Source organism: Komarekiella delphini-convector SJRDD-AB1, from assembly GCF_014831675.1.
Lineage (GTDB): Bacteria > Cyanobacteriota > Cyanobacteriia > Cyanobacteriales > Nostocaceae > Komarekiella.
Map to the genome: position 1 here is coordinate 1 of NZ_VJXY01000025.1, position 57,671 is coordinate 57,671.

The window sequence follows — 57,671 nt, forward strand, 5'->3', positions numbered from 1 at the left end:
GGTATCAAAGGAAATATCGACGACTAGTTGTGCGATGGGAGCGGATTTCTGCCTGCTTTAACGCTTTTCTTTCTCTAGCCACAATTCATATTTGGATGAATCGGATTTTATTAGTGGGATAGGTTCAACTAACTGTATTTTGGAGTTTTGGTTTTTATAGACGTTACTGGCGCTATGCCAGTGTTGAGGAACTGACATATATAACCATGTTGATGGTGGGTGCAGTAATCGTCCAAACCATGACATTTGATATTCTTCATGGCACAGAGCCTTTTATTATAAATAACCTGCCGCGATCGCTACCATTTATTGATGGGTTATTGTCGTGTATTTTCATTGGAGCATTGCGTTTCAGTTTTCGGGTTGTGGAAAGATTTAGCCAACGACAAGCAGTATTTAACCCACAGGAGCGGGTGCTGATTATTGGTGCTGGTAGTGCCGGAGTTTCTCTTGTACAAGATATGCAACGTAATCCTCAGCTGGGTTTTCAGGCTGTTGCCTTCATTGACGATGATCCTCGAAAGTTAAATGCACATATTAGTGGCATTCCAGTAGTTGGCGATCGCCACCAAATTCCTGATACTTTGAAATCTCTCCAAATTCATAAAGTTATCATTGCCATGCCTACTGTTGCTGGACAAGTTATTCGGGAAATCCTAGATATTTGTAAAGCAACTGGAACGCAGGCTAGTACCTTACCTGGAATACATGAAATCCTCAATGAACGTGTGCGGGTAGATAGTATTCGGGATGTCAGAATTGAGGATTTGCTCAGACGAGAACCCGTACAGACAGATATTGAGCGAGTGTCTAAATTTATCAAGGGTAAGACAGTATTAATCACAGGCTCAGGTGGATCAATTGGTAGTGAACTTTGCCGACAAATTTTCAAATGCCAGCCTAGCAGAATGATACTTATTGGACATGGAGAAAATTCTGTATTCAACATCCACCAAGAATTAGAACAACTTATTCAAGTACTTAAAAATGATGGCAAATCGCCAATAAATACCCCTCATATTTACACTTTTATTGCTGATCTTCGATTTCGATATCGATTAGAACATGCTTTTGAACGATTCCAACCTGATGTAATTTTCCACGCTGCGGCTCACAAGCATGTTCCCCTGATGGAATTAAATCCGCCAGAAGCAATTACCAACAATGTAATCGGGACAAAAAATTTACTAGAAGTAGCGCTGAAATATGATGTCAAACATTTTGTGATGATCTCCACAGATAAAGCAGTTAATCCCACCAATGTTATGGGAGCTAGTAAAAGAGTTGCTGAAATGTTGGTACTGCAAGCTGCAAGGGAAAGTGGAAAGCATTATGTTACCGTGCGTTTTGGCAATGTTTTGGGTAGTCGTGGTAGTGTAGTTCCCACTTTTAAAAAACAAATTGCTACAGGTGGCCCAGTAACCGTTACCCATCCCGATATCTGTCGTTATTTCATGACCATTCCAGAAGCAGTTCAACTTGTTTTACAGGCTGGGGTACTTGGTCGTGGTGGTGAAGTTTTAATGCTGAATATGGGTGAACCTGTCAAAATTGTTGATTTAGCCAAGGAACTGATTCGCCTTTCAGGCTATGAGGTAAACAAAGATATTGACATTGTGTTTACAGGATTACGGCCAGGGGAAAAGTTGTTTGAAGAACTGTTTATTAAAGGAGAGGAATATGAACCAACTCAGCACGAGAAACTATTTGTTGTCAAAAATGCTAGTCGGATTATTCCCAAAAATCTAAATTTAGGTGTGGAAACATTGTGTATAGCAGCAGCTAAAAATGATGTTAATTCTATCATGTTTTTGCTTGAGCAATTGATATCAGGATACAAACCAAAATACTTGGAAAATAATCTATCAATAGGTAATTCAAGAAATAGTGCTCTAGTCAAAAACTCCAATGGAAATATGCTGGCGAAAGCAGAAACATGAGGTACTGGATCAACTAGAGAATTTGAGCTTTGTCTTGATGTAGTTTTCATCCAAAAACTCCAATATGAAAGTAATTCATAATCGTCACAGCTTAGTACATGGCTTAGATAGCAGATCTGTTGTGAATTCAAGCTATTTTTCTTCTTTGAAAAAAATGGCAAGAACTTTTGTCAGAAGAAGATGTGAATGGTCAATTGGAATTTACACAGGCGAATCACTTTTTGATTTCAGTTCAACAGAAAATATCAAAAATCCAGTTTTGACTGCAAAAGATGTAACAGATGTAACAGCCGACTTTGTTGCCGACCCGTTTATGGTTCGTCATAACGACATTTGGTATATGTTTTTTGAAGTGCTGAATAGTTTTAATGATAGAGGAGAAATAGGACTAGCAACTAGCAATGATGGATTCAATTGGGATTACAAACAAATAGTAATTAAAGAACCCTTCCATTTGTCTTATCCTTATGTGTTCAAATTCCAAAATGAATATTACATAATTCCAGAAAGTTATGAAGCTAATTCTATTCGCTTATACAAAGCAGTTGACTTTCCTACTCAATGGACATTTGTAAAAACTTTAATAGATGGCAGAGATTATGTAGATAGTTCTATTTTTAATTTTAACGACAGGTGGTGGATATTTACATCGTCGTCACAAAGCAATATTCTCCGTCTCTATTATACTGATGACCTGATGGGGCATTGGATTGAACATCCTCAAAGTCCTATTATCGAAGACAATCTAAACATAGCAAGACCAGGAGGAAGAGTAGTAGTATATGATGGTCAAATTTTCCGATATACCCAGGATGATGAGGATTTATATGGTAGTCAAGTGCGAGCATTTGAAATAACCCATCTGACAACAACAACTTATGAAGAAAAACAAGTCAGAGAGAATCCTATTTTAAAAGCTAGCAAATTTGGTTGGAATAAAACTGGTATGCATAATATCGATCCTCACCAGATTACAAAAGATAAATGGATAGCCTGTGTGGATGGATATCAAATAGTTTTTGTGCTCGGTGTAGATCTGCAAAAGCTAATATCACTTTGACCAGATGCAACAAAAAAACCTACTAACACTACGCCGCAATTTCTCCTGGACTTTCACTGGCAATTTTGTTTATGCAGCTTGCCAGTGGGGAATGCTGGTAATGCTAGCTAAACTCGGTAGTCCAGAAATGGTAGGTCAGTTTACTTTGGGACTGGCTGTAACAGCACCCGTAATTATGTTGACAAATCTCCAACTACGAATTGTCCAAGCAACAGACGCTAAAAAACAGTATTGTTTTAGCGATTACCTGGGGCTGAGGCTAATTTCGACAATGTTGGCACTTCTGGTGATTGCAGTTATTAGTTTGTCAGGAGGATATCGCTGGGAAATATCCTTAGTTATTTTCCTGATCGGTTTGGCAAAGGCGTTTGAGTCTATTAGCGATGTATTTTATGGGCTAATTCAGCAGCATGAGCGCATGGATCGGATTGCGACATCGTTGATGATTAAAGGGCCTTTAGCACTGCTACTACTGGGCATTGGAGTACATATATCCGGCCGTATTCTGTGGGGTGTAGTTGGGTTAATTTTTGCTTGGGCTGTGGTGTTGTTTGGCTACGACATTCGTAGTGGGATCTTGATGCTGAAGCAGAGGTCACAATTGCAACCCCGTTGGCATTGGAAAACTTTAGCGCATCTGATATGGCTCTGTTTGCCTTTAGGGCTTGTGATGATGTTAATTTCACTTAATAGCAATATTCCCCGCTATTTTATTGAGCGATATTTAGGTGAGCGAGAACTGGGAATTTTTGCAGCCATAGCCTATTTAATGGTGGTAGGAGGTATGGTAGTAAATGCCCTAGGGGAGTCAGCCATTCCTCGCCTGTCTAAATATTATGCAGATGGCGATCGCATAGCTTTCCGCACGCTCCTACTCAAGCTGGTAGGAATTGCTACTCTATTGGGCGGAGCAGGTGTTTTAGTGGCTGTGGTGGCTGGGCGGCATATCCTAACTATTGTGTATCGACCTGAATATGCCGAGCACACAAATTTGTTTATCTGGCTAATGGTTGCGGCTGGGATTAACTACATATCGTCCTTCCTCGGCTATGGAATGTCGGCAGCCCGGTACTTCCGCATCCAAATGCCTTTGTCTGCCGTTGTGGCAAGTATCTCAGCCATAGCTTGTTTATGGTTGCTGCCCAAGTGGGGATTGTTAGGAGCTGCGATCGCACTATTGATTGCAGCAATTATCCAAGCAGGTTTAAGTTTGGCAATTATTCTCCATGCACTGCATAAACCACACGGGTACAAGGAAGGAGAATTAAAATCATGACTTTAGTTAGCAAACCTTCTATCCGCATTCTGCAAGTTGTTGGTGGGATGAACCGGGCTGGAACAGAAACTTGGCTGATGCATATCCTCCGCCACATTGATCGCGATCGCTTCCAAATTGATTTTTTGGTTCACACAACCAAGCCCTGCGCTTACGATCAAGAAATTCGCACTCTCGGCGGACAAATTATTCCTTGCCTGAAGCCATCGCAACCTTTGTTGTACGCTCGCAACTTCCGACGTATTTTGGATGAATACGGCCCTTATGACATTATTCACAGTCATGTCCATCACTTTAGCGGCTATATCCTCCGCCTAGCACGGCAAGCTGGTGTACCTGTTCGCATTGCTCATAGTCACTTTGATTCCTCCTCACTTGCTGCTAAAGCACGATGGCACAAGCGTTTGTATCTAGCTTTGATGGAACGATGGATTGCTTTTCATGCAACGGCAGGTCTGGCATGTAGTTACAAAGCAGCTGAGGCTTTGTTTGGAGTGCCTTGGAAAACCGATCCACGTTGGCAAATACTTTATTGTGGCGTTGACCTGAAACCCTTCCAAACTTTTATTGATCCAGTCACAGTTCGTGCAGAATTTGGTATACCTAAAGACGCCTTTGTAATTGGTCATGTTGGCAGATTTGAGCAAGCAAAAAACCATCAGTTTCTTTTAGACATTGCTGTAGAAGTTATTAAGCGAGAACCAAGGATGTACCTCTTACTTGTAGGTGATGGTTCTCTACGTCCAGATATTGAGCAAAAAGCTATGCAGATGGGTTTAGCAGGCCGCGTCATCTTCACAGGTGTTCGTCCTGACGTAGCCCGAATCATGCTGGGAGCTATGGATGCATTTCTATTTCCATCCCTTCATGAAGGCTTAGGCTTAGTGTTAATCGAAGCACAGGCAGCAGGGCTACCCTGTATCTTTTCAGACGTTGTTCCGCAGGAAGCAGATGCGATCGCGCCTTTGGTACAGCGAATTTCCTTGTTGCAACCTGCCTCTATCTGGGCTGAAGCAGTAATAGCTACTACTAAGCAGAATAAATTAATGATTACTCAACCAGAAGCTCTTGCCATTATCCAAAAGAGTAAATTTGATATTCGTAAAAGCACGAATCAATTGCAATTTCACTATGTTGAACAATTAAATAAAGCTTTATATAGCGGTTCTCGATTGAGTAAGGTACACAGAAGTTGTAATTAACCACAGATGAACACCGATGAGTTATCTGTATTTATCTGTAGTTCATTTTTCACTTATTCGCCTTTTTGCAAGGAGTCTGATTTGTATCTTAGGAAAAGCTATAGTTTTGCAAAATATCTAGTAATAAATTTGTTATTTAAGTTAAGGAAATAAAATGTATAAATCTCTCATCCGAGAAACTTTTATAGTTATTCTTCTTGCCGTTTTATTTGGCGGGGTATCTCTTATGGATTTGGGTGATCCAGATTCCTCTATCGATCCATCTATTTTAAAATTACGTCATCTGATGAATGGCATAACTTTACTAGTTTTTTTAGTAATGTCTCGCTTTAAAATATGGCATTTTCCTAGTAAGCCTTTAACTCTGACTTTTTTTTGGTATTCATTCTCTTTTGTTTTTTTCTTATCTGGTTCTTTTCATGATGATTTAACAATAATCAGAGATAGTATATGGCTCATGATTGCTATACCAATTATTTTTTTCTCTGTGCTACCTAAGCTGATGAATAAATCTGCAAATTTCCTGATTGCACTGGGACTTTTACTGGGACTATTACCCTATATTATTACTTCCTTATGGCTCCATCCTATCTGGCAATCTACACAATCATATCGAGGTGTATTTTATAATTCAAATCAGCTAGGAACTACAGGCGCAGCAATTTCGGCTAGCATCTTTATTTTGTTAATTGGTGCTATATCAAAGAAAAAGAATGTATTTTATATAGTAAGCCTAAATTTCATTTTATTTTCAAGTCTGATTATTATTCTTTTATCTAATGCTCGTACATCTTTGATTGCATTCTTTATTATGTTTGTAATTTTATGTTGGCAATTATTACGAAAACCGAATTATTTATTTAGCATTTCTTTGATAATTATTGCAACTATTACAATTCTTTTAAATCTTGTTCAACAAAATCCCTTGCTATTAGAGCAAATTAGTAGAATTCAAAATAAGGAATCTATCAGTGGCAGAGATCAAATTTGGATGCAAACAATCAAAGATATGCAATTACTAGGTAATAACAGTAATTACTTTGACTTAAATTTTGGCATGGGAGGACACAATTCTATTATTGATATACTTGGCGTTTATGGTATATTGGCAGCATTTTTTATGACTTGTTTTGCAATAAGTAGCTTTTATTATACTTATTCTTATTTTAAAAAATATGCAAAAGATGATGCTTATGCGATCGCACCATTTATAATTACAACTTGCTTTTGGATTATAGCTATGACTGAGAGTATGTTTGGCGCTTTAGGTAATGCATTGACCCAGGCTTATATGATGTCTATGGGAGTAGTTATACACCACAATAAACGCTGATATTAATTTTAAATTTATATATATGAGTAAGATATTATGTTAACACTCAGCAACGTAGCTATTCTGGCAAACAAAATTCAGGCGATCGCAGCTCATATACAGCGCATAGCTCGTATTGCCCGTAGCATATTTCCACGCATTTTTAGAACTGTAATGCGTTCAAGACTTCTTATAGGTTGCATACTTCTGATGGTGTCACTGATGATGCACCTGCTAATAGGTTCAGCAGAACCCCAACGAACTAGCAAGAAATTGCTTGAGTATGGCTGGGATGTCCCAACTCCTGATTTTTTCCGGCAGCATATTAAGCAGATGGAGCAGCACCCATTTGATGGCGTAATTGTCAAGCTTAACGTGGGTAAAGAAGTCTTTATAAAATCATCCTACCCCAACACAGCGTTTACGCAAGATCGCAAAAACCTGGCTGCCACGACTTCCTCTAAGCTCACCGATAATTTCGTATTGATGTGGTCTTCTATGGAGTATGGGTGGGACTGGTTCAACGATACTGACTGGGCTGCCACCGAAAAGAACATTAGCAACTTTGCTAAGACTGCCAAAGCTGGTCGTTTCAAAGGCATTGCTTTCGATCCGGAGCCGTACACCAACAATCCGTGGAATTATGAGACACAACGCCAGCACGACAGCAAAACTTTTGAAGAATATCAAAAGCAAGTGCGAAAGCGCGGGGCCCAATTTATGAAAGTCTTGCAAACAACGCAACCTCGTACAGAGGTTTTCAACCTTGGTCTTTTGAGTTGGATGAAGTATTTACTGGAAGAAACCACCGACGCAGATGAGTTACAAAAGCGGCTCGTTAGCGATGGTCATGGGTTATGGCCGGCCTTCATTAACGGTATGCTCGATGCGGTTCACTCAGACTCTATCATCATCGATGGCAACGAACGAGCATACTACTCTTACTGTGCTGCTTGGTTTGCAGCTATCCGCAAGATGATTCAGAAAGACGCGCGGGCGCTTGTCGATTTGGTGAACCATACCAAGTACGACAGCCAAGTGAAGATTGGTCAAGCGGTCTATATAGATCTTTTGCTCGACCTTTTTAAAAAGCCTGCCAACAATGTCAACAACGATTGGTACGGTGTCAGAATGCCGCACTTCCTATCGCCAAATGACCGACTACGGTTGTTAGAACATAATACCTACTACGGACTCCGCACCGCAGATAAGTATGTGTGGATATACAGCGAGGCAATGGATTGGTGGCAGAATCGCATTCCTAGAGGCGCAGAGAATGCTATTCGGCGTGCCAAGGCAAAGATTCAAAAAGGTGAGCCGCTTGGGTTCAATATTGAGACTGCCACTGAAAAAGCGCTCAAAAAGTGGGGGCCAATCGAAAATACGGACAAGTGTTGGCAAGACGGCCCGCTAAGACAAAGAAGTTTTCAGACTTCTTTATTTAAAAAAATACTCTCAAATAATTGCTTCAGTTCGTTTTTAAAGAAGCAAAAAATGATGATTACAAAAGGATAGGTGTTGCTGAATATGAGTATGAAACTCAAAAATTTAATCTCTCAAACTTTTATTCTCTGTGCCTCTGTCTTGAAAAGTTTCCTAGGTCGGGCTAACCCTCCTTCTCCTGACGGAGATGCTACGCGAACAGAACTTTTCGCTGCGTCTCTGCGTGATATTAATTCATACTTTCACTCAGCAACACCAAAGGATAAATAGTAAAACTAGTAATTTAATTTAAGGCGTTGCATTATGCAAAAAATTCTTCATTTAATACACAGTTTTAACAGAGGTGGCATTGAAAAATGGTTGCTTTCTATGCTTCAGGAGATACCTAGAAATAAATGCGAAATGGATTTCTGTTGCAAGGGAGAAGATATCGGAACACTGGCTGCGATCGCTCAATCGGATGCCAAATTATTTCACTGTCCTTTAGGTCTTGGTCACTTTGGTTTTGTACAAGGATTGAAACGGATATTAGTCGAAGGGCAGTATCATATCCTACATAATCATTCGGAAACCTACAGTGGAATAGCTGTATGGGTGGCGAAGCAGCTAGGTATCCCAGTTATTACTTCCTTTCATAACACCAGCTTTTCTCCGCAGACAACTATCACCCGTCTGCCCATAGTCCGACGATTGCGTTCAATTTATGGAATGTTGAGCATTGGTTATGCACTGCGTCATTCCGATCTATTAACTGGTTGTTCTCAGGGGGTGATTCAAAGTCTCGGTCAGGGAACAAAAATCAAGCAGCTTCCTCAAGTGCTTTACTATGGCGTTAGTCAGCCACCATTAGCAACATCACAAGAATACACAGCTTTTCGTAATTCCTTTGGATGGTCAGATGAAACCCCTATTATTCTTCATGTTGGACGTTTGATCGAACAGAAAAATCATTTAGGTGTTTTGTCTGTATTTAAACTAGTTTTGGAGCATATTCCCACAACAAAACTACTTTTAGTAGGGGAAGGGCCACTTCGTTCTTTAATTGAAGATGCGATCGCCAACTGGGGACTTACTAAATCAGTTTTGCTACTTGGTGAGCGTGACGATGTACCATCGCTGATGAGTAGGTCTGATGTTTTTTTCTTGCCTTCGCTGCACGAAGGTTTGCCAGTTGTGGCACTTGAAGCCAGTGCCGCCAGTCTCCCCATCGTCGGCTCCAAAATTCCTGGTTTGCTGGAAGCAGTTCGAGATGGCGAAACCGCTCTACTGCATGATATAGACGATATTCAAGGTATGGCAAAGTCCCTAGTCAAGTTGATTAGCGATCGCACCTATAACGATCAGCTTGGTCAAGCAGGACAAAGGTGGGTGAAAAATCAGTATTCAACTGCAACCAGTGCCCATCAACTCTTAGAGGCTTACAAATCTTTGATGTAATTACTATTGAGCAAACACTTATGAAGGTATTAGTCACGGCTAGCGAACGCTTTGCGATCACCAAGGATGGTCATCTGTGGAGTGCTAAGGCAACTCTAGATTATTACCAATGGGCTGGCTACTTGGAAGTATACGATGAGGTGTATTTAATGGGTCGTGCCAAATTGCACCCCAACCCACCACTAGGATGGGTAAAAACTACGGGGCCGGGAGTTAAAGCCGTGCCAGTTCCTTACTTTGTTGGCCCTTGGGAGTATATCAAAAATTATCGGGGGGTAAAAAGTGTAGCCGAAAAGGCGGTAGCTGAGGCAGAAGCGTTTCAGCTACGCATACCTTGTACCATTGGCGCAGCAGTCTATGATTGCTTAACACCCCAAAGACCATTTGGGATTGAAGTCATCGCTGATCCTTACGATAGTTTTGCTCCTGGTTCTGTTAAGCATCCTCTCAGACCTTTTTTCCGTTGGTGGTTTCCTCGGCAACTGCGCCGTAAATGTTCTGATGCAACCGCAGCCCTCTACGTTACTAAAGAAGCTTTGCAGAGGCGTTATCCCTGTCGTCACTATTCAGTGGGTGTATCTGATGCAGAGCTTCCTCAAGAAATGCTGGTTTCTACGTCTCGTCCAGTCAATCCAGGATTACGCAAGTTTACTCTGATTCAGGTGGGGACACTAGCTCAACTCTACAAAGCACCAGATGTATTGATTGCTGCGATCGCTGTTTGCGTGCAAAACGGTTTAGATCTCAAACTCGTTCTGATTGGAGACGGTAAATATCGCACTCAATTGGAGCAACAAGCCAAAAATTTGGGAATTAGCGAGCGCGTTCACTTTTGCGGTCAATTATCCAGCCGTGATGCAGTGCGAGATCAATTAGACCAAGCAGATCTTTTTGTTCTACCTTCTCATCAAGAAGGCTTGCCAAAAGCAATGGTGGAGGCTATGGGGCGAGCATTGCCTGTAATTGGTTCCACAGTGGGCGGCATCCCAGAACTGCTACCTCCAGAGGATATGGTGTCTCCAGGTGATGTGGCTGCCTTAGCAAACAAAATTCGGGAAGTTGTAAACGATCCACAGCGCATGGCTCAGATGTCTGCTCGTAATTTAGAAAAGGCAAAAGAATATACCAAAGCAGTTTTGCGCGGACAACGCTTGGCATTCTATCGCTACGTGCGTGAGAAGACAGAAGTGTGGTTGAAACAACAAAGATGAACAAACTCTTAATGGTAACAACCATCCCAGATACCCTAAAAGCCTTTCTCCTTCCCTTTACTTATCACTTTCGAGCTAAGGGCTGGCAAGTAGATGCAATGGCTTGTGGAATTTCCGCTAGTGCTGAATGCTTGCAGGCTTTTGATCACGTCTGGGACGTAGAATGGTCACGCAATCCCTTAGCTCCATTTAATCTAGTAGTTGCTCCGCGCATCATCCAAGAGGTGATACAGCAAGGGAAATATGACATAGTTCACGTCCACACACCAGTAGCAGCTTTTGTTACCCGATACGCCCTCAAGAATTGGCAAAAGCAGAAAAAACTACGGGTGATTTATACAGCTCACGGTTTTCACTTCTATCGTGGCGGAAAGCCATTAAAAAATGCTCTGTTCTTTACCCTGGAAAAGTTAGCTGGAAGCTGGACAGACTATTTAGTAGTGATTAATCGTGAGGATGAAGAAGCGGCAAAGCGCCAAGGGCTGCTATCAGCTGAATACATTCGGTATATGCCGGGAATTGGAGTTGATTTACAGTATTACAGCCCTAATGCTACTTCGGAAGCTGAAGTTAAGCGGCTACGCCAGGAATTAGGTTTAGCATCAGGAACCCCACTATTTTTATCGGTGGCTGAGTTCATCCCCCGAAAGCATCCTCAAGATGTTTTAAGAGCATTTGCTCGCCTAGCCCGACCTGAAGCCTGCTTGGCTTTTGCCGGAGATGGGCCGCTGATCAACCAGATGCAAAAGTTAGCATCCCAACTGGGGGTGCAAAATCAAGTGCGCTTTTTGGGACTGCGCCAGGATATTCCCGCTTTAATACGTGCAGCAGTAGCTACTGTACTTGCTTCTGAACAAGAGGGTTTACCCAGGTGTGTGATGGAGTCTATGTGCTTGGAGACTCCTGTGATTGGCACAAATATTCGGGGGACTAGAGATTTGCTAGCAGAATGTGGTCTTCTGGTCAAAGTGGGTGATGTAGAAGCACTTGCAGAGGCGATGGCATGGATGCTGGATAATCCTCAACAAGCTCGAATCATGGGCAAGCAGGGACGAAAGCAGATCGCTAATTATGAACTTTCACACATTCTGAAACAACACGAGGCTTTATATAGTGAGGCTATGTTGGCATCATCTACTAGAACACCGATTCAGCAAGAAAAATCGATTATTTCGTAGAGACGTTGCATTGCGTAGAGACGTTGCATTACAACGTCTCTACAGCCAACGATAATTGGTCATTTTACTTTTCATGCAATTTTCCATCAAAAAAAGCTAGTTTACCTTTAATAGTGAGCTAAAAATGAAATTCAAACCATAGAAAGCTATGTTTTTGTAATTGAAAATATTACCTACAGTCCCTAATAATACGGGGAATATTATGATGATTGCGAACAATTGGCAGGAAAATTTAATGAATATAAGGTTTAATAAAAACAGTGCCAATATGGCAAGACTATGTATCTAATTTTGGTTATTTTGTTTATGATTGGTAATTTAAATAAGCTTTGTTTGAGCTTTAATTATTATTTGCCATTCGTAGAAAATCTTTGAATTTATTAGGACTTACGCACAAGTTATGGAAGAATCAAACCGCAGAGGCACAGAGGGCACAGAGGAATGAGAGTTTGAGAGGTATTTTGCGTAAGTCCTGCTTATAAAGAGCAAGAGATTTTTTGAAACATAAATGCAGATATGCATTTACTCATTTTTGTACAAAATATCATCTTCCCTATTGTTTTGATTCTTTGAGAAAAGAGTGGATCTATGAGAGCTAGATATTTTCGGGGCAATGGCCTAACAAAGAATAGCAGATTGATCAAGGCTGTATTAGATAGAGTTTTAGCAGCGATCGCCTTGATTGTTCTTTCTCCTTTACTGCTGAGTGTGGCGATCGCTATTTATTTCCGTATGGGGCAGCCAATTCTATTCACTCAAGCCCGTCCTGGTCAGAATGCTCGTATTTTCAACTTCTATAAGTTCCGTACTATGACAAATGAACGCAATGCCGAAGGACATCTTCTTTCTGATGAACAACGCCTCACAGCCTTCGGTCAATTCCTGCGTCAAACAAGTCTTGATGAACTCCCACAACTTTGGAACGTTGTTAAAGGAGACATGAGCTTTGTAGGGCCACGTCCTTTATTAGTCAGATATCTTGACCGTTATACCCCTGAACAAGCACGTCGCCATAAAGTGAAACCAGGCATCACAGGTTTAGCTCAGGTCAAGGGTCGCAATGGCATTAGTTGGGAAAAAAAATTCCAACTAGATATCTTGTATATCGATAATTGGAGCTTATGGTTGGACTTGAAAATTTTGTTTTTAACGATTTTTAAAGTCTTGCAACAAGAAGGAATTGACCAAGAAGGCAATATTTCTTCAGAAGAATTTATCGGACAACTTAAGTAACATTAGAAATCTCAAAATATATGATTCATGCTCAAATCATGTCTACACAATTCCCACAAACTGAGATGACAAAAATTCTCACCCGGCGTTTAACAGAAGAACAGTTAGCGCTTTTACCAACCGAGGAAGATGTCGCTTTTTATGAAGAACATGGTTGGTATATTTCCAAAAAAGTCATTCCTGATGAGATTATTGACGAAGCAATTTTAGGTAGCAAAAGGTTCTATAGTGGAGAGCGAGATAACAATCTTCCTTATAGCACTGGTTACAGCGATTGGCAGCCTGGAGATGGTGATGCTGTACGTAATAATCAACATGTTTCTTATCGAAATAAAGAACTACGCAAGCTTGCCCTTCAGCCGATTATTGGAGCGATCGCTGCTACGTTAGCTAGAACTAAAGGAATTCGGCTGTTTGAAGATACGTTAGTCTATAAAGCACCTATAACCAATGAAAGTGGGGGAGTAGTTGGCTGGCATACCGATCATGCTTACTCTTCTAACTGCACCTCTAATAAAATGCTTTCTGCTTGGATTCCTTTACACGACTCTAGTGCTGATAGAGCACCATTAATTGTGATCGATGGCAGTCATAAGTGGTCAGGTAACGAACATATGCGCTGCTTTAATAACCAGAATCTCAAAGAGATAGAAAAGAAATTTGTTCAAGAGAAACGAGAGATTTTTCAAGTCCCCATGATCATGAAGAAAGGTCAGATCAGCTTTCATCATAGTTGGACTATTCACGGCAGCTATCCTAACTACAGTAATTCAGCCCGCTTGGCATTTGCTTTATATTTACAAGACTATGACAACCATTATCAACCCTTCTGGAATGATAAAAAGGAGCAGATTCATCACTTTCTTGACCGTATCTGTCGGAAACTACCTAACGGCAATCCTGATTACAATGATCCAGCAGTATTTCCTGTTGTGTGGTCAGACGGAAGATACTCAAAATTATGAATTAGGTTGATGGAATTATTCATATACTCCCTACTTAAGCACCTGAGCAAAGTTCTAAGAACTTGAGAAATCTATGGATATTCAAGTTATCAGTTTATCAGACCCTTTGTGGTCAGACTCTTTAAAAAAGTTACGGCATGATATTTATCACTTGCCTGAATACTTGTGTTTAGAAGCGAACCGACTTCGCACAATTGCTGAGGCTATTTTGATATCCGACGGAGAGAAGATGCTCTTTGTACCTTACTTGGTACGGAGTTGCGAGGATGTAGTACCTGATGGGACAGATGAACAGGAAATTTTTGACGTTCTATCACCCTACGCCTATGCAGGAATCTTGCTGAGTGAAGCAGCTATTAATACACCAGGGTTTCCAGATGCGGCTCTAGATAATATTAAACAGGAATTTCGCTCTAGGGGAATATGCTCTGCTTTCTTTCGTTTGCATCCGATTCTCAATGAAAATTTCACCACAGCTTTTAAAGCAGGAACTTTGACAATAAATGGGAAAACAGTCTCAGTTGATTTGAGGATTTCTAACTTATGGAGCAAAACAAGAAAAGGGCATCGCAGCACTATTAATAAGTGTAAGCGTATGGGAATGATTGCCAAGATGGTTCCATTCTCAGATTATTTAGATGAATTTGTTGCCATCTATGAGGAAACGATGGGACGTGTTAGTGCCACAACAGGATTCTACTCATTTAATTCTGAATACTTCACCCAGATGAATGATTTGTTAGGCGCGAGCCTTCATCTATGTATTGTTGAATATGAAAATCAGGTTGCTTGCGCTGGTTTGTATACAGAATGTTGTGGAATTGTCCAAAGCACGCTAGGTGGTACAAAAAATCAGTTTGTTCACCTATCACCAAGTAGCTTAGAGACAGACTATGCACGAACCTGGGCCCAGGAACGCGGGAATGAATTTTTGCACTTAGGCGGTGGATTGGGTGGCTCTATGGAAGATAAATTGTATATTTTCAAAGCAGGTTTTTCTGAACTTTCTCACCCATTTATGACATTGCGTCTGATAGCTGATGAAGAGAAATATCATCACTTGGTAAAGTTAAGAGCGAAATTTTTGGGAGTAACAGCGTCAGCATTGCTAGAGTCAGGCTTTTTTCCTGCTTATCGTTCATGCTGAATACTCATAACATCATAAATTCTGCTCTCTACTTCTCATATTGATTGCGTTTATTCTGAGTCAAACAATCAAGATTTACAAGTTTTTCAGGAGGATTATAGTAAATGAAAACCAAACAAATCTCAGTTTTAATTCCCGATCAATCTAACAATCCTCTGGCTTACTACGTTGTCAGATGTTTGAAGGAAGGTAAGCAAGAATTTAATATCAACATGATTGTTGCTTCAGACCAAGTATCTAATAATGATTCTTGGAGTGTGTTTTACAATAAAACCAACTTTATTGATAATTTGCTTTTCTCAAAGTATGAAATGAACTCACCGGGGTATTTAAATGAGGTGATTCAAATCATAGAAAACGCAGAAATAGAGATTGTGATTCCGGCTTCGGAAGCAGGTTTTAAGTTCGTTTCTAAACATAGGGATAAGTTATCAAAGTTTTGTAAGGTAGCAGCATTACCCAGCTATGATGCTTTAGATACAGCTTTTGATAAATGGAAGTTCAGCCTAGCGCTGAAGCAGAATAATATCCCAATACCTGAAACAGTTTTGCTCAATTCAATTGAAGACGCTAGCGCTTTTAAGTATCCTGTAATAATCAAGCCAACTAATGGTAGTGGTGGTAAAAATATACAGAAGTTTGATGCTTTCTCGGAAGAGGGTTTTCAGAGTGTTATTGACAATAAAAGCGAAGTCTATATTGTTCAAGAATATATAGATGGCTACGATATAGATTGTAATGTTCTGTGTCTTGAGGGGCAGGTAATTGCTTACACAATACAACAACCTTTAGGAGTAGAGGGAGGATTCTCTCCCAAGATTGATAAATTAAAGTTTGTCCATAACTCTTCTGTGATTGATATAGTCAGCAGAACTATGAAAGCACTCAAATGGAGTGGTGTCGCCCATCTAGACTTGAGATTTGATTCTAAGAATGGAAATTTTAAGGTGATTGAAATCAATCCCAGGTTTTGGCAATCTCTGATGGGTTCTCTTTCAGTTGGTGTAAATTTTCCCTATCTTCTATATTTGTTAACAAACGAAATTAGTTTTGATACTGTGTCCTATCAGGAAAAGTATTATGCTAAATTACCACGGTTTGTCAAAGATGCCTTTAATGGTACTTTAGAATACGATTTATCTGATACAAATATTAAATATTTGTTATCGGATTTTAATAGTGTATTCCAATTCAGTATTCATGATTTTTTTAGGAATAAGTTATATAACAAGAAGAAAAAGTTTGCTAAAAGTATTTAAAGAAACTAATGTAAAAGCATGGTTAAAAAATGCCTAATTTCTGCAAATTTAACCTATTGATTACTGGGTAAAAACTATGAAAGTTACCTCTCTGGGTCACGCAGGTTTAAAGGTAGAAACCAATAATGCTACAGTTCTTATCGATCCTTGGCTATCTCCAGAAGGGACGTTTCTTGGGTCATGGTTTCAGTATCCAAGTAACCAACACTTAATAACACCCTCATTACTTCAACCAACTGCGATCGCTCTTTCCCATGAACATTTAGACCATGTTGATCCTTGGTTTCTGGCCCAACTACCACCAGATACACCAGTAATTATTCCGTGCTACCCTTCGCCTATATTAAAGAAAAAAATTGCTAGCACAGGTTTAAAGAACATTATTGAAATACCACAGTGGCAACCAGTACAACTGGCGGAGGGTATAAGTGTATTTTTCGTAACCGAAGATTCACCCATGAACCACGATGCAGCTGTGGTAATTGTGGGCGATGGGAAGACATTGCTGAACCTCAACGATGCTCGCTTGTCGTTAGCACAACTTTGCAGCATTCGTACAAAAGTTGGTGGAGTCATTGATGTTCTAACACTACAAGGCGCAGGGGCTTCTTGGTATCCCGTATGCTATGAGTATTCCCAAGAGCGCAAACAAGAACTTTCCGATCGCAAGCGTATGGCTAAATTCAGCTATCTAGAGCGAGCGATCGCATCTGTAAAGCCAGTAACCGCCATCCCTTTTGCCGGGCCACCTTGTTTTCTCGATCCAGAACTGGCTTGGGCAAATTCCGAAATAGAAAATGGAATTTTTCCAGACCAACAGCAGGTAGTAAACTGGTTGCATCACCAGGGCGTGAATAACACCATGATTTTGCTGCCAGGTGATGTATTTGATGTGATGCAACAATCTAAACAGCCTGATCCCTTCTGGGCTGACTTTTCGTTTAGCGATCGCGACTCTTACATAAAAAACTACAGCCAGCAAAAAGCCACTCATATCGCTGCCTTTAAAGCTCGCTATCCAGAACCTACAGAATCTCTTTGGAAACCATTCCGCGAGTATTTCCAAGGTCTTTTGGCAATGAATTCTTACTTCAACCACAAAATCGACATGAGGGTTGGATTCGATATTACAGGAGCAGGCGGTGGCAAATGGGCGGTAGATTTTCGACCTGGTTATGAAGGCGTATATAACGAGATCGGAGAGTGCAGCTACGGTTATCGTTTTGCATCAAGATGGCTACCAGCTTTATTGCATGGATTGCCTTGGGAAGACTTCTTTCTCTCGCTGCGATTTGTGGCTTGGCGCGATCCAGATATTTATAACGACCATCTTCTGGGACTACTGAAATTTGCTTGTCCTCAATCTTTACAAGCTGTAGAAGATTATGAAAATTCAATGGATTCCCAAGAGCAAATTACGATTCACTCTGAAGGACAAACTTATAAAATACAGCGCTACTGTCCTCATGCTGGTGTTGATTTGCAAGAAGTGGGCGAGATTTTACCGGGAGGAATCCTGCGGTGTCTTAGTCATCACTATGAGTTCGACCTTGAGACTGGAAAATGCCTGAACGGAAAATGTAAGTTACTAGATAGCACACGAATTTAGATTATGCAGTGAACTATTTGGGCTGGTAAAACCCTCAGCCATCATTTGGGAATATTGCCCTTACACACAATGATTAAACCTATTCTGCTTTCCACACCTCACATGGGCGATCGCGAATTAAAATTCGTTCAAGAAGCTTTTGAGACAAACTGGATCGCTCCTGTTGGGCCCCATGTCGATGCTTTTGAGCAGGAATTTTGTCAAGTAGTAGGGGCCGGTTATGCTGCTGCTGTCAGTTCTGGGACAGCTGCTTTACATTTGGCTTTGCGATTAGTGGGGGTTGAGTCTGGGGATGAAGTTTTTTGTTCTACCCTTACCTTTATTGCTACTGCCAACCCGATAATTTATCAAGGGGCCAAACCAGTATTTATTGATAGCGATCGCACTTCTTGGAACATGAATCCTGAATTGTTACAGGAAGCGCTAGAATACTGCGATCGGATTGGTAAATTACCCAAAGCAGTTGTACTTGTACATCTATATGGTCAAAGTGCAGATATCGAGCCAATTCTCAAAGCTTGTAATCAATATGACATTCCCTTAATTGAAGACGCTGCTGAAGCTTTAGGTGCTACATACAAAGGACATTCACCTGGAACTTTCGGGCGTATTGGTATTTACTCCTTTAATGGCAATAAAATTATCACTACCTCTGGCGGTGGGATGTTGGTTTCCGAAGATACACAATTGGTAACAAAAGCCCGTTTTTTAGCAACCCAAGCACGCGATCCATCTCCCCATTATCAACACTCAGAAGTTGGTTACAACTATCGCCTTAGTAACGTCTTGGCTGGTATTGGTCGCGGTCAATTGCATGTTTTGCATGAGCGAGTAGCAGCCAGACGTCGCAACTTTGAAATTTATGCCTCTGCTTTGGAAAATCTGCCAGGTATAGAATTCATGCCAGAAGCTAATTATGGACGCGCTACTCGCTGGCTAACCTGTTTGACAATAGATCCCAAAGCTTTTGGCGCAGATCGAGAACAAGTACGCATCGCACTTAGCAAACAGCAAATTGAATCTCGTCCTGTGTGGAAACCTTTACACCTCCAGCCTGTATTTGCTGAGTGCGAATGTTTTGGTGGTGTAGTAGCCGAAGATTTATTTGCACACGGTCTTTGCTTGCCTTCTGGTTCAAATCTCACACATAAAGATTTAGAGAGAGTTGTTGATGGAATTACAGCAATTCACTATAACAATTAAAAATATCAACCCCATCTTTAGTAAACATCAATCAAAAATTTATTATGGAAACTCCAGAAAACTCTTTAAATCTTGAAAAAACTATCCAAGTTATCAAGCGTCGTTTCACACCTGCATTAACCGTCTTTTTATCCGTTTTATTTCTGACAATTATAGCTTCATATTTTCTCAAGAAGCCTTCATATACAGCAGAAGGAAAAATCAGGTTTCAAAGAACAAATGTTACTTCGGCATTAACAGGATTAGGGGCAGAAATTGGAAAACTACAACCAGTAACAGAAGATAATCAAACTAATCCCCTTAATACAGAAGCAGAAGTCATACGTTCTCTTCCAATTGTGCAAAAAACTATAAAAAAGCTTGACATTAAAGACAGTAAAGGATTGCCTTTAAAGTCTAAAGATTTTCTCGAAAGTTTATCAGTAAATGCTATCAATAAAACAGATGTTTTGAAAGTATCTTATCAAGATTTAGAACCAGACAAAGCTGCAAGTATTGTTAATGTTCTGATGGAACTTTATTTAGAGCAAAACGTATCTTCACTCAGAGCCGAAACAGCATCGGCACGCAAATTTATCGAAAAACAGCTGCCAAATGCAGAATTAGTTGTTAGACGAGCAGAAGCAGAACTAGCAAGATTTAAAGAAAAGTACCAAGTTGTTTCTTTACAAGAAGAAGTCACTAAGGCAGTGGAAGTCATTGGAGAATTACAAAAACAACTGAGTGAAACTCAATCTCGACTTGCTGATGTTAATGCACAGTCTCAAGAAGTTCGCAAGTTATTGGGTATGAACTCCCAGCAAGCAGTGATAATGTCTTCCCTCAGTCAGGTTTCAGGGGTGCAAGATATTCTTAAAGAAACCCAACAGATAGAATCGCAATTGGCAGCTAGACGAACTGTTTTGCAGGACGGCCATCCGCAAATCTTAGATTTACAGGACAAATTACAGTCTTTAAATATGCTGTTGCAACAACGGATAGCAATGGTTGCAGGAACGAATAAACCACAACTAAACAAAAACTTTCAACTAGGGCAATTGCAACAGCAACTCTCTGCAAGGCTTGTGGAATTAGAGTCAAATCGTTTGGGTTTGGAAAACCAGGCTGCTACCTTATCTAGGTTACAACTTTCTTATAAGCAACGCTTGAACAATCTGCCGAGATTGGAACAACAACAGCGCCAGTTAGAACGTAAAGTTCAAGGTGCTCAATCTACCTATTCACTTCTGCTACAAAAGCTTCAAGAAAGCCGAATAGCTGAAAATCAAAGCATCGGTAATGCAAGAATTATATCCGAAGCTGAAGTTCCAGAAGAACCAAGTTCTTCTCGAATAATTACTTATTTGAGTGCAGGTTTCTTGGCTAGTCTGGCATCTCTGGCGACTATATATCTTTTGGAAGCAAAGGATAAATCTATCAAGACTGTTGATGAGGCAAAAGAATTGCTAGGACTGACTTTGTTAGGGGTAATTCCTGCCGCTAGCAAATCGAAAAAATTTATTCGTGGTCATGAAGAACCGGAGTCGTATAGCCAGATTGTTGTTAGAGATACTCCTCGTTCTCCCATGAGTGAAGCTTACCGAATGCTCAGAGCAAATCTGAAGTTTATGAGTGCCGATAAAGAGCTAAAAGTTATCGTTGTCACTAGTTCTGTACCTAAAGAAGGTAAGTCAACAGTAGCCGCTAATTTGGCTGTAGCAATGGCTCAGACGGAGCGTAAAGTATTACTAATAGATGGAGATTTGCACCGTCCAGTTCAACATAAAATTTGGGAACTGACGAATAATGAAGGTCTAAGCAATTTGCTCGTTGGGCAAGCTGAAATCAAAACAGCTATCAGAAAAGTTATGGGTAACTTAGATGTTTTGAGTTCTGGAGTAATGCCTCCTAGTCCAGGCTCTCTGTTAGACTCGAAACGTATGGCGGCGTTAATGGAAACTTTTGCTGCCAACTACGATTTTGTTATTATTGATGCTCCCTCATTAAACGTTGCTGCTGATGCTGCTACTCTGGGTCAAATGGCTGACGGTGTTTTGTTCGTAGTTCGTCCAGGGGTAGTTAATTCGGTTGATGCAGCTTTTGCTAAAGAACTTTTGGAAAAATCTGGCCAGAATGTGCTGGGACAGGTAGTGAATGGTGTGATTACTAAAAATGAACCCTACAGCTACTACTACTTTAACGAGGATGCCGATTTAAAAGTACCCCAAGAATCCTCAAGAACTTCTAGCGTTAATAAAAAGCTTTCGATTTGAAAATCAAATCCCGTGGCTTTTACCAATCACCCAATTACGTCGAAAAAACCGCGCTAAAGCTGACTCTTCCAATGATAAATAAATAGGGCGTCCGTGGGGACAAGTGCGGGGGTTGCGAGTGCGTTGCCAATCATTTAAAAGTGTCTGCATTTGTTGCAGGTTCATGGGTGTACCATTACGAATGGCACTACGACAAGCTACAGCTACTTGGGCTGTTTGTAAGTCGCCTCCCCAACTAAGTTCTAAAATTGCTTCTGCACAATCTTCTCGCTGCTGTAAAAGTGTAGGTAAGGTACGGACTGCCCAAAGTTGTTCGCCAAAGGGTTCTATATCCAAACCGATGCGTTGTAGTTGCGACACTTGCGCTGACGACAATTGATAAAGAATAATTGGCGGTTCAATAGGTACAAGTTGCCAGTTATCATACAATTGCTCATACAAAACTCGCTCATGGGCTATGTGTTGTTCTACTAACCACATACCACCAGGATGCTCAGCCACAATGTAGGTGTTGCTAACTTGAGCAATAGCTTTGAGTGAGTGCTGAGTGTCGTTGCCTTCATTAGGATTTTGAGGATTAAAGTTGTAACCGCCTTTTGCTTCTGCGGCTTTGAGTAATTTACCAACTCGTGTTATGTGGACAGCTTCTTTAAGATTTGCAGAACTGATGCGGAGTGCTTGGTTAATTGCTTGGATTATTTGCTCTTGCCAATAACTCAGTTCATTGAGGTAAATTTCGGTTTTTGCTGGATTGCGATTCCAGTTGATTTGGTCGGGAGAAATGGCAAGATGCAGAACACAAATTGGATAGCGATCGCGTGGTAATGTTCTATGAAAGGCCGATAAAATCGTTTGCTCTAGTTCCGGCGATTTTACCATCCGTCCGTTGATAGCTACTCGTACCCAATCTGGACGATGGCGATGACAGCGGTCTGGTAATCCTACAACTAATGAGAGTGCTGAGTTAGGAGTACAAACGCGATTAATCGCGTCTGTACAGGAGTGCTGAGTGCTGAGTTCTGAGTTTGCAGGGTTGGGGACTTCGAGTTTCACCTCGTGCAAATCACCCTGTCGGACTTGGGGTAAAATCTGCGGTAGTAATTTTCCTGTTGTGGTCGCGGGACAAATAGTGAACCATTGACGGTCATTTTGGCAAACTTGCCAAGTAACGTGAGGATGACACAGAGCAATTTGGTGAATTGTCCCTTGCACAGCTTTCATTTGCTGTGCTGCTGATGGCAATCCCTGACGACGAGATGAGCTACCGAAGAGATTAGAAACTACAACAACTGTACCAGGAGCGATCGCAGTTGCTTCTACTTGGACAACTTTACCGCTATTACCATAGATAACCCGCCAGCCTAAGTTTCCACCTGCGGGACGACTCAAAATCTCTAAATCTGCTAGCGTTGTCAAACTATGCAACGCCTCACCCCGAAACCCCAAGCTGTTAATTTTCCACAAATCTGCACTAGAGCGAATTTTGCTGGTGCTGTGGGCTGTGGCTGCTTGTTGCAAATCATCTAGGTTCATCCCACAACCATTGTCTGCGACGTGGATGCGCCACTGCTGCGGCCATAAAGAAACCACAATTCGCGTTGCACCTGCATCAAGGGAATTTTCTACCAATTCCCTCGCCACAGAAGCGAAAGAGTCGATTACCTCTCCAGCTGTAATGAGATATACGACTTCTGTTGGTAAAGCCTGAATAGTAGATGCCATAAATAATAGTTTATAGCTTCTGGGAACAAGGGGAGTGGGGGGATTTTTTAATTCTTTATCCTCCTGTCCTCCCAATACCTTTCGATTAAGGGAGAAAGGCAAAAGGGAAAGGCTGAAATTTACCCCTTACCCTTTAACTTTTTCCCTGACCACAAAGGAGATAAGAAGTGCTGATGAAGGAAAGTATTGCCTATCCTCCTTTTCAACTACTGAATAGGATAAGAAATTTTATTTATGCCTCAATCGAAATTTTTATTAATTGTAAAGAAAGCTCGATAAAAAGGGGATGTTTGATAAATTGCTTGTGAGGTTATAAGCGGGAAAAGCTTATGAGTAATAATTTAGTTGCTGATGTTCATGATCTCAAGACCCGTTTGGAATGGGGTCAACCAGGTTTTACAATTGTTGATGTGCGCGATCGCCACACCTACAATCATGGTCATATCACTGGGGCAATTCCTATCCCATTAGATAACTTGGCATCTAGAGCCAAATCTTCTCTGCACACAAAACGCCATATCTATATTTATGGCGAAAATGATGAGCAATCAGCCCAAGCTGCCCAAGTATTGCGAGCATCTGGATTTGTTGAAGTAGCTGAAATTCAAGGTGGTCTTTCTGCCTGGAAGACTGCTGGTGGTGCTACAGAAGGTGTTGGCGCATAATTAAATCAGTAAACAGTGAACAGTAAACAGTAAACAGTTGGGGGATTTAAACCTGGCAGATAGCGCTTGACACTAATCGGCTTTGGGTTATTAGTGTTCAGTTGGAAGTGAGCACCCCCTTAACAGTGAACAGTAAACAGTAAACAGTTGGGGGATTTAAACCTGGCAGATAGCGCTTGACACTAATCGGCTTTGGGTTATTAGTGTTCAGTTACAAGTGAGCACCAATATAGTAGTTCCCCTTTAACCCAATTATCTTGACTGTTTACCGTTTACTGTTAACTGTTGACTGTTAATTAATATCCCCCATCACTAATACTTTAGGAGATTCAGGTTTTAGCAACCCACTCAACATAGATGCGGGACGTTGACTGTAGGGCCAAGCAAAAGCATGACGGAAAGCTGCATCTTGACAAGCTTGCAGCTGTTCAAAGTTAATAATGTCGTAAGTTAAAAGATTTTCATACTCAAATGGTAGACGCACATTGTGCAAACCGGCGTTATCCGTACAAATAGCGATGTCTACCCCAGCATCAAAACATCGGTCAAAAACTAATTTGAGTTGACGTATATCCTGTAAAGTACCAGTTTTGATGTAAGTTGTAGGACAAACTTCTAAACATTGTCCACGTCTAGCTACATCCTTGAGTAACTCTGGATATAGTAGGGGAATTTGGATACCGTGACCAATCCGCATCAGATAGGGTAATAGTTGTGGGTAACAACCAGCGGTGGTTTCATAGAGGTGTCCGGTGGTGTTAACGCCCTGCGATCGCGCATAATCATATAGACTAATCCATTCTTCTAAGCGATCGGCATAATAGCTATCACCACCTGCTACATCTACCGCACAAACATAATGTTTGTTTTGCACTGCCAAATCAACAATCGCCTTATTCACCTCATAAGGTAGGCGCGAGTGCATACACAGGATTTGGCTACTGACAATTGGATATTCTGGCGGATGACTAGCTTTTCCTACTACTTCCACAATTTCTGCCATCTTGTCAATTCTTTGCGATTGACTCAGATGCTCAGGTGTCCGTAAATATGGCGTGTAGCGCAGTTCCAGATAAGCCAAATTTTCAAAAATATAAGCACCCCGCACCAAGCGATAGATAAAGTAAGGCAAAGTTTCTACAGTTTGCACACTTTCTACCAAGGTGTGCAATTCCAAATACTCATCTAGGGTATTGCGTGGCCGGGTGTAAAAATCTTCAAATTCTGAATAGTCAGCAAAGCGGGAAATCAATTCAGAAGAATGTCGCTCAAAATATCGCCATAAAACACGGGGTACAACCGAGCCGCCCAGGTGTCTATGTAATTCAGCATATAAAGCCATAGTGTTATTTTTAAGTAAAAATATCAATAATTGTAACAAAAGTACAAAGGAAAAAAATTTATGTCTAAAGAAAGATTGTGTAAAAATACGGCTTATTACACCTGTTGACCTACTTATTGTCAGGACAATGTGTGTATGTTAACTTTGGTTTAGAGAGAATAGCCTAATTAAAAGTATGAGTCACCTAACCGAATCTAGGACTGAACGAATTGATATCCGTACTAGCTCTAGCGTTAAAAAGCTTTTACAGCAAGCAGCAGCAGCAAGTCATAAAAATGTTAGTGAATTTCTGCTTGAACATGGCTTGCAAGCTGCACAAGACACTTTAACAAATCGAAAACTTTTTGCGCTAAACGATGAGCAATGGCAAGCTTTTCAAGACGCTCTTGATGCTCCATGTGTTGAAAAACCAAGTTTACGTCGTTTGTTAACTGAGCCTAGCGTATTTGAGTAGTCTTGTGGCATCTAACAATTTATGTATCACTAAATTATCAAAATCACACGATCTAAAAAACTTTGATTGTGGGAATTCTGATTTAAACAATCATTTAAACAAATATGCTTTAAAAAATCAGCAATCTGATAGTTCAACAACCTATGTCGCTTGCTTAGGAAGTGATGTAATTGGTTATTACACTATCACCGTAGCGTCTGTTATTCATGAGAATGCACCGCCTCGTATATCTAAAGGTTTACCAAAATATCCTATCCCTGTAGCTTTATTAGCTCGGTTAGCGGTAAGCAAAGAATTTCAAAACAAAGGTATAGGGAGAGGCTTACTAAAAAACTGCTTAATTCGCATAAACCAAGCAGCTGATCTGATTGCTATTTGTGCATTATTAGTTCACGCGAAAGATGAAAAAGCGCGTGGCTGGTATCAACAATTTGATTTTGAACCTAGCCCAACAGATCCATTACATTTATTTCTGATGCTAAAAGATATTCGCGCTATGCTAGAAAGTTAAAAAGATTAACATTTTGTCTATATACCGATAGGAACATTGTACAAAAAATTATAGTTATCCTCACTCCTCACTTTTAACTTTGATTGCTTGCACGCCAGCCAAAATAAAATTAACCGCTTCGTGGGTATGCTGCTCAATCATTTCTGGACTCAGCAGTTGCAAATCGGGTCTAGTATGCTTGATGTTTTCGTAAGCATTGAAGTATAAATTACAAACCCCAACAATATGCAAAGTGGTAAGAAATGGATCGATTTGACGGAAACAACCCTCTGTCATCCCCCGTTCTAAAATCCTGATGAGATACCCGAAATTTTCTTGCCAATTACCTTGTTTGAAATACTTTCCCTGATTTTGGTTTGCTTCTTGGAACCAAAGCATCCCTCGGTGCGGGTGAGCAGCTTCGTAAGCGATCGCCTCTTTGACTAGCACCTTTAAAGCTTCCTCTGGTGGTAACTGATCCAGATTTAGCTGCTGGAACCCTTCATGCATTTCCACCGCAGGGCGCTGCAAAACAGCTTTATATAGTCCTTCTTTGCTCTCGAAGTAGTAATAAATCATCGCTGTGGTTACACCGGCACTTTTGGCGATCGCTTCTGTCCGCGCCCCACTTAGTCCATATCTGGCGAACTCTGCTTCTGCTGCATCGAGAATCTGCTTTTTCGTAGCCTCTGCATCGCGCACCTGACGCGGTTTTTTAGATGAGAGCTTTGACTGTGTTGAACGACCCACTTTTTTCATCATACTAACGAAAACAATCTTAACTAAAAAATTGGTTAGTAGTTGACATACAAAATCAGATTGATTAAATTAATAACTAACTAAAAAATTAGTTAAATAGTTTTTACATAAATCAATAATGCAATGTCCAAAGTCAGCCGAGCCGGAGCTAGGTAGCTTTGCTTATTTAATCTATGTGAAATGTGAAACCTATCCTCAACTTTGAGATATCTCATAAATCAAATAATTTAGATCACTTGGAGGAAAAATGGAACCAATTTTACCTGGCGCACCTTGGTTAATTGCTCACAAGTCGATGCTAGGAGTTAATAAACCTAATAAAATCACTTTAAATGAGCAAGATTATGTCATTTGGCAAAACCAAAAAGGCGAAGTGTTTGCCCTTGATAACATCTGTCCACACATGCAAGCACCTTTATCGAATGGCTGGGTTTGTCAAGAGAAAGATACAATTACTTGCCCTTTTCATGCATTGGAGTTTGACGGACAAGGCAGATTATACCAAGGTGATAAGAAAGATATCCAGCCAATTGCTAAGTCATTAGAGCTAGTTGTTAACAATGATTGCATCTGGACTTATGCTGGATTTGAACCAAAATTACCCATCCCAGATTTGCATCAAATAATTGTAGATGAATATGAATTCATCGGAGTAGCTGGAGAAAAAAGCATTCAAGGTGACTTCTTGAGTAACCTAATGGTTAACTATGATTATAATCACCAAAATGGAACTCATAAAGAACTATTTAAAATCACATCTTGTAATGTCAGTTCTTTTGAAGAAAAAGGATACTATGCCACAGTAAAACAAGATTTAATGAGAGCTAACAATACCCTAGGAGAAATTGTCAAAAATCCTATTTTAGGAATCTTCCCTAAAATACTCAGTAATACACTCGAATACGCTTTCCCTTCAACTACAGCCTTCTTTGCTAAAACACCTATTGGTGATATTGCTCAGATTCACATTCTCTACCCTGAAACAGAAAAACGAACTAAAACGTTTATTTTGATGTATGCCAAAAACATCAATCATTTAATGAAATTCCTGTTTAAAAACTCAGTTTTACAAGCAGCAGCCACAGTGATAGAGCAGGACACAGGTGCAGTTGAAAACTTGTATCCTCGGCAAAAATCAAAAATTAGACTACCAAATGAAGAGATTATGTTTTATGCCGAAAAACTCTACAGCGATTGGTAAGTGCTAGGCTACATTTAGCGATATTCACCAGGCAACAATGACTGCACTTATCCTCAACTTAAGTCCTGCAATTGAGTTAACAGATGAACAGTTCTTCCAACTGTGTCAGAATAATCGAGATTTGCGACTTGAGCGCACAGCAGAGGGAGAATTAATTATCATGCCACCAACTGGATGGGGAAGCGGAAATCGGAATTCAAAACTAACAGCCAGGTTAGAGTTTTGGGCTGATGCTGATGGTACAGGGCTGGCTTTTGACTCCTCGACGGGCTTCAAGCTCCCCAATGGTGCAAATCGATCTCCTGATGCATCCTGGGTTAGCCGGGAGCGATTAGAAGCTCTAAATCCAGACCCTACAAGATTCCTACCGATGGCTCCCGATTTTGCAGTAGAATTACGCTCTGCTTCAGACAGCTTAAAGACTGTGCAACAAAAAATGCATGAGTATATTGATAACGGTGTGCGTCTGGGCTGGCTAATTGATCCTCAAAACCAAAGGGTAGAAATTTATCGCCTAGGACAGGATGTTGAGGTTCTGGAATGCCCTACTAGCTTGTCAGGAGAGGATGTATTGCCTGGATTTGTGCTGGATTTAGCACAAATTTTGAATTAGGCGATCGCTCAACTTCACTTATTTAAGTATATGTGCAATTTGTGACCATAATTTGGATAAAAATTATCATTGACTGAACAATAGAAATGCTGCTTGAAACGACCCTATAACAAAACCCAAAACACCGCCTAAAGTTACAATAGCCTGCAATTCATTTTTCACAATTCCTTCAATTGCAGCTTCTAAATCAGCGGGTGAAGTTGATTTTACACGGTCAACAATCACTTGATCTATCGACAAAATTGGAATTGCCTGCGCCATAATTGCTTCTAAATCTTTTTCTAAATACTTATCTAGAATTATAGCCAATTCTTGACTCACAACTTCTAAAGAAGCACTGACAACAGGTGAAGTACTAAGCCGATTTAGCAGTAATACAGCAATATTTTCCCAATCAACAGAATCAGTTAATCCTTGCAGAAAATCGCTGCCACTAGTTTGTAAGTAATGACGGACACTTTCGCGTGTCGTCTTTCGTAATTGGCGTACTGTTCCAATTGGCAAGTTTTGTAAAGATAAACTTTGCAAAAACTTCTTGAGGCGATCGCGCATTTGCAACTCTTGAATCAACTCCTGCAAACGCTCATTAGTAGTCTCTTTCTCATCCAAGCAAAATGTCCGTAGCCTCGTGAGAGTATTGCGTAAACCAAACAGATTTGCCACAACCCAATACGTACCACTGGTTTTTTCCCGAAAGCCTTCATCAATTATTTGAATCGTGCGATCTGTTAAAAAATCAACTATTACCTGTCGCAACACATCTGGCGGCAAAACTACCTGCAATAGCCAATCAGCAAGCCGCGTGGATTGTTCTTCACTCAGTTGAAATTCCAGTAAGATCTGGTCAAAAATTTGATTGATCTGCGCTTCTAAGAAGTCTTCGCGTCGCGCCAAAACCTTGAGCAAACGTGGCAAGGATTCTCCTAACAAATCCCGCAAAATACCTGCCACAATTTTGGCACTCTTCTCGTTCTTATCCGTTTTGATCTGTTCAATTGCCAGTTGTAACAACCAGAGAATTGCTGCTTGTACGCGTTCTGTTTGTAACAGACGCCGTGCCAAATTTTGTAATTCCTCTGGCGTCAGCAGCGACCCCATGATTGTATTGGAAATGTTTAGAGCCAAACGTTCCTGGTTGCGGGGAATCAACCCAGGCGTAAACGGTACTCTTCGTCCACCAATATAAATCGCTCTGTAGGGACGAAATAACATTTTGATGGCTATATCGTTTGTGAAATAGCCGATAACTCCACCCAGTATGGGGGGAGACACATAAAGCCAAAGATGAGACCAATCCACAGGATTTTGGATTTCGGATTTTGGACTTTAGATTTTAGATGAAATGTCGATTTGTAGATTCAAGAGTCTTTGGTTATTTACCAGTAGACCCCAATCCCAAATCTAGAATCTAAAATCTAAAATTTGCTTACTACCAGCACTCCCATCATACCGTTCACAATGGGGTAGTGTGTGGCAACTGCAAAACCAACTTGACGAGCTAACTCTACTTGCTCTGTTCCAATGGGAAAGCGGTCTAAGCTGGGACTGATGTAAGCATATTCTTCTTTTAAACCTAAATGATTGGCAACTGGCACGACAAAACCGTCTAGATACCACTGCTGAAAAGTGCGTAGCTGAGGATTGCTCGGTCGGTGAAAATCTAAAATCGCAGCTTTAGCACCTGGTTTCAAGACACGATATAACTCTTTGAGACTGCGAGAAATATCTGTAACATTTCTTAAACCATAGCCCATTGTCGCAGCGTCAAATTGGTTATCGTCAAAGGGTAAATCTAAGACATCGGCTTCTATCCAAGTGATAGCAGGTTGAGGATACTGACTTTGGGAGCGTTCTTTGGCAGTTTCCAACAAGTTTGGGGAAAAGTCTACTCCGTAAACATGTCCCTTTGTTCCCACACGCCGCGCCAAACGTAAGGCTAAATCCCCACTACCGCAACACAAATCAAGGCAAGTATCTCCTGGTTGAGCTGCGCTCCATTTAACTGCCATTTCCTTCCATATTCGGTGTTGTCCTAGACTCAACCAATCGTTCAACTGGTCATAAACTGGAGCAATACGGTTAAAAATGGCACGAATTTCGTTAGTCATTAGTCATTAGTCATTAATCATTGGTCATTAGTCATTTGCCAAGGACATAGACGCCTTAGCGGCTTCCCGTAGGGTAGGACAAATGACAAACGACAACTATACAGTGATTTGATGGCAGCTACTACTAGTAAGAGCGATCGCCACCAGTTGTGCTGATAAATCAATTAGCTTTAATTCATCTTCTCGCAAAGTGCAGGGTTGTTTCCACTGTAGTGATAACACTCCCAAAAGTTCATTTCGATAACTAATCGGGATAACTAAATGTGCTTGCACACCCGTATTTTGGTAGTGGGTAATACTATTTAACTTGGTGTCTTTAGGTACATTTAAGGAGACTTGCATTTGCCCAGTGGCGATCGCTTCGCTAGTCAGTGGGTCTTGTGCTAGCCAATTTTCTATTGTACCTGTATCGCTGTAACTTCCTTGAGTCGCAACTAAAGCATTTCCCTGGGTAAGTTGCAAAATGCAGCCATCCGCCGCAAAAGTTTCATTAACAGCTCTAGCGATTGGCGTGAGAGTTTCCTCTAAACTAGAAGCGGCTTGGGTTACTTGCACTAACACAGTCAGCAGTGCCATTTGAGCATGAGCACGGCGCAATTCTTCTGTGCGTTGTTTAAGCAAGTCGTAGGTTTCTGCTGCTCTTTGCACTACTGCCTTCAGTTCCCCTGGATCCCAAGGCTTGGTGATATATTTGTAGACTTGCCCAGCATTAATTGCTTCTACCAAGTCTTCAATATCAGTAAATCCAGTGAGAATTATCCTTACCGTATCAGGAAACTGAGGTACAGTCTTACTGAGAAACTCAGTTCCTTTCATTTCTGGCATTCGTTGATCGGAGATAATTACCGCAACTTCCCCTTCTGCTGCCAATACTTGGAGAGCGTTCATCCCACTATCGGCTTTCAGGACATTAAAGTCGCGCCGAAAAGTACGATAAAGCAGATCGAGATTATCTGGCTCATCGTCAACTACCAGGATTTTAAGTTTTTTCGGCCGTTCCAGAGTCATCAATTGATGATGGACTTTATCAAGTTCAAGACTGGGATTATCCATAAGATGATTCCTTTAAAATATTCGCTATTTTGTTATATTCCATACCAAGCGTAGTTGAGAAAAATCCATAAGCCTTGCGGGTATTTGCGGATATAGGTCAAGGTTGATTAAATCTTCTCTTCGTAAATGCTACAGATGAAATTTACCTGTTCAAACTATCTTTGCTAGAACCAATTAAGCTCATCCCACCCCTAAAAGGGAATGGGATTTCACGTTGACTGTTGACTGTTAACGGCGTCGCGGCGTCTTTCATCCCATCTCTAGAAGAAATGTGTTTTCCTGACGCTTTTTTATAACTAGGTGTAAATAAACATAATTATGCAAGTTGACAATAAATAAATGTTCGCATTTAGTATTGATTAAAACAGACAATTGGCAGTTATAACTAGCTGTTACGTTTATTCATGCCCATTTGACAGTTATCAGTAAACGGTAAACAGTAAATATAATTGGGTTTAGGGGAAACCACTAAGGGGGCGATCACTATGCAACTGAAAACTAATAACCCAAAGCCAATTAGGGCGAGGCGCTATCTGGCGGGTTTCAATCCCCCAACTGTTTCCTGTTTACTCTTTACTGTTTACTGATTTAATTTGACGGTATGGTAGTTTCGGGTAGACAGTTAAAGATTAGAATAAGACTTGCTGATGAGGTAATGAATTATCTCTCAAGTTAAAGTTCGCCCTGTGATTATGACTGACCTACCACCCAACACTCAAAATCCTGATGATGCTACTAATAATGATGTAGCACAAGAGTTTTTGCGAAAGCTGAGGCAAAAACAAGGCAGCTGGGTGGAATGGGGAGTAGCGATCGCCTACTTGCAAAAAAACGGTTACAATCCCCAAGAAATTTTTGAAGCGACGGGATTTGAACCGATTCAACAAAATCAGGTGGTTGTTGGTTCCCAAGTTTACAATTCTTTAGAAAAGTTCGGGGCATCGGAAGCAACGCGATCGCACTACACTGCACGCGGCAGTGATATTTTGTACGAACTACGTTTGCTTAATCAAGAAGAACGTGCCGCCGCCGCCGAACTTGCCTTCACCCACAAAATTGACGCCGACGAAGCGCGGGAAGTGGCAAAATCAATTAAAGAGTTCTCTTATTTTCGCACTTTGCCAGAAGGGTTTTCTGCCCATCCGGGAGATGCCGTTGCTTACCAAGCTTGGAAACTAGCGCGACAAAACACAGATTTGCAACAGCGATCGCGCCTAATCGCTAAAGGCTTACGCTTTGCTCATACGCCAAATGCTAGGAAACAAATCGAACAATTATTAACTGATTTTAGTGTTGTTCCCAAACGTCCAGCACCAATTTTACCCTTTTACCGCCTGGAATCGGAAGAAGAATTACCCCGGATAGTGCCCGTAGTCGGTGAGTTACCTTTGACAGCACAAGACTTACAAGCTGTACCTTTGGTGACGGAAATTGAACCATTTCGCATGGTCAAGTTTTCTGGAGAGCAAGCTTGGGTTCCTATACCAGGTTGGCAAGTGCTATTGAGAGCAGAAGACCCAGTAGTGATTTTAGCAAATGGCGATCGCCTACCCAACCAAACACAAAGCCAGCCGCAACCGGTGCTGGTAGTTATAGATCGTGCCCAACGGCAATGGGATGAATCCAGCTACTTTGTTGTTGAAAACTCTGGCGAATTAGATTTTCAGTGGTTTGAAACTGCGCCGGAAATTCCTCTATTTGGCAAAATTATCATCATTGTGCGTCCTAAGAAAATCCTTGATGAAGAACTAACTAAGGATTCTTGGCAGATTGACGAATAGCGCTCAACAGTATTTTTAGCTGTCATTACATAGCAGCCAAATTTCTTGACATAGCAAATAAGTGCATATACACTTATTTTATGGAAGACCAAGTTACTCAATTAACCCAACTCAAAAAAGTTGGGACTACCTGTACCTGCTTTAATCTACGCAAAGCATCTCGTGTAATCACACACCTGTTTGATGAGGTATTGCAACCAAGCGGGTTATTAGTGAATCAGTTTACCCTTATGGTTGCAATTAGCTTAGTTGGCTCAATGACGATCACGCACCTAGCCCAAGAATTAGTCCTGGATCGAACTACGCTGACACGCAACCTCAAACCACTAGAAAGACAAGGGTTTATTCAAATTCAACCAGGACAGGATCAACGGATGCGGGTTGTAAGTCTAACACCTCAAGGACAAGAAGCTTTAGCGAAAGCATTGCCTTTGTGGGAGGTAGCACAGACTCGAATTGTTGAGCAATTAGGGCAAGAGCGGTGGAATACATTGTTATCTGGTTTATCTGACACCGTGTCATTACTACGCGACAGTTAAATTTTTTTTGAGTAAAAAGTGTATATACACGTATTTAAGGAATTAGGAAAAGCTGTATGTCTAAATTCGATAACCACCAGACTGTGAGAAAATTTCGTGAGCAGAACCCAGTTGATAATTCCACGCCAGTTTCTCCTTTAGATGCTGATTGGCTTCGCCATTTGTGTTTAGAGATGGGAGCGGATGATGTTGGCTTTGTTGAGATTTCTCGCCAAGAAATTGCTGATCAACGCCAGGATATCCTTGTAGCTTTCCCGCCAACAAAAACATTAGTTAGTTTTGTGTGCCGGATGAACCGCGAAAATGTCCGTAGTCCGGCGCGATCGGTAGCCAACGTAGAATTTCATACTACAGGCGATGAAGTCAACCAGATTGGACGTGAGATTGTTGCTACCCTTGAGCAAAAAGGTATTCGCGCCTTAAACCCAGCAATGGGTTTTCCGATGGAAATGGATCGCTTCCCTGGCAAAATTTGGGTTGTTTCTCACAAACCCGTAGCGGTTGCAGCCGGTTTAGGACACATGGGAATTCACCGCAACGTCATTCATCCCAAATTTGGCAACTTCATTTTACTAGGGACAATTTTGATAGATGCTGAAGTGACAGCATATAACAGACCAATTGACTACAATCCTTGCTTGGAATGCAAATTATGCGTAGCAGCTTGTCCAGTGGGAGCCATTAGTACGGATGGTCACTTTAATTTCTCAGCTTGTTACACCCACAATTATCGAGAGTTTATGGGAGGATTCACAGATTGGGTTGAAGATATTGCTGAGAGTAAAAATGCTCGTGACTACCGTCAAAAAGTGAATGATTCTGAATCAGCATCCATGTGGCAAAGTCTTAGTTTTAAAGCTAACTATAAAGCAGCTTATTGCGTGGCTGCTTGTCCAGCAGGAGAAGATGTGATTGGTCAATTCTTGAGAAATAAAAAAGAGTTTATTCAAGAAGTAGTTAAACCTTTGCAGGATAAAGAAGAAACTATCTATGTCGTTCCCGGCTCTGATGCCGAAGCTTTTGTAGAACGTCGGTTTCCTCACAAGAAAGTTAAACAAGTTGGTAATGGTATTCACCCTAATTCTATTCGTGGGTTTCTATTTGGGTTGCCGCTATTATTCCAACGTAATCAATCAAAAGGTTTGCATATTATCTACCACTTTACATTTACTGGTGCAGAAGCATGTCAGGCAACAGTCATTATTAAGAACAAGACAATTCAAGTGCTGGATAATCATGTTGGAACAGCCAATATTCATGTTACTGCTGATACTGATACTTGGCTGCGTTTTCTAGCGAAAGAAGAGAATATTATTTGGGCATTAGTACAAAGAAAAATTCGGATTAAGGGGTCGCTGCGATTGCTTCAAGCTTTTGGAAAATGTTTTCCTTAAATTAGCGCAATCCAACATTACCGCACCGATAAAGCTGATAGGGAACACCTATGCGGTAGTGCTGCGCGGGGTCTATGGTGCAACTAGTTTGTCCAAAAAGTTCTAGACGCTGCGGATAGTCCCGTTTTCTGATTCCAGGCCCAACAACCCATAAATTTAGCTTAGATGTTGCTGGTATAGGTAGTTGGGAAAGGTTTTTCCAAACAGCAGATAAATCAGGGTTTTTTTGTAAAAACGCAAAACTATCAGGGCTAATATCTGAATTCAAGACTTTGGATTTATCCCTTGGATTTTGACTCCTGAGTTGTTCTAATGCTGTAGCAAAACTTAATCCCAACGCCACATCCTGATAATTGCTATATCCCACTACTAGAATGATTGGTACAGAAGGTTCCAGGTTCATATTTTGGGCAACTTGCTCAGGCTGGAAGGGCTTTTGAAAAACTAAATTAGAAACAACAAAAGCACAACTAATTAAACCAACAAGTAAAAATATAAAGACAGAATTACGGTTATTTTTAATTCCAAAACTAGCTGCTATGAGGGCGCAAAAGCTGGGATAATAGACAAAATTATAACGTGGAACAATAGTGATATCTTTACCTAAAAAATAAACAATAATAAAAAACTGTAATAAGACGAAAATAGTAAAACTTAAAAGCGTTAATGTTGTTAAATAAGTTGTATTTTGTAACCATAACAGTTTTAAACCTTTGACAACTTGAAAACCTACCCAGATAGCAAATATCACCATTAAAAAGCCATAAATAACTGTAATTGGCAAAGGCTGATTTTCTACAGGTAGAGCGATCACCATTAACACCCAGCTAATAAGAGTTTGATACAAAGGTGCAATGTGAGTGGGAGAAGGCAACCAGCTGGTTTCAGAACGGCGAACATGGCTTAATATCACTAGCAACCAGGGAATGAAGCTAATTACAATACCAATAGTGGAAAAAATTAAGGCTAACCAAACTTGGTGTTTGTTAATTATTTTTGCTTTACCCCAGTATATCAACACAAATAGTGTTGCAATTTCAGCGATGAAAGCTAGAGCAAAAAAGTAGTGAACGTAAAGACCAATGCTATTAATAATTGCCCATAACAGCCAAACCCAATATCTAATGCGCCGCTCAAATATATCTCGCTGAATTTGGACTAACCCTAATAACGCTAAAGTTATGAGCAGCATAGGCATAGTATAATGCCGTGCTTCTTGAGAAAGGTAAACAGCAAATGGAGAAACAGCCATGATCGCTGCTGCTATGATTGCAGACGTTTTGGAAAAGGCAATACGATTGACACCATAAATTGCCCCGATCGCACCCACACCAAATAAAGCTGGTAGCGATCGCAATTTTTCTACCCACTCTGCTCCCAAAGGAGTCATCCACCCTAACCATCTATACATACTGCAAAAAAATAGCGGCGGATGCGTAGACTGGGTAGTAACGTTTTCGGCAATTTGAGAACAACTCACCCCAGGCTCGAAGGTAAAAATCTCCTGCACGCGCTCCAGGGGAAACACAACATCCAAAGGTAAATCATTGTAATTTTTACCCAAGCTGAAAATAGCAGTGATCACCTCATCCATCCATAAAGGTTTTAAACCTAAATGCCAAAAACGCAAGAGCGTACCAATTACAATCACCCCAGCCAAACCCAGATAATGTAGATAAAGTCTGCGTGTCATTATTTAACTATTAGCAATCTATAAAAACAGTGAACAGTTATCAGTGAACAATGACAATTGATAACTGATTTCTGCGGTTTGTAAATTACATTCAAAATCTAAAACTTTATATGTCAGACGCTAATTTTACCGCTACTGTGGCTCAAGAATCTCTCCAGTCACAATTATCTCAGTCATCGCCTGTTACTTTACTGCGAGAGAAAACTTTAGCAATCCGTAACAGTCTGCGCCCTGGACAGCAGCAAATGGCTGACTGGCAATCTGGGCCATTGGCTGTTTCCGCCGTTCCTGGTGCTGGTAAATCCACAGGTATGGCGGCGGCGGCGGCGATCGCGATCGCACGTCAGTATGAGCGTTCTGTTGTGCGCTCAGCCTCCCGTCGTCAGTTAGTGGTTGTAACTTTTACTCGCTCCGCTGCTGCCAATATTAAAGCCAAGATCCGCGAATATTTGCGACAATTATCTTTACCTCAGACTGGCTTTTTTGTCTATACCTTGCATGGTTTAGCATTAAATATTGCCAGCCGTCATTCTGACTTGTCAGGTTTACAGCTAGAAAATGTCACATTAATCACCCCAAGCCAAAGCCATCGCTTCATCCGTACTGCTGTAGAACAGTGGATTGCTAATAATCCAGGACGTTATTCTCGATTACTGGAAGGTCATCAATTTGACGGTGAAGAAACAGAAAGATTGCGTCGCCAGTCGGTGCTAAGGACAGAAGTATTGCCAGAATTGGCGATTACGGTAATTCATGAAGCAAAAAGTTCTGGTATATCGCCAGAAAAGTTACGAAAATGGAGTCAACAAACCACAGATGAATATGCAATTTTGCGAGTCGCATCTGGTTTGTACGAGCAATATCAAAATTTAATGCGATCGCGTGACTTCATCGACTACGACGATATGATTTTAGCCGCATTGCGCGTTCTCGAAAACGACAGCGCCCGTCGCATTGAGCAAAACCAAGTTTTCGCCGTCTTTGAGGACGAAGCCCAAGATTCTAGCCCTCTTCAGACGCAGCTGTTGGAAATATTGGCGAGTGACTCTCTGGGAGCAGGGGAGCAGAGGAGCAGGGGGAGAATAATAACTCAGGACTCAATTTGGTGCGTGTTGGTGATCCTAACCAAGCGATTAACTCTACATTTACCCCAGCTGATCCGATTTATTTCCGGCAATTTTGCGAAGAGTGCGATCGCGCCGAACGATTGGCAACAATGGATCAAGCCGGTCGCAGTACTAGAATTATCATCGAAGCTGCTAACTTTGCTTTGAAATGGGTGAATAGCTTTTATGGAGTCAAGGGCCAACAGTCAACAGTCAACAGTCAACACTCACCCCATACCGCCATAACCCCGCTCCCTTTCCGTCCTCAAACAATTCATCCTGTTAACCTTGGCGACCCCCAACCTAATGCCAACCCAGCACCAGTAGGAAGAGGACTAGAACTGTATACTCCTCGTGATATTCATCACACAAGTGAATTGCTGTCCCAGAGGGTAATTGAATTATTTGCTCAAGACCCAACACAAGTCAGCGCAGCAGTTTTAGTACGAGAAAATCGTCAGGGAAGATGGCTGGCAGAGGCTTTAACACCTGTGTGTAAGGAGCATAAAATTACACTTTATGATGTGGGAGAACGCGATCGCCGCTCTCATGTCCCGCAAGAAATTTTGGCATTACTGCAATTTTGCGATCGCCCTCACTCCCCTGATTATCTCAAAGCCGCTTTAGAAGCCTTGGTGCAGCGCCAGTTAATTCCCACTCAAGACCTCAACGCCCTTGCTAGTCTCCCAGAAGAGTTTTTGTATCCTGGCCCCCTGGCTCCACCCCAGCCAGAAGCAGTACAAAAAGCCTCGCATTTATGTCGCAGTTTACTCCGCGCTCGCTTAGAACTGCCTCTGTACCAGCTAATTTCCTTCCTCGCCTTAACATTAAACTACGATCAAGCAGAATTGGCGACTGCTGACAAACTTGCAGAAAGGGTAAATCAGCAAATAGCTGGCAATAGTTCGATGAGTGCAATGCTATCAGCCTTAAGTGAAATCGTCAGTTCCGAGCGGTTTGAACCTGTGGAAACTGATGATTCGGAAGCACGTTATACACGTACTGGTCAACTAACAATTATTACCATGCACAAAGCTAAAGGGTTGGACTGGGACTACGTGTTTCTTCCCTTTCTGCACGAAAACTTGATTCCTGGTAGGTTTTGGGTTCCGCCTCAAAGCCAGTTTTTAGGTGACTTTACTTTATCAGAAGTGGCTCGCGCCCAAATTCGCGCCGCTCTCCACGGAGAATCTAATATACCGGATATCACACAAGCGTGGGAACAAGCAAAACACTTAAAAACTGCTGAAGAATATCGTTTACTCTACGTTGCAATGACACGAGCAAAGCGCCTGTTATGGATGTCAGCGGCACAGAAAGCGCCCTTTACGTGGAGTAAACCAGAGAATTTACAAGATCAAGCACCTTGTCCAGTATTTGGAGCTTTAAAACGCCAGTTTCCTCAATGTATAGGTTAATCTTTGCAGGTCGGTGCGATCGCATTGTCAGCCGATACCATCAGATTGCATTAGCGTTTAGAGACGTTGCAAATGCAACGTCTAAGAGGTTGTTTGAAAAGTGGTTGGCTGTATCTTTGCACTTGTTGCTCCCCCCTAACCCACGCCAGTCGCTCATGGGGAGCCACCCCAAGGCGGAGGTTGCCGACGCTCGTTCGCGCAGCGTGTCGCAGACAAGACTCGCTCTCAGCGTTGGCGAAGCCTCAAAGTAGAGAAGCCATGCCGTTGGCGATCGCGCAGCGTGTCGCAGACAAGCCTCTCGAAGAGAAGGCTTTACGCTGCGCTATCCGTTGTGGGGAGTGGCGTGGAAATCCCCTTGGCGCAGCCTCAAAGTAGAGAAGACCGCGCTGGCTCCCCTTGAGAAGGGGAGCCACTGTGTTGGGGAGACAGCGCCGTGGGCGGGTTTCCCGACTTGAGGCGACTGTCGTCGGGTTTCCCGACTTGAGGCGACTGTCGTGGATTTAGGGGATCTCAAAATATTTGATACATCACTAAGAACTTTTCAAACATCCTCTAAAAGCAAAGTTATTAGCGTGCAAATGATCTTATGCCAAGCGTATTACTGTACAACTAGCCAATAGCAGCAGGGAACCATGCTAAAGTCAGCGCCATCTTTAACAGTTAACAGTTATCAGTTAACAGTTAACAATGAAATCCATCATTAAGTTATTTCCGTTAATCAACGACGCTCTCAAGTATCCTAAAAGAGTTGTATTTACTCTCGCTTTGACCAGTCTGCTATCTTTGGGACTTGTATCCACGGGCAATAATTCCGCTGAGGCTGCTCCTGGTGCAGAACAGATACAATTATTGTCCCAAGGCTCCCAAAATCGCTCAAACAGGCTACCTAGAGCCGTCGCTAGAGCCGTGTTGCGCGATGCTTCCAAGCGTTCTGGAGAAGCAATTGCAAATTTAAAAATCACTCAATTCAAATCACAAACTTTTGGGAATCCTTGTATTTTCAACTTTGGCGAAATGTGTACCAGAGAATATAACCCGATCAAAGGCTGGCAAGTAATTGTACGAGTTCAGCAGCAATCTTGGACTTATCATGTGAATCAATCTGGCTCGCAAATCGTTTTAGATCCGAAAGTCAGTGTATCGGGTGCTACTCAATTACCAAAAGCGATCGCAGATACAATTTTGGGTGATACCTCAAAGCGTTCTGGGGTAGAAATCGCTGATTTAAAGATCACTCAAGCTACACCAAAAACCTTTGGGAATCCCTGCGAATTCAATTTTGGCGAAATCTGTACTAGAGAGTTCAACCCAGTTGAGGGGTGGGAAGTGATTGTCCAAGTTAAAGAGCAATCTTGGACTTACCATGTGAATAAATCTGGCTCACAAATCGTTTTAGATCCAAAAGTCAGTGCTATTAAATAAGTAAATATAAATAAATTAAAGTTTGTAGTGAGTTAGCGCGGTCTTCTCTACGAGACGCTACGCGAAGGGGGTTTCCCCGCCACTCCCCACAACGGAGGGAACCTCCGCAAGGGGGTGGCTCCCCATGAGCGACTAACGAACCCAAAGGGTAAGGACTTTAGTCCTAAATAATCCTTATTTTGAGCGATGAATCTCACTTACGAACTAGGGTTTTATTTTATGTTTAATTATACCTACCTACTTACAATTCAGTTAAGGATTGTCTGTACAGATTTTATTTAGAGACGTTGCATTGCAACGTCTCTACAGGCAATGCAACGTGTCTTTTGACAAGATATCGTGCTATGTTTTTATACGCTCTAGTTGCTTCCACCTGTACAATTTCCCCATCCACGAGTTTATAGATACCACACCCGTCTGGGTACTGTTCGAGAAACTCCTCAAAAGTCAGCTTTTTCATTACGGCTTTCATAAAACCTCTGACCTTAGTGATTCACTAAATTTAATTGTCTTAATATATAATGATAGATTGTGTCGAATTAAAGCCAGCCCATGCCTAAATTAAAGACCCGTAAAGCAGCGGCGAAGCGATTCCGTGCCACCGGCACCGGTAAAATCGTACGTCGTAAAGCCTTTAAAAACCACCTCCTAGAACATAAAACTTCCAACAAAAAGCGTAGCCTGTCCAAGACAGCACTTGTACATGAACGCGATGAAGATAATGTGCGCTTGATGCTCCCATATTTGTAAGTCCTTCAGGAATATTAAGTTATGACACGGGTAAAACGCGGTAACGTAGCTCGTAAACGCCGCAATAAAATTCTCAAACTAGCTAAAGGTTTTCGCGGTTCCCATTCAACTCTGTTTAGAACCGCTAATCAACAAGTGATGAAGGCACTACGGAGTGCCTACCGCGATCGCAAAAACAAAAAGCGCGATTTCCGTCGCCTCTGGATCACTCGCATCAACGCTGCTGCTAGGCTACACGGTTTGAGCTACAGCCAGTTGATCGGCAACCTGAAAAAAGCCGATATCCAACTAAATCGCAAGATGTTGGCACAATTGGCAGTTCTCGATCCAGCAAGCTTCGGCAAAGTTGCTGAATTGGCAAGTCAAGCTAAAGGATAAAGGTGGTAACGGATGAATAACCGATGTAACAGATGGCTAACAATTAATCGGTTACATCTGGTATTATCCGCTACCGTTGTTTGTATTCTCTGTTCCATCTTAACGACGGGATTCATCGCATCTGCTGCCCCAATACCAGAAATTAAGCATCGGGGCCATTTAATTATTGCCGTTAAAGATAACTTGCGTCCCTTGGGGTTTAGAGATGCTAGCGGCAATTTGCAAGGCTTAGAAATTGATCTGGCGAAGCGTTTAGCAGGTGACTTACTAGGCAAACCAGATGCCGTCAAGTTCAAACCAGTAGCAAATCGCGATCGCCTAGCTATAGTCTTAGATCAGAAAGTTGATTTTGCGATCGCCAGAGTAACAGCAACCGAATCACGCTCACGCCTAGTTAATTTCAGCGTTCCCTACTACTTTGATGGCGCAGTGTTGGTTACAAAAGATGCCTCTGTGCAGCAATTAAGCGATTTAGCAAAACGGAGGATTGCCGTACTTAACAACTCCAGTACCATCGCCCAAGTGCGGTACTATGTGCCAAATGCCGAGTTAGTGGGAGTAAATTCTTACGAAGAAGCAACAGAGCAAATAGAAAGCAATACCGCTACAGCTTTTGCCGCAGACGCTAGCGTTCTGAGTGGTTGGGTACAACAATATCCTCAATATCGGTTACTGCCAACTAAATTATCTACTGAACCTTTGTCCGTAGTAATGCCCAAGGGATTGCAGTACGATGAACTAAGACGAGAGGTGAATGAAGCGATCGCTCGTTACTTAGCAGAAGGCTGGCTTAAAGAACGCGCTAAATACTGGGGTTTACCGTAATTTAGTGCTGAGTGGGAGCAGGGGGAGCGGGGGGAGCAGGAAAGAGTAATAACTCCTGTCTCCTGTCTCCTGTCTCCTGACCCTTGACAAAAACCTGATAATAGATACAGAAGTAACTTTTAATAATTGTATTTGCAGATAATGGATAACAATCTAGCCGTTGTTTATCTCGCGATTTTGGTGGGCCTACTAGCATTTACACTTGTAGGTGTTTCTCGCCAGATTTTGAAAACTCGCAAGCTTGAAAGCTCTCTGTCACGATTGCGAAAGAAGTTAGAGAAAGAAAAAGGTACGGCTCAAGAATATTATGAGTTAGCCAGTATTTATTCAGAAAAGAAATTGTTCTCACAAGCGATCGCGCTATTTCAAAAAGCTCTTAAAGCCGCCCAAGAAGAGGGTGAAGAAAATATTGCCCCCATCTACAATGGTCTAGGCTATGCTTACTTTACCCAAGAGCAATACGACTTAGCGATTCGTCAGTACAAAGAAGCGCTCAAAAAGAAACCCGACTATGTAACAGGTTTGAATAATCTTGGTCATGCTTACGAACGAAAAAAATTAACTGCTCAAGCATTACAAACTTACGAAGAAGCCCTAAAATATTCTCCCAACAACTCTACTGCTAAACGCCGTGCTGAATCTTTACGCCGTCTAGTTTCCGCGTAAATGTAGTAGAGACGTTGCATTGCAACATCTCTACTGTTAGCAAATTAATTTGGCATTAATCTCTTAATTTATCGGTTTTTGGGCTATTGCTCAGAAATAGATAACTATACGTTTGTTGGAAAAATGTAAAGGGATGATTAAGAGGCTACGTTTTTTTTGGATAGCTATTACCCTCATTGTCTTCATTGCTATCTCACTAGGATTTATGGAAATCTTGTCTGCTCAGCAGCCCTCGATTTCCCATCCTCTTACTTCATTAACGGAGGTAGAAATTAGAACAGCTGTTTCGGTGCTTAAGAAAGAAAAAACTTTGAGCGAAATGGCAGCTTTTCCACTGATTACTTTGCAAGAACCAGATAAAAACGAAGTTTTAAAATTTACACCTGGTAAAACTTTTCAGCGAAAAGCTTTTTTGGTAGTTTATGAACGTTTACAAAACAAAACCTACGAGGGAATCGTTGACTTAACAAGCAAAACTTTAAGTTCTTGGAAAGAAATCCCCTCTGTTCAACCTGCAATTATTAATCCAGAATATGAACTGGCAACTCAGGTAGTTAAAGCCGATCCCCAATGGCAAAAAGCGATGCAAAGCCGGGGAATTACAGATTTAAATCAAGTTAAAATTAGTTGCTGGGCACCAGGAACCCTGAGTAAACAGGAAGAAGCCGCAGGTGATCGTCTTTGCCGAGCTTTATCTTACTATAGAGGCGATCGCCTACAGCGCACTGGAAGCGATCGCTGGAATTATTACGGTAGTCCAATTGAAGGCGTGCTGGCTACAGTCAATTTGAATACAGGTAAAATCGCCAGTTTTGTTGATAGAGGAAAAGTACCTTTTTCCAAAGAAAACTGGAACTACGATGTCAAGTCCTTGGGCAAATTGCTTTCACCACCCAAAGCATTGAAAATTCTCCAACCTAATGGTGCAAGCTTCCGGCTCAACGGTAATGAAATTAGCTGGCAAGGTTGGAAGTTTCGCTATATGATGCATCCCCGCAGTGGATTAGTGCTGTACCAAGTGAATTACAACGACGGGGAAAATATCCGACCAGTGTTATACCGCGCTAGTCTATCGGAGATGGTAGTACCTTACGTTGATCCTGAGCCTACGTGGTCATTTAGAAATGCATTTGATGTTGGGGAATACAACTTTGGTTTGTTAGCAAATACGATGGAGTTGGGCAAGGAAATTCCCGAAAACGGCCTTTTGCTAAATGCTGTGTTGGCTAATGAGCAGGGAGAACCTTATGTGATACCGGGGGTTATCGGTATCTACGAGCGTGATCATGGAATGCTCTGGAAGCATTATGAGTACAATACTCAACGTAATGATGTCCGTCGTAATCAAGAATTAGTCATGACAATGACTGCGGCGATCGACAACTATGATTACAGCGTCAATTGGATCTTTCGCCAGGATGGGACGCTGGAGGTCGAAAACGAATTAACGGGTATTTTACTAGCACAGGGAACAGCTGCCGAAAAACAGTCTGAGGATAATTCCTATGGTCAGTTGATTGCAAAAAACATCGTTGGAGTAAATCACCAGCACTTTTTCAACTACCGTCTAGATATGGATGTAGATGGTCAGGCTAATTCTGTGATGGAAATGAATGTGAAAGCCTTGCCAATGGATGAGAAAAATCCTTTAGGAAATGCGATGCCTACGGCGGTAAACTACGCACTTGCACAAACCCCACTAGCAAAAGAAACGGCTGCTGTCCGCGATATAGATATGAAACACAGTCGGGAATGGATGATTGTTAGTGCAGACAAAAAGAATTCTCTGGGGGCTGCTCCTGGATATATGCTGATGCCAGGAGGCAACTCAATATTTTTCCCTGTGGAAGGCTCGAAGATCCACCAAAAGGCTGGCTTTGCAACTCATCATGTCTGGGTAACGAAATATGAGCCAGATGAACTTTATGCTGGCGGGGATTATCCTAACCAAGGAAAACCAGGACAGGGTTTACCGAAATATATTGCAGACGATGAGTCTTTAATGAGTGAAGATATTGTGTTGTGGTACACAATGGGCGTGACTCATATTCCGCGATCGGAGGATTGGCCTGTGATGCCTGTTCACCGAGTTGGTTTTAAACTCATTCCTAGAGGATTCTTTAGCCGCAATCCAGCTATTAATTTGCCTGAACCAATACCTGTAAACTAGTAGAGACGTTGCATTGCAACGTCTCTACAAAAGAATCTTGAATACTGAATCGGTGTTCTAGTTCTTCGGCTCCATATTGCTCTTTGCGGGTAGCAGACTTCTTAAGCTTGACTCTTAATCAACCTCCCTTTGCAGACTACGGTATGCCTCTAGAGAAAGTCCTTTGAAGCGATTTTGAGACAACACCAACAATGTGGAACTAATTGAAATCACTAGCATTACTAGTACCGCTGCTGCTGCATTACTATAGGAAACACTCTCAGTTGCTTTCCAAATATGCGTTGCTAAGGTACTAAAGCCAATGGGAGCCAATAGCAATGTCACTGGTAACTCCTTAATTGCAGTCAGAAATACCAACGCTGCTCCACCCAGAATCCCCGGACTCACCAGGGGCAACGTAATTTCTCTTAAACTTTGCCAGGGGGTTCTGCCTAAACTTTGGGCAGATTCTTCTAGTTGGGGATTGACTTGAAGCAGGGAACTCCGCACTGTGCCGACGGACTGGGAAACAAATAATACTAAATATGCAAATATCAGCATTGGCAAAGTCTGATATAACCAGGGCAGGTAATTTGCTCCCCAAAATACCAGAGATAGGGCAACTACAATTCCAGGTAAACCAAAGCCAATATAGCTACAGCGTTCAATGGCGACAGTAATGCGACTGGGAAACCGGACTGCAAGGATTGCGATTGGCAAAGCGCAGAGAGTGGCTACTATGGCGGCCAATCCTGCGGCTACTATCGAGTGCCAAGCTAATTGCATTAGTTTCAGTAAAGAGATAATTTCACCTACGTCTGTGCTTATTAATCCTCTGACTAACCAAAATAAAGTGACACTTATTGGTAATGCTAGACCTAAGCTAGCTATGACGAGGCAAAACAAAATTGCAGGCACTTGCCAAACACCAAGATGAACCAATGCTGGCAAACGGTAGGATTTGGTGGCACGACTGTAGTAGGCAGCCCGCGATCGCGCTTTGTATTCTAACCACAACACTAGCAAAACTAAACCCACTAGCATTAAAGCTAGCGTCGCTGCCTGATTGCGATCAAATGTATATCTGTATTGCAGAAAAATCGCGCGTGTAAATGTATCAAACCGCATCACTGAAGTTGTGCCAAAATCCTGCAAAGCATTCAGCGCAACCAACAATCCTCCTGCGACAATTGACGGACGCAGAGTCGGCAAGGTGATCCGAAAAAAGGTTTCCCGTTGACTATAACCTAAACTCCTTGCAGCCTCCTCAATTGTTGGATCAACGCCTTGCCATCCAGCCTGGATACTCAGCAGCAAATATGGATAGGAAAACAGAGTTAGCCCTAGAATTGCTCCAGTCCAACCATAGATTTCTGGTAACTCCTGCACTCCTAGCGGTTCTAGGCAGAGTTGTAACCAGCTTCCCTTGGGCCCAAAAGCTGCAATTAAGGCAAAACCACCCACATAGTCAGGTACAGCTAAGGGTAATGTGGTAACAATCAGCCAAAATCGCCGCCAAGGTAAATCCGTCCGCATTGTGAGAAATGCCAGTGGTACTGCGATCGCAGCTGAAAGTAAAGTACTAACCACGGCTAGCCCAACACTGTTTAACAGCACTTCGAGCGTGCGGGGACGTAATATCAAAGCCAACAACTGTTCTCCACCAACACCAGCCATACGTATGACTAAGTAAGTTAAAGGCAGCGCGATCGCCATAGCCGTTAGTCCAGCTATGACTACAAGAAACAAAGGTGGATGATGAGTTTTTATGTTTCTAACGCCTCTAACTTGCATAGCTTCTAATAAAAATTGGCAGGATCGAGGAGATAAGTGTAGGGAATAACCTGTATACAATCCCCAATCCCCAATGTAGTTACAATAAACCTGCCTCTTGGAGTAATGAGATAGTTCCCTTCAAATCAGATAATTTACTCAGATCAAGCTGGGGAGACTGTAGCTGATTGAGCGGAACTTGCTTATGTGATACAGGGATACCTGTTACCAACGGATATTCGTAAAACTTCTGAGTCAGGTACTTTTGAACGTCTGGGCTGAGCATGTAAGCAACAAACTTTTCTGCATCACTTTTTTGATCGGTTGTATTTAGTACTGCTAAACCTGCCACGTTAATCAATGCTCCAGCATCACCACGTGTATGATGTATGGCGACGGGGAAGTTAGGATTTTTTGTGATAAACCGATACAGATAATAGTTATTTACTAGCCCTAAAGCGATTTCTCCCCGTCCCAAGGCTTCAACAATTGCAGAATTTTTGCTGTAATCTCTGGCTCCATTGGCTTTCATCGCCTTCAACCACTGCAAAGTTTTTTGATCTCCTTCTATGAGTCGCATTGCAGTGACAAAAGATAAAAAAGAACCGTTAGCAGGCGCCCAACCGACTTTACCTCGCCACTTCGGATCACTCAGTTGCATCACACTTGTGGGGAGTTCGCTAGCTTTCACAAGCTTGGTGTTGTAGTCGATCACGCGTGCGCGTCCAGAGATGCCAATCCATTGCCCAGCGGGAGAGCGAAATTGCTGAGCGACTTTGTTCAACAATTGGGTAGGGATAGATAAGGTTCGCCCTTCGTTGGCTATAGCTCCCAAGGAACCAGCATCTTGAGCATAAAATACATCAGCGCGGCTATTTTTACCTTCTTCGAGGAGGGCGATCGCTAACTCAGTGGAGTCACCATAGCGCACCTCAATATTTATCCCCAAATCTTTTTTAGCTTTTTCAATCAGGGGAGCCATAATTTCCTCTTCTCGCCCTGAATAAATCGTCAATGTTTTTGAGGCCGCTACGGCTGAAATTCCTACTCCCCAGTTCAAAAGCACAGCAGCAATTACAAATGAGATTCGCTGTACTCTAATTGACACCATTAAATTGACCTCCGATTCCAGATCTGGGTTATGGACAAATATTTCTGCAAACTCTTGTTAGATTGCAACTATGTAGAAGATTAACGAATAGTTTAAGTAAGGATAGATTACATCCAGGTATGGATTAGGTTAACTTTAGGTAATTCAGTAAGTTAATAGTTATTACGTACTGTAACAAATATGACTTGCGGTTTTTAACTATATAAATTAGGCAATCACTTGTTTGAGGAGCGTGTCGCCTCTAAATATTCACGGTTCACAAGAGCAAGAATAACCTGCTGACTGCTTCGTATCGATACAAATGGTTTCAAGAAGCGATCGCTAGCAGGTCAAAGGCGCAAACAAAAAGGATGATAAAGATTATACGTTTTAGTTGTAATAGAACTATTCTATTTGTCGTCTGATTGAAAATTGAACAACTGTTAGATTATCTCTACAAGTCGAATTCAATTTTCTTAAGATTTTATTAATAAAGTATTGCATTTTTGCATTATTAGCTACATTTTTTCAAGGGTATTTTGTCTAGTTAATTTATTTAACTTAAAACAGCTATCGTTGACAACCTATGTATATACGAAATACAATCGTTTTTATATAGAGCCTGATGATAGAGTTTAGCAAAATAATTCGTTTAAAGAATAAAACCAAGCACTATAAATAGAATTTGGATACAACAAATGAACGCCAAAATTATTGCTTCCTTTGGAATGATACTGATCTTTGCAAGCCTAGGAAACTCGGTGTATGCACAGTCATCAGAGTCAAACTCAAACCCAGTACAATACAAAACAACTGGTAATGCTCTAAATGGAATTGAGAGTAAAACAACCCAGGATGACTTCCTTATATTTTTCGAGCCAAATAATCTAGGAAGTAACTCCATCAATAACCGAAGAAACAATACTACTCCAGTGAAATTACGTGTCAACGACTCACAACCACTGCCAGATAGTTCTGTTTTTTTAGTACCAGTTGAAGCGGGGAATGATAATCAAGGAATGCGATTGCAGTTGGATCTGGACAATGAGTAATTAGACATACAGATTGACCATACGAGCGTGCTGAGTTAGCGATCGCCCTACAGTTCTTGAACTTCTGTTTGCCCGGAGTCGGGGCACCTTGCTGGATTTTGCTACAGACTTCTCTTTGCCTACAGAACTTTTCGCTGTCTAAAAAAGTTTTGCGCTCCTGTTACCCGGACGCGCAAACTTTTCGCTTGTAGGTATGGTTTTTTATTGATCAATGGGATGAAATCTCAGGTTTTTCTGACTTCTGGCTGCTTTGATTCAAATGCCAAATCTATCTATTAGATACTTGTGCAGACATTTTGCAGTAAAATTAGTCCTTTAGATAGAGGAGGGCAAGATAGATGACTCGTGTCATCATTGTGCGCCACGGTCAAAGCGGCTATAACACCGAGCGGCGTATTCAAGGGCGCACTGATGCGTCTAAATTAACAGAAAAAGGTCGTAACCAAGCCACTAAACTAGGCAAAGCCCTCAGCAATATTTTATTTAATGCAATTTACAGCAGTCCCTTACAGCGAGCAAAACATACAGCAGATATTATCCACAGTGAGTTAGCAATTCATGCTGGACAGTCTGCTATCCCCCAAGCTTCTGATCATCTGCTGGAAATTGACCTGCCTTTATGGGAAGCAATGCTTAGTGCTGATGTCAAGCAGAAGTTTGCTGAAGATTACCGCACCTGGCATGAACGCCCCCACGAAATGCGGATGCTTTTAAAAGATGCGGAGGGGACAAAAGAACATTTCCCTGTCCTGGCTTTATACAAACAGGCGCAGCAATTTTGGCAAGAAATTTTGCCCCGCCATCAAGGCGAAACCATTCTCATAGTTGGACATAACGGAATTAATCGCGCTCTCATTAGCACAGCGCTCAATATTCCCCCAAGTCGCTATCATTCAATCCAGCAATCGAACTGTGGCATCACCGTACTAAATCTTTCTGGGGGATTAGGGGAACCAGTCCAACTAGAGTCTTTGAATCAAACACAACATACTGGAGAAACTCTGCCCTCATTGCGACCGGATCATCAGGGAGTACGATTGCTGTTGGTGCGTCATGGTGAAACTGAGTGGAATCGCCAAACTAGGTTTCAAGGACAAATTGACGTTCCCCTAAACGATAATGGCAGACAACAGTCACAGAAAACAGGCGAATTCCTGCAAGAGATAGCGATTGATTTTGCAGTCAGTAGCCCAATGCTGCGTCCCAAAGAAACAGCAGAGATTATCTTAAAGCACCATCCTAGTGTAGGGTTGGAATTGCAAGATGGTTTAAGAGAAATTGGTCACGGACTCTGGGAAGGAAGATTAGAAACAGAAATAGAGCAAGAGTTTCCCGGCGAATTGCACCGCTGGCGAACAGTCCCAGCAGAAGTCCAAATGCCAGAAGGAGAAAATTTGCAACAGGTGTGGGAGCGCAGCGTTGCAGCTTGGCAATCAATTGTGGAAGTAGCATTAACTAAACAATTCAAAACTGTATTGGTAGTAGCTCACGACGCCACTAATAAAACTTTGCTTTGTCATATTCTCGGTTTACCACTAGAAAATTTCTGGAATTTTCGCCAAGGTAATGGTGCAGTTAGTGTCATCGACTATCCTTCTGGTCTAAATGGTTTACCAGTATTGCAAGCGATGAACATTACCACTCACTTAGGTGGAGGCGTACTAGATAAAACAGCAGCCGGGGCATTGTAAAAAAAGTGACGAAGCAGGAGGCAGGAGGCAGGAGGCAGGAGTCAGGAGCAAAGAATAAATAACTGTAATTCTTAACTGATAACTGATAACTGATAACTGTTATGGCTGAACTACTGCAACAAGTACGGGTGATTGACCCAGTTTTTGGAACTGACCAAATAGCTGATGTGCTAATTGCTAATGATGAAATCCGAGCGATCGCCGCGCACATTTCTGACATTAGTCCCGATACTCAAATCAGAGATTGTCGGGGATTAGTTCTTGGGCCTGGTTTAGTGGATTTGTATAGCCACTCTGGCGAACCGGGGTATGAAGAACGAGAAACCCTCTTGTCTTTCTTACAAGCTGCGGCTGCTGGCGGTTTTACCAGAGTTAGCATCTTACCTGATACATCTCCATCCATCGATAACCCGGCTCTAGTGGCGCAGTTACAAAATAAAGGTGGGGAGATGAGGAGGATGAGGGAGATGGGGGAGAAGGAGAAAATTAATTTGTCTCCCCCTGCTTCCCTTCTCCCCCTGCTTCAAGTTTGGGGTGCTATTACCCTAGATGTAGCTGGTAAGCAAATGACGGAATTAGCAGATTTGGCGAAGGCTGGAGTTGTTGGTTTTAGCGATGGTCTACCTTGGGAAAATTTGGCACTGGTACGGCGGGTTCTGGAATATCTCCAGCCGTTGGATAAACCAGTAGCATTTTGGCCTAGCGATCGCCTATTGACAGCAAACGGTGTAATCAGAGAAGGTTCAGAAGCGATTCGTCTGGGTTTACCACCTATACCCGTCAGTGCTGAAACTACTGCGATCGCTGCTTTGTTAGAATTAGTTGCCGCTACGAGCACACCAGTACACATCATGCGTGTCTCGACAAGTCGCAGTGTGGAACTGATCGCATCAGCTAAGGCTGCTGGATTACCCATCACCGCTAGCACTACTTGGATGCATCTTTTATTGGATACAAAAGCGGTTAAAAGTTATCATACCAGCTTGCATTTAGACCCACCTTTAGGCAATCCCAGCGATGTGGCAGGATTGCGTGCGGGGGTGCGTGCGGGTATTGTGGATGCGATCGCTATTGACCACGCACCCTATACCTACGAAGAAAAAGTCCAAGCCTTTGCCGAAGCACCACCAGGGGCAATTGGTTTAGAGTTAGCATTGCCGCTATTGTGGCAATACCTTGTAGAAACTGGGGAATTTACAGCTTTAGAATTATGGGGTGCTTTGAGTACTCGACCAGCAGAATGTTTGGGCCAGAAAGTGAGTGCAATTACTCACAACCAACTAGCAGAACTCACTTTGTTTAATCCTCAAGAAACCTGGAAAGTTGAAAGGAAAAATCTTTATACACTTTCTAGTAATACACCTTGGTTAGGTCAACAGTTGAAGGGCCGCGTTGTGCAAACTTGGTGTTAGTTGCAGTCACTTAAGTGTCTTCCCTCGATAACTGTGATCGTAAGTTGATCAGCGTTGGTTATGGCGTATCAAGTCAGACAGCTTAAGAAGGTGGATAATATATAGATAGAAAGCTCCAACAGAGTGAACAAACATTTTATGTCAGCAAAAGATAAATTTCATGATGTTGTAAAACTAGGCTTACAAAAAGATGGCTGGACTATTACAGATGACCCTTTACACATAGAGTGGGGTTTGGTTGAATTATATATTGATTTAGGAGCAGAAAAGATTATTGCGGCTGAAAGAGAAGGGCAAAAAATAGCTGTAGAGGTTAAGAGTTTTCTTGGTCAATCAACTATTTCAGAATTTCATACCGCATTGGGACAGTTTATCAATTATCGATTTGCACTTTCTCAAGAACAACCAGAACGCATTTTATATTTAGCTGTTCCCTTAGATACCTATGAAACTTTTTTTAAGCTCCCATTTACTCAGATTATAATTCAATAATATCAATTACGTTTGCTAATTTATGACATTGAAAATGAGGTTATCGTCAAATGGCTAAATTAGAAGAATATAGAAAGTATATCAAAGAGTTATTAACAGCATATAGTCAGTATGAAAAACCTGATAGCGAAGTTGAATTACAAACTATATTTGATACTGAACACGACCACTATCAATTAGTATATGTGGGCTGGAAAAACAAGCGGCGTGTATATGGTTGTGTCTTACATTTAGATATTAAGAATGGGAAAATTTGGATTCAGCATAATGGAACGGAAGCTAACATTGGTGATGAATTAATGGCTCTAGGTGTTCCTAAACAAGATATTGTATTAGGATTTCACTCGCCTTATAAAAGACAGTTTACAGATTTTGCTGTGGGTTAAGATGGGTTAATGAGGAATTTAAATTGGGTTAGGCGATCGCTTAATTTGAGTTGAGTCTGAAAATGGAAATGGAATGAACCCCTCAATACCTCGTTCCTTACCATAGTCAAGGATCAGCGATTCAATAGATGTTAATGTAAATTCTCAAAGGAATTTGCAATTTACTGTAAGCCTTATATGTTTTTACAAGTCTCATAGCGAGAGTAAATATTCCATTTTACCAAGGGATTGGTGAGGTTTCTCGCAACACTTGAGACCGGGAGGTGTCCCACTGGGGCTGTGCCATCATACTTTATACTCTCATCTTTTATCCAACCACCTAAAAACCATTTGGCGGATATCTGCCATCCTACACGAGTCCAAAAAGCATTCAGATTTTTTCTTACTTCTAGCCAGATTTTTTTCTGCACACTAAACCCAAAGCGCCCATTACTGTACTTTACCCACAGTTGGTCAATAGTGCGTAAGTCAGTGCAAGGAAAGTTTTTAATAGATTCGGGATCAAGCCAGCGTTCTTGTTCTTTGTCAGCGGCTTTGAGCATCACTGCCAGAGTTTCTCGATCTGCTTCTTTCCACTCTCCAGCCTTGAGTAAATCGCGCAACCGCGTATAGTCTACGCCCTTCTCAGAACTGAGATCATCATTCTCCTGCGTTGGTTTTGTCGTCGTTGTTTGAATAGATTGTTGTTCTTGTCGCTGCCTGTGTGCTTCTTGTTCTTGTTGTTTTTGTAACTTTGCCTGGTTAGCTTGTTGTTGCTTCTCTAACTCCGCTGATTTTTGATATTCGGCTTCTTTAGCAGATGTAATCTCTAACTCAATTGGCGCTACATCCTCATTTCTTAGACCTCTAAAATATCCTGTTGATAATCCTTCAGTACCTTACGAGTATGTTCATCCAGGGGATATTTTTGCCCAACTACCTCAACAAAAGCTTGTTTGTAACTTTCCAAGTTTGCAAACCGTCTGCGGAAAGGTTCTATTACTTCGCTTTCTATTTCCTCGGCTTTCTCATCTGTAATTCCAAATGTTTTGCGTTTCGGCTTTAAGATTAAGTAGGAAAGTTTACTAAGTTCACCATTTTGGGCATATTGTTCAACAAGCTTGCGATACTCTGCCTCTGGATTCTTGGGGGCATAGGCTAGTAGAATATTAAAGCCTTCCTTATCCAGAATAATATCTGGCATCATCTTAGGCTTTACTGCTTGAACTTTTGCCTTAGCGTAAGCGTGCAGTTCTTGTACATGAATATTGCCATCGTTGTCTGTGTCTGCTGCACCTGTCTCAATTCCCTCAACTAAATATTGAGTGTAGAGCGAAAGCGGTAAACCTTCTTGCTCAAATGAAGTTTGAGTTGCACTCGAAGATGTGAGAACAACTCGTCCCTCAGCACCTAGCTGCTTTTTGATATCGACACCGACACTTTTTGTCAGCCAACCTTGAGCGATCGCACCACTGTAGCAAGCATCCAAAATCAATATTTGTCGTTTGGCGTAGCAATTATATGATTGTCCTTGAATAAAATTTGCGTCTACAGCAGTAGCTTCAAAGTCATCTTTAGCTGTAATCCGAGTTGTTAAATAAAGATGACCTTCATCATTAGTAATACCATGCCCAGAGAAAAACAATAATACTAAATCTTCTTTACTAGCTTCTTTAAATAGCTTTTGAATTGCCCTTCGCATTTCTGTCTGATCGGGATTAAGCAGATGTTCGATCTGCTCAAAACTTCCCAGACTTGGGTTTTGCAAAACTCGCTGCATAGCTTCTACATCATTGAGAGCAGATGATAGAGGAGGGATATCTTCACCGTATTCACTGACTCCAATCAGCAGCGCTATCTTCTTAGCCATTTTTGCCGTCACCCATTGCAGCCAAGAGGTCTTTTGCTATTCTCTCACTCTCTAATAGCTCTCGTTGGCTTTTTGCTTCGATATTGACTTCTTTATCTCCAACTTTGACACTAATTTTCATCGGCTTGTCACCCAGGCGATCGCCCAAAAAACCTAAAAAGCTTTTGACATTCTTCATGCTCACCTCAGCCGTTAGCACTCCGATCAAAGTGGCAAACAATGGCTTACTTCCTGCTTCAGGGTTCAAGTCTTCCGCGCGATCTGCCTTCTCAACCTCATCCAAATCCCGAATTTCCCGCAGCAGCTTGCTAGCTATTTTTTGCCGTCTCTCATCATCTAACTCTGGATCGTCAATGGCAAAGGTGAATTTAATCGTGGGTTCGCCTGTCATTTTAACCTCCAAAGTCCCGTTATCTAGGCAGTGTTCAGCTACACTTCCAAATTCTACGATTCCGGTCAGGAAAAAGATAGTCCACAGGCGATCGCTTGTCGATTTCATTTATACCAACGAGAAAATTTCTCTTAACAAGACTTAAAAAATTAGGTTTCTGGACGACAAATTTAGGTTTTTTCTGAATTGGTATTAGCTATAAGTTTGAATAGATTGGCTCTCTAAACATCCCTTATATTAAAATGAAAAGGATTAGGAAGTCGCACTTTTATAAACATCTAACAAGAGTTTACGCAAATCTCCAAGTCACGCCCAGAAGTGACACTTGATGTTTTCTAGCTATATGACCCTAATGTTAGTGTGATTTAGGAAATGGCTTTAGCTGCTCAACAATATAATTAAGTAATTACTGTCAACATAAAGCAAAAATTAATGACAATTCTCAACGCTCGTAATTTATCCTTAGAAGAAGTTCAGCGTTTGTTTGGCTTTCAAAAACACTACAACGACTCGTTCTCTTCTCTATTATCCCTAGAACCTCTTACTGACGCAGAACAGGAGGAACTTAAACAAATTCAGAATGACTTTAATAGATACCTCACAGCAGGCAAAGTTTCTAAAGGTCAAATCAAGTTCCTTGCAGTTGCTCCTTTACTAAGATTAGCTGGCTTCTATAGATATCCTCTTGAGATTCGCTTAGAAGAAGATATCGCTGATATTGAAGTTGAAGATGAAGATATAATAATTAAAGGCAGGATGGATATTTTAGCTGTAACCAAAGCTAAACATACAAAAGCTAATGCCTATTTTTGGGTACTTTTAATTGAATCTAAAAACAGCCAAATTGATATATCAATAGGATTGCCCCAACTCTTAGCTTATGCGTATAAAAGTTTAGATAAACAAAAATCAGTTTGGGGTTTGACAACTAATGGCAGAAGTTACCAATTTGTGTACATTGAACAAGGAAATCCATCTACGTATCAGCTAATGCCATTATTAAATTTTATGGAATCTCCCCGTGCGATTGAATCGCTACAAGTTTTAAAAGCAATTTGTCAGCTATAACAAAAAGAAGGAGATACAATTAACCTTTCAAATTATCTAATAACTCTGCTGTCTGCTGTGGTTGCACTAAACTATTAGCACACAAAATACCAGAAGCCGCTACTGCTGGTACACCAATTCCCGGCATAGTGCTGTCACCAACACGATATAAACCCTGGATAGGAGTGTGCGTACTAGGAAACGTTCCCTTACCTGCTGAAATTGCAGGGCCA

At 41.6% G+C, this 57,671-nt stretch carries 50 protein-coding genes and 2 pseudogenes (1 of these 52 running past the window's edge); 38 read left to right on the forward strand and 14 right to left on the reverse strand.

Translation table 11 applies throughout. The features are described 5' to 3' along the window. Positions 1 to 239 precede the first annotated feature (239 nt). The 16 genes from FNW02_RS21200 (at position 240) to FNW02_RS21275 (ending at position 21,727) form a co-directional block, all read left to right on the forward strand. Entirely contained in the window at positions 240 to 1,940 is a 1,701-nt protein-coding gene (locus FNW02_RS21200; RefSeq protein ID WP_431356820.1) for a polysaccharide biosynthesis protein, read from the forward strand. Between the two features lie 121 nt (positions 1,941 to 2,061). After that, on the forward strand, positions 2,062 to 3,000 hold the full coding sequence (locus tag FNW02_RS21205; protein WP_348535425.1) for a glucosamine inositolphosphorylceramide transferase family protein: 939 nt from the start codon (positions 2,062 to 2,064) through the stop codon (positions 2,998 to 3,000). A 4-nt stretch (positions 3,001 to 3,004) separates the two neighbouring features. Then, on the forward strand, positions 3,005 to 4,276 hold the full coding sequence (locus FNW02_RS21210; protein WP_191759484.1) for a lipopolysaccharide biosynthesis protein: 1,272 nt from the start codon (positions 3,005 to 3,007) through the stop codon (positions 4,274 to 4,276). After that, positions 4,273 to 5,478, forward strand: coding sequence for a glycosyltransferase family 1 protein (locus tag FNW02_RS21215; protein ID WP_191759485.1), 1,206 nt, complete (start codon positions 4,273 to 4,275; stop codon positions 5,476 to 5,478). The genes FNW02_RS21210 and FNW02_RS21215 overlap by 4 nt, the downstream gene beginning before the upstream one ends. A gap of 154 nt (positions 5,479 to 5,632) precedes the next feature. Further along, positions 5,633 to 6,811 carry an O-antigen ligase family protein gene (locus FNW02_RS21220; RefSeq protein ID WP_191759486.1) on the forward strand — a complete coding sequence of 393 codons (1,179 nt, stop codon included), beginning with the start codon at positions 5,633 to 5,635 and terminating at the stop codon, positions 6,809 to 6,811. A gap of 36 nt (positions 6,812 to 6,847) precedes the next feature. Beyond that, positions 6,848 to 8,305 (forward strand): hypothetical protein, encoded by a 1,458-nt coding sequence (locus tag FNW02_RS21225; RefSeq protein WP_225225806.1) that lies wholly within the window; start codon positions 6,848 to 6,850, stop codon positions 8,303 to 8,305. A 231-nt stretch (positions 8,306 to 8,536) separates the two neighbouring features. Beyond that, a complete protein-coding gene (locus FNW02_RS21230; protein ID WP_191759487.1) occupies positions 8,537 to 9,670 on the forward strand; it encodes a glycosyltransferase family 4 protein in 1,134 nt (377 codons plus the stop codon). 20 nt (positions 9,671 to 9,690) lie between these two features. Next, positions 9,691 to 10,881: a glycosyltransferase family 4 protein gene (locus tag FNW02_RS21235; protein ID WP_191759488.1), complete on the forward strand. Its 1,191-nt coding sequence runs from the start codon at positions 9,691 to 9,693 to the stop codon at positions 10,879 to 10,881. Beyond that, positions 10,878 to 12,059, forward strand: a complete 1,182-nt coding sequence (locus FNW02_RS21240; protein WP_191759489.1) for a glycosyltransferase family 4 protein — start codon at positions 10,878 to 10,880, stop codon at positions 12,057 to 12,059. Before FNW02_RS21235 ends, FNW02_RS21240 begins: the two co-directional genes overlap by 4 nt. Before the next feature lie 588 nt (positions 12,060 to 12,647). After that, the gene (locus FNW02_RS21245) at positions 12,648 to 13,292 is read left to right on the forward strand and encodes a sugar transferase (protein WP_191759490.1); all 645 of its coding nucleotides are present in this window, start codon (positions 12,648 to 12,650) and stop codon (positions 13,290 to 13,292) included. A gap of 20 nt (positions 13,293 to 13,312) precedes the next feature. After that, the gene (locus tag FNW02_RS21250; protein WP_348535426.1) at positions 13,313 to 14,257 is read left to right on the forward strand and encodes a phytanoyl-CoA dioxygenase family protein; all 945 of its coding nucleotides are present in this window, start codon (positions 13,313 to 13,315) and stop codon (positions 14,255 to 14,257) included. A gap of 73 nt (positions 14,258 to 14,330) precedes the next feature. Beyond that, positions 14,331 to 15,404, forward strand: coding sequence for a FemAB family protein (locus FNW02_RS21255; RefSeq protein ID WP_191759491.1), 1,074 nt, complete (start codon positions 14,331 to 14,333; stop codon positions 15,402 to 15,404). 104 nt (positions 15,405 to 15,508) lie between these two features. Then, on the forward strand, positions 15,509 to 16,663 hold the full coding sequence (locus FNW02_RS21260; RefSeq protein ID WP_191759492.1) for an ATP-grasp domain-containing protein: 1,155 nt from the start codon (positions 15,509 to 15,511) through the stop codon (positions 16,661 to 16,663). Between the two features lie 76 nt (positions 16,664 to 16,739). Beyond that, entirely contained in the window at positions 16,740 to 18,272 is a 1,533-nt protein-coding gene (locus FNW02_RS21265; RefSeq protein WP_191759493.1) for a Rieske 2Fe-2S domain-containing protein, read from the forward strand. A gap of 69 nt (positions 18,273 to 18,341) precedes the next feature. Continuing rightward, complete coding sequence (locus tag FNW02_RS21270; protein ID WP_191759494.1) at positions 18,342 to 19,475, forward strand: DegT/DnrJ/EryC1/StrS family aminotransferase; 1,134 nt, start codon at positions 18,342 to 18,344, stop codon at positions 19,473 to 19,475. Positions 19,476 to 19,519: 44 nt separating this feature from the next. Then, positions 19,520 to 21,727 carry a GumC family protein gene (locus tag FNW02_RS21275; RefSeq protein WP_191759495.1) on the forward strand — a complete coding sequence of 736 codons (2,208 nt, stop codon included), beginning with the start codon at positions 19,520 to 19,522 and terminating at the stop codon, positions 21,725 to 21,727. A 3-nt stretch (positions 21,728 to 21,730) separates the two neighbouring features. Here the strand turns inward: FNW02_RS21275 and mutL are convergent, their stop codons facing one another. Next, on the reverse strand, positions 21,731 to 23,449 hold the full coding sequence (gene mutL, locus FNW02_RS21280) for a DNA mismatch repair endonuclease MutL (protein ID WP_191759496.1): 1,719 nt from the start codon (positions 23,447 to 23,449) through the stop codon (positions 21,731 to 21,733). Positions 23,450 to 23,778: 329 nt separating this feature from the next. Here mutL and FNW02_RS21285 point away from each other — a divergent pair, with 329 nt between their 5' ends. Next, on the forward strand, positions 23,779 to 24,114 hold the full coding sequence (locus tag FNW02_RS21285; RefSeq protein ID WP_191759497.1) for a rhodanese-like domain-containing protein: 336 nt from the start codon (positions 23,779 to 23,781) through the stop codon (positions 24,112 to 24,114). Between the two features lie 292 nt (positions 24,115 to 24,406). Here FNW02_RS21285 and FNW02_RS21290 read toward each other — a convergent pair whose 3' ends face one another. Next, positions 24,407 to 25,456 (reverse strand): adenosine deaminase, encoded by a 1,050-nt coding sequence (locus FNW02_RS21290; RefSeq protein ID WP_191759498.1) that lies wholly within the window; start codon positions 25,454 to 25,456, stop codon positions 24,407 to 24,409. A gap of 175 nt (positions 25,457 to 25,631) precedes the next feature. Here FNW02_RS21290 and FNW02_RS21295 point away from each other — a divergent pair, with 175 nt between their 5' ends. Both FNW02_RS21295 and FNW02_RS21300 read left to right on the forward strand, forming a co-directional pair. Further along, entirely contained in the window at positions 25,632 to 25,910 is a 279-nt protein-coding gene (locus FNW02_RS21295) for a type II toxin-antitoxin system TacA family antitoxin (RefSeq protein ID WP_191759499.1), read from the forward strand. Between the two features lie 4 nt (positions 25,911 to 25,914). Further along, a complete protein-coding gene (locus FNW02_RS21300) occupies positions 25,915 to 26,421 on the forward strand; it encodes a GNAT family N-acetyltransferase (RefSeq protein ID WP_191759500.1) in 507 nt (168 codons plus the stop codon). A gap of 60 nt (positions 26,422 to 26,481) precedes the next feature. Here FNW02_RS21300 and FNW02_RS21305 read toward each other — a convergent pair whose 3' ends face one another. Beyond that, entirely contained in the window at positions 26,482 to 27,162 is a 681-nt protein-coding gene (locus FNW02_RS21305) for a TetR/AcrR family transcriptional regulator (protein ID WP_225225808.1), read from the reverse strand. Positions 27,163 to 27,406: 244 nt separating this feature from the next. On the opposite strand from FNW02_RS21305, the gene FNW02_RS21310 reads away from it, so the two are divergent. Continuing rightward, positions 27,407 to 28,360: a Rieske 2Fe-2S domain-containing protein gene (locus FNW02_RS21310; RefSeq protein WP_191759501.1), complete on the forward strand. Its 954-nt coding sequence runs from the start codon at positions 27,407 to 27,409 to the stop codon at positions 28,358 to 28,360. A gap of 37 nt (positions 28,361 to 28,397) precedes the next feature. Beyond that, complete coding sequence (locus tag FNW02_RS21315; RefSeq protein WP_191759502.1) at positions 28,398 to 28,973, forward strand: Uma2 family endonuclease; 576 nt, start codon at positions 28,398 to 28,400, stop codon at positions 28,971 to 28,973. Between the two features lie 66 nt (positions 28,974 to 29,039). On the opposite strand, the gene FNW02_RS21320 is transcribed toward FNW02_RS21315, so the two are convergent. From FNW02_RS21320 to FNW02_RS21330, 3 genes are all read right to left on the reverse strand, one after another. Continuing rightward, entirely contained in the window at positions 29,040 to 30,272 is a 1,233-nt protein-coding gene (locus FNW02_RS21320) for a DUF445 family protein (RefSeq protein ID WP_191759503.1), read from the reverse strand. 116 nt (positions 30,273 to 30,388) lie between these two features. Beyond that, a complete protein-coding gene (gene ubiE / locus FNW02_RS21325; RefSeq protein ID WP_191759504.1) occupies positions 30,389 to 31,081 on the reverse strand; it encodes a bifunctional demethylmenaquinone methyltransferase/2-methoxy-6-polyprenyl-1,4-benzoquinol methylase UbiE in 693 nt (230 codons plus the stop codon). Between the two features lie 96 nt (positions 31,082 to 31,177). Then, positions 31,178 to 32,134, reverse strand: a complete 957-nt coding sequence (locus FNW02_RS21330; protein ID WP_191759505.1) for a response regulator — start codon at positions 32,132 to 32,134, stop codon at positions 31,178 to 31,180. A 692-nt stretch (positions 32,135 to 32,826) separates the two neighbouring features. Here FNW02_RS21330 and FNW02_RS21335 point away from each other — a divergent pair. From FNW02_RS21335 to FNW02_RS21345, 3 genes are all read left to right on the forward strand, one after another. Continuing rightward, entirely contained in the window at positions 32,827 to 33,915 is a 1,089-nt protein-coding gene (locus tag FNW02_RS21335; protein ID WP_191759506.1) for a RuBisCO accumulation factor 1, read from the forward strand. Between the two features lie 80 nt (positions 33,916 to 33,995). Then, positions 33,996 to 34,454: a MarR family winged helix-turn-helix transcriptional regulator gene (locus FNW02_RS21340; protein WP_191759507.1), complete on the forward strand. Its 459-nt coding sequence runs from the start codon at positions 33,996 to 33,998 to the stop codon at positions 34,452 to 34,454. 56 nt (positions 34,455 to 34,510) lie between these two features. Beyond that, positions 34,511 to 35,848 carry an SCP2 sterol-binding domain-containing protein gene (locus FNW02_RS21345; RefSeq protein WP_191759508.1) on the forward strand — a complete coding sequence of 446 codons (1,338 nt, stop codon included), beginning with the start codon at positions 34,511 to 34,513 and terminating at the stop codon, positions 35,846 to 35,848. 1 nt (position 35,849) lies between these two features. Here the strand turns inward: FNW02_RS21345 and FNW02_RS21350 are convergent, their stop codons facing one another. Beyond that, positions 35,850 to 37,541, reverse strand: a complete 1,692-nt coding sequence (locus tag FNW02_RS21350; RefSeq protein ID WP_225225809.1) for a glycosyltransferase family 39 protein — start codon at positions 37,539 to 37,541, stop codon at positions 35,850 to 35,852. 110 nt (positions 37,542 to 37,651) lie between these two features. On the opposite strand from FNW02_RS21350, the pseudogene FNW02_RS21355 reads away from it, so the two are divergent. The 3 genes and pseudogenes from FNW02_RS21355 (at position 37,652) to FNW02_RS21365 (ending at position 41,487) form a co-directional block, all read left to right on the forward strand. Beyond that, a pseudogene (locus tag FNW02_RS21355) lies at positions 37,652 to 40,065 on the forward strand (ATP-dependent helicase). Between the two features lie 72 nt (positions 40,066 to 40,137). Further along, positions 40,138 to 40,440, forward strand: a complete 303-nt coding sequence (locus FNW02_RS21360) for a hypothetical protein (RefSeq protein WP_191759509.1) — start codon at positions 40,138 to 40,140, stop codon at positions 40,438 to 40,440. Positions 40,441 to 40,752: 312 nt separating this feature from the next. Further along, the gene (locus FNW02_RS21365) at positions 40,753 to 41,487 is read left to right on the forward strand and encodes a hypothetical protein (protein ID WP_191759510.1); all 735 of its coding nucleotides are present in this window, start codon (positions 40,753 to 40,755) and stop codon (positions 41,485 to 41,487) included. Positions 41,488 to 41,761: 274 nt separating this feature from the next. Here the strand turns inward: FNW02_RS21365 and FNW02_RS21370 are convergent, their stop codons facing one another. Beyond that, positions 41,762 to 41,947 (reverse strand): hypothetical protein, encoded by a 186-nt coding sequence (locus tag FNW02_RS21370; protein WP_225225810.1) that lies wholly within the window; start codon positions 41,945 to 41,947, stop codon positions 41,762 to 41,764. Between the two features lie 92 nt (positions 41,948 to 42,039). On the opposite strand from FNW02_RS21370, the gene rpmI reads away from it, so the two are divergent. The 5 genes from rpmI (at position 42,040) to FNW02_RS21395 (ending at position 46,276) form a co-directional block, all read left to right on the forward strand. After that, complete coding sequence (gene rpmI / locus FNW02_RS21375) at positions 42,040 to 42,237, forward strand: 50S ribosomal protein L35 (protein WP_191759511.1); 198 nt, start codon at positions 42,040 to 42,042, stop codon at positions 42,235 to 42,237. A 21-nt stretch (positions 42,238 to 42,258) separates the two neighbouring features. Further along, positions 42,259 to 42,615 (forward strand): 50S ribosomal protein L20, encoded by a 357-nt coding sequence (rplT, locus tag FNW02_RS21380; RefSeq protein WP_191759512.1) that lies wholly within the window; start codon positions 42,259 to 42,261, stop codon positions 42,613 to 42,615. A 12-nt stretch (positions 42,616 to 42,627) separates the two neighbouring features. Continuing rightward, on the forward strand, positions 42,628 to 43,440 hold the full coding sequence (locus FNW02_RS21385; RefSeq protein ID WP_191759513.1) for a transporter substrate-binding domain-containing protein: 813 nt from the start codon (positions 42,628 to 42,630) through the stop codon (positions 43,438 to 43,440). Between the two features lie 141 nt (positions 43,441 to 43,581). Continuing rightward, positions 43,582 to 44,106: a tetratricopeptide repeat protein gene (locus FNW02_RS21390; protein WP_191759514.1), complete on the forward strand. Its 525-nt coding sequence runs from the start codon at positions 43,582 to 43,584 to the stop codon at positions 44,104 to 44,106. Positions 44,107 to 44,239: 133 nt separating this feature from the next. Further along, positions 44,240 to 46,276 (forward strand): primary-amine oxidase, encoded by a 2,037-nt coding sequence (locus FNW02_RS21395; RefSeq protein WP_191759515.1) that lies wholly within the window; start codon positions 44,240 to 44,242, stop codon positions 46,274 to 46,276. Between the two features lie 114 nt (positions 46,277 to 46,390). Here the strand turns inward: FNW02_RS21395 and FNW02_RS21400 are convergent, their stop codons facing one another. Both FNW02_RS21400 and FNW02_RS21405 read right to left on the reverse strand, forming a co-directional pair. Next, positions 46,391 to 48,049 (reverse strand): ABC transporter permease, encoded by a 1,659-nt coding sequence (locus FNW02_RS21400; RefSeq protein ID WP_191759516.1) that lies wholly within the window; start codon positions 48,047 to 48,049, stop codon positions 46,391 to 46,393. A gap of 79 nt (positions 48,050 to 48,128) precedes the next feature. Beyond that, complete coding sequence (locus FNW02_RS21405; RefSeq protein WP_191759517.1) at positions 48,129 to 49,139, reverse strand: iron ABC transporter substrate-binding protein; 1,011 nt, start codon at positions 49,137 to 49,139, stop codon at positions 48,129 to 48,131. 677 nt (positions 49,140 to 49,816) lie between these two features. Between FNW02_RS21405 and FNW02_RS21410 the strand changes: the two genes are divergently transcribed. From FNW02_RS21410 to FNW02_RS21430, 5 genes and pseudogenes are all read left to right on the forward strand, one after another. Next, positions 49,817 to 50,170 carry a hypothetical protein gene (locus tag FNW02_RS21410; protein WP_191759518.1) on the forward strand — a complete coding sequence of 118 codons (354 nt, stop codon included), beginning with the start codon at positions 49,817 to 49,819 and terminating at the stop codon, positions 50,168 to 50,170. 338 nt (positions 50,171 to 50,508) lie between these two features. Continuing rightward, complete coding sequence (locus tag FNW02_RS21415) at positions 50,509 to 51,861, forward strand: histidine phosphatase family protein (RefSeq protein ID WP_191759519.1); 1,353 nt, start codon at positions 50,509 to 50,511, stop codon at positions 51,859 to 51,861. 101 nt (positions 51,862 to 51,962) lie between these two features. Next, positions 51,963 to 53,273 carry a dihydroorotase gene (locus FNW02_RS21420; RefSeq protein ID WP_191759520.1) on the forward strand — a complete coding sequence of 437 codons (1,311 nt, stop codon included), beginning with the start codon at positions 51,963 to 51,965 and terminating at the stop codon, positions 53,271 to 53,273. Positions 53,274 to 53,411: 138 nt separating this feature from the next. Then, positions 53,412 to 53,828: pseudogene (locus FNW02_RS21425) on the forward strand (XisH family protein). Beyond that, positions 53,816 to 54,151, forward strand: coding sequence for a XisI protein (locus FNW02_RS21430; RefSeq protein ID WP_191759522.1), 336 nt, complete (start codon positions 53,816 to 53,818; stop codon positions 54,149 to 54,151). The pseudogene FNW02_RS21425 and the gene FNW02_RS21430 overlap by 13 nt, the downstream one beginning before the upstream one ends. 173 nt (positions 54,152 to 54,324) lie before the next feature. Here FNW02_RS21430 and FNW02_RS38825 read toward each other — a convergent pair whose 3' ends face one another. From FNW02_RS38825 to FNW02_RS21440, 3 genes are all read right to left on the reverse strand, one after another. Further along, on the reverse strand, positions 54,325 to 54,753 hold the full coding sequence (locus FNW02_RS38825) for a GUN4 domain-containing protein (protein ID WP_225225811.1): 429 nt from the start codon (positions 54,751 to 54,753) through the stop codon (positions 54,325 to 54,327). 236 nt (positions 54,754 to 54,989) lie between these two features. Then, positions 54,990 to 56,000 carry a caspase family protein gene (locus FNW02_RS38830; protein WP_225225812.1) on the reverse strand — a complete coding sequence of 337 codons (1,011 nt, stop codon included), beginning with the start codon at positions 55,998 to 56,000 and terminating at the stop codon, positions 54,990 to 54,992. Next, entirely contained in the window at positions 55,993 to 56,499 is a 507-nt protein-coding gene (locus FNW02_RS21440) for a hypothetical protein (RefSeq protein ID WP_225225813.1), read from the reverse strand. Before FNW02_RS21440 ends, FNW02_RS38830 begins: the two co-directional genes overlap by 8 nt. A gap of 324 nt (positions 56,500 to 56,823) precedes the next feature. Between FNW02_RS21440 and FNW02_RS21445 the strand changes: the two genes are divergently transcribed. Further along, entirely contained in the window at positions 56,824 to 57,459 is a 636-nt protein-coding gene (locus tag FNW02_RS21445) for a restriction endonuclease subunit R (RefSeq protein WP_191759523.1), read from the forward strand. Positions 57,460 to 57,478: 19 nt separating this feature from the next. Here FNW02_RS21445 and FNW02_RS21450 read toward each other — a convergent pair whose 3' ends face one another. Beyond that, a protein-coding gene (locus FNW02_RS21450) for a phytoene desaturase family protein (protein ID WP_191759571.1) crosses the window boundary here: on the reverse strand, positions 57,479 to 57,671 show its final stretch. The gene runs 1,322 nt beyond the window's last position; the window shows 193 of its 1,515 coding nt (coding positions 1,323-1,515); its start codon lies off the right edge, out of view; its stop codon occupies positions 57,479 to 57,481.

Coding starts and splice junctions, on each gene's coding strand:
- FNW02_RS21400 (WP_191759516.1), bottom strand. CDS start 48,049: ATGCAAGTTAGAGGCGTTAGAAACATAAAAACTCATCATCCACCTTTG.
- FNW02_RS21410 (WP_191759518.1), top strand. CDS start 49,817: ATGAACGCCAAAATTATTGCTTCCTTTGGAATGATACTGATCTTTGCA.
- mutL (WP_191759496.1), bottom strand. CDS start 23,449: ATGGCATCTACTATTCAGGCTTTACCAACAGAAGTCGTATATCTCATT.
- FNW02_RS21445 (WP_191759523.1), top strand. CDS start 56,824: ATGACAATTCTCAACGCTCGTAATTTATCCTTAGAAGAAGTTCAGCGT.
- FNW02_RS21250 (WP_348535426.1), top strand. CDS start 13,313: ATGATTCATGCTCAAATCATGTCTACACAATTCCCACAAACTGAGATG.
- FNW02_RS21260 (WP_191759492.1), top strand. CDS start 15,509: ATGAAAACCAAACAAATCTCAGTTTTAATTCCCGATCAATCTAACAAT.
- FNW02_RS21390 (WP_191759514.1), top strand. CDS start 43,582: ATGGATAACAATCTAGCCGTTGTTTATCTCGCGATTTTGGTGGGCCTA.
- FNW02_RS21255 (WP_191759491.1), top strand. CDS start 14,331: ATGGATATTCAAGTTATCAGTTTATCAGACCCTTTGTGGTCAGACTCT.
- rplT (WP_191759512.1), top strand. CDS start 42,259: ATGACACGGGTAAAACGCGGTAACGTAGCTCGTAAACGCCGCAATAAA.
- FNW02_RS21345 (WP_191759508.1), top strand. CDS start 34,511: ATGTCTAAATTCGATAACCACCAGACTGTGAGAAAATTTCGTGAGCAG.
- FNW02_RS21200 (WP_431356820.1), top strand. CDS start 240: ATGACATTTGATATTCTTCATGGCACAGAGCCTTTTATTATAAATAAC.
- FNW02_RS21350 (WP_225225809.1), bottom strand. CDS start 37,541: ATGACACGCAGACTTTATCTACATTATCTGGGTTTGGCTGGGGTGATT.
- FNW02_RS21235 (WP_191759488.1), top strand. CDS start 9,691: ATGAAGGTATTAGTCACGGCTAGCGAACGCTTTGCGATCACCAAGGAT.
- FNW02_RS21330 (WP_191759505.1), bottom strand. CDS start 32,134: ATGGATAATCCCAGTCTTGAACTTGATAAAGTCCATCATCAATTGATG.
- FNW02_RS21210 (WP_191759484.1), top strand. CDS start 3,005: ATGCAACAAAAAAACCTACTAACACTACGCCGCAATTTCTCCTGGACT.
- FNW02_RS21370 (WP_225225810.1), bottom strand. CDS start 41,947: ATGAAAAAGCTGACTTTTGAGGAGTTTCTCGAACAGTACCCAGACGGG.
- FNW02_RS21305 (WP_225225808.1), bottom strand. CDS start 27,162: ATGATGAAAAAAGTGGGTCGTTCAACACAGTCAAAGCTCTCATCTAAA.
- FNW02_RS38830 (WP_225225812.1), bottom strand. CDS start 56,000: ATGGCTAAGAAGATAGCGCTGCTGATTGGAGTCAGTGAATACGGTGAA.
- FNW02_RS21225 (WP_225225806.1), top strand. CDS start 6,848: ATGTTAACACTCAGCAACGTAGCTATTCTGGCAAACAAAATTCAGGCG.
- FNW02_RS21270 (WP_191759494.1), top strand. CDS start 18,342: ATGATTAAACCTATTCTGCTTTCCACACCTCACATGGGCGATCGCGAA.
- FNW02_RS21365 (WP_191759510.1), top strand. CDS start 40,753: ATGAAATCCATCATTAAGTTATTTCCGTTAATCAACGACGCTCTCAAG.
- FNW02_RS21385 (WP_191759513.1), top strand. CDS start 42,628: ATGAATAACCGATGTAACAGATGGCTAACAATTAATCGGTTACATCTG.
- FNW02_RS21420 (WP_191759520.1), top strand. CDS start 51,963: ATGGCTGAACTACTGCAACAAGTACGGGTGATTGACCCAGTTTTTGGA.
- FNW02_RS21275 (WP_191759495.1), top strand. CDS start 19,520: ATGGAAACTCCAGAAAACTCTTTAAATCTTGAAAAAACTATCCAAGTT.
- ubiE (WP_191759504.1), bottom strand. CDS start 31,081: ATGACTAACGAAATTCGTGCCATTTTTAACCGTATTGCTCCAGTTTAT.
- FNW02_RS21340 (WP_191759507.1), top strand. CDS start 33,996: ATGGAAGACCAAGTTACTCAATTAACCCAACTCAAAAAAGTTGGGACT.
- FNW02_RS21315 (WP_191759502.1), top strand. CDS start 28,398: ATGACTGCACTTATCCTCAACTTAAGTCCTGCAATTGAGTTAACAGAT.
- FNW02_RS21440 (WP_225225813.1), bottom strand. CDS start 56,499: ATGAAATCGACAAGCGATCGCCTGTGGACTATCTTTTTCCTGACCGGA.
- FNW02_RS21395 (WP_191759515.1), top strand. CDS start 44,240: ATGATTAAGAGGCTACGTTTTTTTTGGATAGCTATTACCCTCATTGTC.
- FNW02_RS21310 (WP_191759501.1), top strand. CDS start 27,407: ATGGAACCAATTTTACCTGGCGCACCTTGGTTAATTGCTCACAAGTCG.
- FNW02_RS21265 (WP_191759493.1), top strand. CDS start 16,740: ATGAAAGTTACCTCTCTGGGTCACGCAGGTTTAAAGGTAGAAACCAAT.
- FNW02_RS21405 (WP_191759517.1), bottom strand. CDS start 49,139: ATGGTGTCAATTAGAGTACAGCGAATCTCATTTGTAATTGCTGCTGTG.
- FNW02_RS21415 (WP_191759519.1), top strand. CDS start 50,509: ATGACTCGTGTCATCATTGTGCGCCACGGTCAAAGCGGCTATAACACC.
- FNW02_RS21360 (WP_191759509.1), top strand. CDS start 40,138: ATGCAACGTCTAAGAGGTTGTTTGAAAAGTGGTTGGCTGTATCTTTGC.
- FNW02_RS21285 (WP_191759497.1), top strand. CDS start 23,779: ATGAGTAATAATTTAGTTGCTGATGTTCATGATCTCAAGACCCGTTTG.
- FNW02_RS21245 (WP_191759490.1), top strand. CDS start 12,648: ATGAGAGCTAGATATTTTCGGGGCAATGGCCTAACAAAGAATAGCAGA.
- FNW02_RS21230 (WP_191759487.1), top strand. CDS start 8,537: ATGCAAAAAATTCTTCATTTAATACACAGTTTTAACAGAGGTGGCATT.
- FNW02_RS21335 (WP_191759506.1), top strand. CDS start 32,827: ATGACTGACCTACCACCCAACACTCAAAATCCTGATGATGCTACTAAT.
- rpmI (WP_191759511.1), top strand. CDS start 42,040: ATGCCTAAATTAAAGACCCGTAAAGCAGCGGCGAAGCGATTCCGTGCC.
- FNW02_RS21240 (WP_191759489.1), top strand. CDS start 10,878: ATGAACAAACTCTTAATGGTAACAACCATCCCAGATACCCTAAAAGCC.
- FNW02_RS21215 (WP_191759485.1), top strand. CDS start 4,273: ATGACTTTAGTTAGCAAACCTTCTATCCGCATTCTGCAAGTTGTTGGT.
- FNW02_RS21430 (WP_191759522.1), top strand. CDS start 53,816: ATGGCTAAATTAGAAGAATATAGAAAGTATATCAAAGAGTTATTAACA.
- FNW02_RS21290 (WP_191759498.1), bottom strand. CDS start 25,456: ATGGCTTTATATGCTGAATTACATAGACACCTGGGCGGCTCGGTTGTA.
- FNW02_RS21295 (WP_191759499.1), top strand. CDS start 25,632: ATGAGTCACCTAACCGAATCTAGGACTGAACGAATTGATATCCGTACT.
- FNW02_RS21220 (WP_191759486.1), top strand. CDS start 5,633: ATGTATAAATCTCTCATCCGAGAAACTTTTATAGTTATTCTTCTTGCC.